This is a genomic window from Streptomyces sp. DH37, from assembly GCF_029813835.1.
In the GTDB taxonomy this organism is placed as follows: domain Bacteria; phylum Actinomycetota; class Actinomycetes; order Streptomycetales; family Streptomycetaceae; genus Streptomyces.
Window position 1 is genome coordinate 170,012 of record NZ_JARVKV010000003.1, and the last position, 45,983, is coordinate 215,994.

General features: G+C 73.9%; 36 protein-coding genes, 4 tRNA genes, 1 other RNA gene and 1 pseudogene. 21 read left to right on the forward strand and 21 right to left on the reverse strand.

What is annotated here, in order from left to right:
- Positions 1–404: 404 nt before the first annotated feature.
- The 4 genes and pseudogenes from QC029_RS02895 to QC029_RS02910 all read left to right on the forward strand — a co-directional run.
- Positions 405–914: pseudogene (locus QC029_RS02895) on the forward strand (SigE family RNA polymerase sigma factor); the annotation flags it as partial.
- 295 nt (positions 915–1,209) lie between these two features.
- Positions 1,210–2,862: a long-chain fatty acid--CoA ligase gene (locus QC029_RS02900; protein ID WP_279553714.1), complete on the forward strand. Its 1,653-nt coding sequence runs from the start codon at positions 1,210–1,212 to the stop codon at positions 2,860–2,862.
- Positions 2,863–3,082: 220 nt separating this feature from the next.
- Positions 3,083–3,628 carry a VOC family protein gene (locus tag QC029_RS02905; RefSeq protein ID WP_279553715.1) on the forward strand — a complete coding sequence of 182 codons (546 nt, stop codon included), beginning with the start codon at positions 3,083–3,085 and terminating at the stop codon, positions 3,626–3,628.
- Positions 3,612–4,415, forward strand: coding sequence for a MerR family transcriptional regulator (locus QC029_RS02910; RefSeq protein WP_279553716.1), 804 nt, complete (start codon positions 3,612–3,614; stop codon positions 4,413–4,415). The genes QC029_RS02905 and QC029_RS02910 overlap by 17 nt, the downstream gene beginning before the upstream one ends.
- A gap of 180 nt (positions 4,416–4,595) precedes the next feature.
- Here the strand turns inward: QC029_RS02910 and QC029_RS02915 are convergent, their stop codons facing one another.
- Entirely contained in the window at positions 4,596–8,375 is a 3,780-nt protein-coding gene (locus QC029_RS02915; RefSeq protein WP_279553717.1) for a PAS domain-containing protein, read from the reverse strand.
- 185 nt (positions 8,376–8,560) lie between these two features.
- Positions 8,561–9,073: an SSI family serine proteinase inhibitor gene (locus tag QC029_RS02920; RefSeq protein WP_279553718.1), complete on the reverse strand. Its 513-nt coding sequence runs from the start codon at positions 9,071–9,073 to the stop codon at positions 8,561–8,563.
- Positions 9,074–9,318: 245 nt separating this feature from the next.
- Here QC029_RS02920 and QC029_RS02925 point away from each other — a divergent pair.
- Positions 9,319–9,409: transfer RNA gene (locus tag QC029_RS02925), tRNA-Ser, on the forward strand.
- A gap of 233 nt (positions 9,410–9,642) precedes the next feature.
- Positions 9,643–9,715: transfer RNA gene (locus QC029_RS02930), tRNA-Arg, on the forward strand.
- A 132-nt stretch (positions 9,716–9,847) separates the two neighbouring features.
- On the opposite strand, the gene QC029_RS02935 is transcribed toward QC029_RS02930, so the two are convergent.
- From QC029_RS02935 to QC029_RS02945, 3 genes are all read right to left on the reverse strand, one after another.
- Positions 9,848–10,063 carry a hypothetical protein gene (locus QC029_RS02935; RefSeq protein ID WP_279553719.1) on the reverse strand — a complete coding sequence of 72 codons (216 nt, stop codon included), beginning with the start codon at positions 10,061–10,063 and terminating at the stop codon, positions 9,848–9,850.
- A gap of 731 nt (positions 10,064–10,794) precedes the next feature.
- Positions 10,795–12,432 carry an MDR family MFS transporter gene (locus QC029_RS02940; protein WP_279553721.1) on the reverse strand — a complete coding sequence of 546 codons (1,638 nt, stop codon included), beginning with the start codon at positions 12,430–12,432 and terminating at the stop codon, positions 10,795–10,797.
- Between the two features lie 152 nt (positions 12,433–12,584).
- Positions 12,585–13,073: a MarR family winged helix-turn-helix transcriptional regulator gene (locus tag QC029_RS02945; RefSeq protein ID WP_279553722.1), complete on the reverse strand. Its 489-nt coding sequence runs from the start codon at positions 13,071–13,073 to the stop codon at positions 12,585–12,587.
- 265 nt (positions 13,074–13,338) lie between these two features.
- Here QC029_RS02945 and QC029_RS02950 point away from each other — a divergent pair, with 265 nt between their 5' ends.
- On the forward strand, positions 13,339–13,545 hold the full coding sequence (locus tag QC029_RS02950) for a hypothetical protein (RefSeq protein WP_279553723.1): 207 nt from the start codon (positions 13,339–13,341) through the stop codon (positions 13,543–13,545).
- A gap of 105 nt (positions 13,546–13,650) precedes the next feature.
- Here QC029_RS02950 and QC029_RS02955 read toward each other — a convergent pair whose 3' ends face one another.
- From QC029_RS02955 to QC029_RS02985, 7 genes are all read right to left on the reverse strand, one after another.
- Positions 13,651–14,502, reverse strand: a complete 852-nt coding sequence (locus tag QC029_RS02955) for an RNA polymerase sigma factor SigF (protein ID WP_279553724.1) — start codon at positions 14,500–14,502, stop codon at positions 13,651–13,653.
- A gap of 202 nt (positions 14,503–14,704) precedes the next feature.
- On the reverse strand, positions 14,705–15,523 hold the full coding sequence (locus QC029_RS02960; protein WP_279553725.1) for an RNA polymerase sigma factor SigF: 819 nt from the start codon (positions 15,521–15,523) through the stop codon (positions 14,705–14,707).
- Positions 15,524–15,736: 213 nt separating this feature from the next.
- Positions 15,737–15,922, reverse strand: a complete 186-nt coding sequence (locus QC029_RS02965) for a hypothetical protein (RefSeq protein ID WP_279553726.1) — start codon at positions 15,920–15,922, stop codon at positions 15,737–15,739.
- Positions 15,923–16,122: 200 nt separating this feature from the next.
- Positions 16,123–16,209, reverse strand: a tRNA-Ser gene (locus tag QC029_RS02970).
- Positions 16,210–16,219: 10 nt separating this feature from the next.
- Complete coding sequence (tadA, locus tag QC029_RS02975) at positions 16,220–16,810, reverse strand: tRNA adenosine(34) deaminase TadA (RefSeq protein WP_279553727.1); 591 nt, start codon at positions 16,808–16,810, stop codon at positions 16,220–16,222.
- A 140-nt stretch (positions 16,811–16,950) separates the two neighbouring features.
- Entirely contained in the window at positions 16,951–17,511 is a 561-nt protein-coding gene (locus tag QC029_RS02980; protein ID WP_279553728.1) for a hypothetical protein, read from the reverse strand.
- Positions 17,512–17,640: 129 nt separating this feature from the next.
- A complete protein-coding gene (locus QC029_RS02985) occupies positions 17,641–17,940 on the reverse strand; it encodes a hypothetical protein (protein WP_279553729.1) in 300 nt (99 codons plus the stop codon).
- 96 nt (positions 17,941–18,036) lie between these two features.
- Between QC029_RS02985 and upp the strand changes: the two genes are divergently transcribed.
- Positions 18,037–18,672: a uracil phosphoribosyltransferase gene (upp, locus tag QC029_RS02990; protein WP_279553730.1), complete on the forward strand. Its 636-nt coding sequence runs from the start codon at positions 18,037–18,039 to the stop codon at positions 18,670–18,672.
- A gap of 46 nt (positions 18,673–18,718) precedes the next feature.
- On the opposite strand, the gene QC029_RS02995 is transcribed toward upp, so the two are convergent.
- The 4 genes from QC029_RS02995 to QC029_RS03010 all read right to left on the reverse strand — a co-directional run bounded on the left by QC029_RS02995 (position 18,719) and on the right by QC029_RS03010 (position 23,153).
- A complete protein-coding gene (locus QC029_RS02995) occupies positions 18,719–19,432 on the reverse strand; it encodes a LytR C-terminal domain-containing protein (protein ID WP_279553731.1) in 714 nt (237 codons plus the stop codon).
- Positions 19,433–19,573: 141 nt separating this feature from the next.
- Complete coding sequence (locus QC029_RS03000; protein ID WP_031508611.1) at positions 19,574–19,870, reverse strand: type II toxin-antitoxin system VapB family antitoxin; 297 nt, start codon at positions 19,868–19,870, stop codon at positions 19,574–19,576.
- A 172-nt stretch (positions 19,871–20,042) separates the two neighbouring features.
- Positions 20,043–21,614 (reverse strand): M28 family peptidase, encoded by a 1,572-nt coding sequence (locus QC029_RS03005; protein WP_279553732.1) that lies wholly within the window; start codon positions 21,612–21,614, stop codon positions 20,043–20,045.
- A 294-nt stretch (positions 21,615–21,908) separates the two neighbouring features.
- Entirely contained in the window at positions 21,909–23,153 is a 1,245-nt protein-coding gene (locus QC029_RS03010) for an FAD-binding protein (protein ID WP_279553733.1), read from the reverse strand.
- Positions 23,154–23,291: 138 nt separating this feature from the next.
- On the opposite strand from QC029_RS03010, the gene QC029_RS03015 reads away from it, so the two are divergent.
- The gene (locus tag QC029_RS03015) at positions 23,292–24,131 is read left to right on the forward strand and encodes a patatin-like phospholipase family protein (RefSeq protein ID WP_279553734.1); all 840 of its coding nucleotides are present in this window, start codon (positions 23,292–23,294) and stop codon (positions 24,129–24,131) included.
- Positions 24,132–24,153: 22 nt separating this feature from the next.
- On the opposite strand, the gene QC029_RS03020 is transcribed toward QC029_RS03015, so the two are convergent.
- Together QC029_RS03020 and QC029_RS03025 are read right to left on the reverse strand one after the other, a co-directional pair.
- Positions 24,154–26,559 (reverse strand): rhamnogalacturonan lyase, encoded by a 2,406-nt coding sequence (locus QC029_RS03020; RefSeq protein ID WP_279553735.1) that lies wholly within the window; start codon positions 26,557–26,559, stop codon positions 24,154–24,156.
- A 393-nt stretch (positions 26,560–26,952) separates the two neighbouring features.
- Positions 26,953–28,122, reverse strand: a complete 1,170-nt coding sequence (locus tag QC029_RS03025; RefSeq protein ID WP_279553736.1) for a glutathione-independent formaldehyde dehydrogenase — start codon at positions 28,120–28,122, stop codon at positions 26,953–26,955.
- Positions 28,123–28,603: 481 nt separating this feature from the next.
- On the opposite strand from QC029_RS03025, the gene QC029_RS03030 reads away from it, so the two are divergent.
- Complete coding sequence (locus tag QC029_RS03030) at positions 28,604–30,241, forward strand: cation:proton antiporter (RefSeq protein WP_279553737.1); 1,638 nt, start codon at positions 28,604–28,606, stop codon at positions 30,239–30,241.
- A gap of 58 nt (positions 30,242–30,299) precedes the next feature.
- On the opposite strand, the gene QC029_RS03035 is transcribed toward QC029_RS03030, so the two are convergent.
- Positions 30,300–31,190, reverse strand: a complete 891-nt coding sequence (locus QC029_RS03035) for a LysR family transcriptional regulator (RefSeq protein WP_279553738.1) — start codon at positions 31,188–31,190, stop codon at positions 30,300–30,302.
- A gap of 326 nt (positions 31,191–31,516) precedes the next feature.
- Here QC029_RS03035 and QC029_RS03040 point away from each other — a divergent pair, with 326 nt between their 5' ends.
- The 5 genes from QC029_RS03040 to QC029_RS03060 all read left to right on the forward strand — a co-directional run bounded on the left by QC029_RS03040 (position 31,517) and on the right by QC029_RS03060 (position 35,680).
- The gene (locus QC029_RS03040) at positions 31,517–32,269 is read left to right on the forward strand and encodes an aspartate/glutamate racemase family protein (protein WP_279553739.1); all 753 of its coding nucleotides are present in this window, start codon (positions 31,517–31,519) and stop codon (positions 32,267–32,269) included.
- The gene (locus QC029_RS03045) at positions 32,269–33,255 is read left to right on the forward strand and encodes a DMT family transporter (protein WP_279553740.1); all 987 of its coding nucleotides are present in this window, start codon (positions 32,269–32,271) and stop codon (positions 33,253–33,255) included. The genes QC029_RS03040 and QC029_RS03045 overlap by 1 nt, the downstream gene beginning before the upstream one ends.
- An 84-nt stretch (positions 33,256–33,339) precedes the next feature.
- On the forward strand, positions 33,340–34,299 hold the full coding sequence (locus QC029_RS03050) for an iron-containing redox enzyme family protein (protein ID WP_279553741.1): 960 nt from the start codon (positions 33,340–33,342) through the stop codon (positions 34,297–34,299).
- A gap of 32 nt (positions 34,300–34,331) precedes the next feature.
- The gene (locus tag QC029_RS03055; protein WP_279553742.1) at positions 34,332–35,291 is read left to right on the forward strand and encodes a fatty acid desaturase; all 960 of its coding nucleotides are present in this window, start codon (positions 34,332–34,334) and stop codon (positions 35,289–35,291) included.
- Positions 35,288–35,680 (forward strand): hypothetical protein, encoded by a 393-nt coding sequence (locus QC029_RS03060; RefSeq protein ID WP_279553743.1) that lies wholly within the window; start codon positions 35,288–35,290, stop codon positions 35,678–35,680. Before QC029_RS03055 ends, QC029_RS03060 begins: the two co-directional genes overlap by 4 nt.
- A gap of 130 nt (positions 35,681–35,810) precedes the next feature.
- Here QC029_RS03060 and QC029_RS03065 read toward each other — a convergent pair whose 3' ends face one another.
- A complete protein-coding gene (locus tag QC029_RS03065; protein ID WP_279553744.1) occupies positions 35,811–36,644 on the reverse strand; it encodes a LuxR family transcriptional regulator in 834 nt (277 codons plus the stop codon).
- A gap of 709 nt (positions 36,645–37,353) precedes the next feature.
- Between QC029_RS03065 and QC029_RS03070 the strand changes: the two genes are divergently transcribed.
- Positions 37,354–41,148 carry an FG-GAP-like repeat-containing protein gene (locus QC029_RS03070; protein WP_279553745.1) on the forward strand — a complete coding sequence of 1,265 codons (3,795 nt, stop codon included), beginning with the start codon at positions 37,354–37,356 and terminating at the stop codon, positions 41,146–41,148.
- A 306-nt stretch (positions 41,149–41,454) separates the two neighbouring features.
- On the opposite strand, the gene QC029_RS03075 is transcribed toward QC029_RS03070, so the two are convergent.
- Positions 41,455–41,542: transfer RNA gene (locus QC029_RS03075), tRNA-Ser, on the reverse strand.
- Between the two features lie 118 nt (positions 41,543–41,660).
- Here QC029_RS03075 and ffs point away from each other — a divergent pair.
- From ffs to QC029_RS03100, 5 genes are all read left to right on the forward strand, one after another.
- An RNA gene (gene ffs / locus QC029_RS03080) (signal recognition particle sRNA small type) lies at positions 41,661–41,757 on the forward strand.
- Between the two features lie 62 nt (positions 41,758–41,819).
- Entirely contained in the window at positions 41,820–44,009 is a 2,190-nt protein-coding gene (locus tag QC029_RS03085) for a DNA polymerase III subunit gamma and tau (RefSeq protein ID WP_279553746.1), read from the forward strand.
- Between the two features lie 159 nt (positions 44,010–44,168).
- Positions 44,169–44,504 carry a YbaB/EbfC family nucleoid-associated protein gene (locus QC029_RS03090; protein ID WP_279553747.1) on the forward strand — a complete coding sequence of 112 codons (336 nt, stop codon included), beginning with the start codon at positions 44,169–44,171 and terminating at the stop codon, positions 44,502–44,504.
- 124 nt (positions 44,505–44,628) lie between these two features.
- On the forward strand, positions 44,629–45,228 hold the full coding sequence (gene recR, locus QC029_RS03095) for a recombination mediator RecR (RefSeq protein ID WP_279553748.1): 600 nt from the start codon (positions 44,629–44,631) through the stop codon (positions 45,226–45,228).
- Entirely contained in the window at positions 45,221–45,898 is a 678-nt protein-coding gene (locus tag QC029_RS03100; RefSeq protein WP_279553749.1) for a DUF5063 domain-containing protein, read from the forward strand. The genes recR and QC029_RS03100 overlap by 8 nt, the downstream gene beginning before the upstream one ends.
- Positions 45,899–45,983 lie beyond the last annotated feature (85 nt).

Here is a 45,983-nt window from a genome sequence, read left to right on the forward strand (position 1 = left end):
GGTGTTGTGGGTGGTTCGCCAGGTTTCCGGCGGGCAGTCTGAGTGCGCGACGTCGCTGCGAGATCAGGAACACGCTCCGGAAGGACAGAACATGGCACGTACCCGCATCACCCGGTTCGGGGCCGTGGTGGTGCACGCGCTTCACGGGCTCCGTTGAGCCGACGGGCGCCGGCCGGGCGGGGAACCGGGCCGGTGCCCCGGGAGAAGGGATGGGTCAGCGCGGCCGCACTCGGTGCGGCCGCGCTGCCGTGTGCGCGCGGACGTACGCGGGGGACCCCGAGGCGGTACGGGGGTCCCTCCCCCTCCGGGGGGTGGAGGCGGCGCCGCGCCTCCGACCTGAGGGGGACCCGGCATCGGGACCTGGGGCCGATCCCAGCGGGGGCGCGGGCTCCTAGCGTTGAGCCATGACCACGCATGGGACGGCCGCGACCGTGGCGCCGTTGACGTTCACCTCGTACGTACGGGCCCGCGGGCCGGTGCTGCTGCGCACGGCGCGCTCGCTCACCTCCAACCCGAGCGACGCCGAGGACCTGCTCCAGACCGCGCTGACCAAGACGTACCTGGCGTGGGAGCGAATAGAGGACCAGCGCGCGCTCGACGGCTACGTGCGCCGCGCGCTGGTGAACACGCGCACCTCGCAGTGGCGCAAGCGCCGGGTGGACGAGTACTCGTGCGAGGAGCTGCCCGAGCCGGAACCGGTGCCCGGCCCCGACCCCGCCGAGCAGCAGGCCGTGCGCGACGCGGTGTGGCGGGCGGTGCTGGCGCTCCCGGACCGGCAGCGGGCCATGGTGGTGCTGCGGTACTACGAGGACCTGAGCGAGGCGCAGACCGCCGCGGTGCTCGGGGTCTCGGTCGGCACGGTCAAGAGCGCGGTGTCGCGGGCGCTGGCCAAGCTCCGGGAGGACGCGCAGCTCCTGGCGGACGTGCCGGGCGGGGCGGGGAAGGGCGTGAGAGGCGCGAAGGTGGCGAAGGGCGCGAGGGGGAGTGGCGGGAGAGGCGCGGGAGACGTCAGGGAGCTGAGGGACGCGGGGGGCTTCGAGAAGGAGACGGCGGTCGCCGCGTAGGGGGCACGGCGGCGCGACGGGGTGGAAAGACGGCGACGTATCGGGCTCCGGGCTAGTGACATACCGACCGGTCGGTGGCAGGCTTCCGGGCAACGACCGCGTTACCGCCGCGTAGCGCCCGTATATCTCTTTTCGGGAGGCCCCGGTGCTGAGCACGATGCAGGACGTACCGCTGACCGTCTCGCGCATTCTGCGACACGGAAGCACGGTGCACGGAAAGTCGCGGATCACGACCTGGACCGGGGAAGGCGAGCCGCACCGCAGGACGTTCGCCGAGATCGGCGACCGCGCCGCCCAGCTCGCCCACGCCCTGCGCGACGAGCTCGGCGTGGCCCGCGACGACCGCGTGGCGACCCTGATGTGGAACAACGCCGAGCACGTCGAGGCGTACTTCGCCATCCCGGCCATGGGTTCGGTCCTGCACACCCTCAACCTCAGACTGCCCGCCGAGCAGCTCGCCTGGATCGTCAACCACGCGGCCGACCGCGTCATCCTGGTCAACGGCTCGCTGCTGCCGCTGCTGGCGCCGCTGCTGCCGAAGCTGGAGCCGGTCGAGCACGTGGTGGTCGTCGGCCCCGGCGACACCTCCCTGCTGGAGGGCTGCCGCCCGGCCGTCCACGAGTACGAGGCGCTGATCGAGGGCCGGCCGACCAGGTACGACTGGCCCGAGCTGGACGAGCGCACGGCCGCCGCCATGTGCTACACCTCCGGCACCACCGGCGACCCCAAGGGCGTCGTCTACTCCCACCGCTCCGTCTACCTGCACTCGATGCAGGTCAACATGGGCGAGTCGATGGGCCTGACGGACGCCGACACCACCCTGCCCGTGGTGCCGATGTTCCACGTCAACGCCTGGGGCCTGCCGCACGCCGTCTTCATGACCGGCGTCAACCTGCTGATGCCCGACCGCTTCCTCCAGCCCGCCCCGCTCGCCGCGATGATCGAGGCCGAGAAGCCGACGCACTCGGCCGCCGTGCCCACCATCTGGCAGGGGCTGCTGGCGGAGCTGGCCGCCAACCCGCGCGACATCTCCTCCCTGAAGAACGTCACCATCGGCGGCTCGGCCTGCCCGCCCTCCCTGATGCGGGAGTTCGGCGAGAAGTACGGCGTGACGGTCACCCACGCCTGGGGCATGACCGAGACCTCCCCGCTGGGCACCGTCGCCCACCCGCCGGCCGGGCTCAGCGACGAGGAGGCGTGGCCGTACCGCATCAGCCAGGGCCGCTTCCCGGCCTCCGTCGAGGCCCGGCTGATCGGCCCGGACGGCAGCGAGATGCCGTGGGACGGCGAGTCCGCCGGTGAGCTGGAGGTGCGCGGCCCCTGGATCGCCGGGGCGTACTACGGAGGCGCGGACGCCGAACCCACGCGCCCCGACGACAAGTTCAGCCCCGACGGCTGGCTGCGCACCGGCGACGTCGGTGTGATCACCCCCGACGGCTACCTGACGCTGACCGACCGGGCCAAGGACGTCATCAAGTCCGGCGGCGAGTGGATCTCGTCCGTGGAGCTGGAGAACCACCTCATGGGCCACCCGGCCGTCGCCGAGGCCGCCGTCGTGGCCGTGCCCGACGAGCGGTGGGGCGAGCGCCCGCTGGCCACGGTCGTCCTCAAGGAGGGCGCCGGGGAGGTCACGTACGAGGAGCTGCGCGAGTTCCTCTCGGACAAGGTCGCCCGCTGGCAGCTCCCCGAGCGGTGGGCGGTGATCCCGGCCGTGCCGAAGACGAGCGTCGGCAAGTTCGACAAGAAGGTGATCCGGGCCCAGTACGCGCAGGGGGCGCTGGACGTCACCAAGCTCTGACCGCGAGCGCGACGACGGGCGCGGACGGCACCACGGACGGCACCACGGACGGCACCGCGTACGGCGGTGCCGTCCGGCTCCGGGAGCCTTTGCCCGGCCCGGCTGCACCCGGCCGTGCCCGGCTGCACCCGGCCGTGGCGTCGGCCGCACCGCCGGGACGGAGCGGGATGCACGGATTCGACTTGACCCTCACGCCGCGTGAGGCCGGAAGGTGGGGCGCATGAGCGACCACTACAACGCCTTCGAGATGAGTCCCGTGCCCCCTCCCGGCCCGGACGCCGTCGCGCCGGAGCCGTTCCGCGGCATCTACGGAATGCCCGCGTTCGTGACGATCCCCACCGACGACCTGGCGGCGTCGGCGGACTTCTGGGTTCGCGGGCTCGGGTTCTTCGAGCTGTTCGAGATCCCCGGCAGGCTCGTGCACCTGCGCCGCTGGGCGTTCCAGGACGTGCTCCTCGTACCGGCGCAGAGCGTTCCGGAGCAGCCGCCGGCGATCGGTGTCGGCTTCGCGTGCGTGCTCGGCCAGGTCGACTCCCTGGTCGAGGCCTGCCGCGCGTTGCGCCCGGACTCGGTCGACGGTCCGCGGGACACCCCCTGGAACACCCGCGATGTGACGGTGACCACCCCCGAGAACGCGCGGATCGTTCTCACCGCGGCGAAGCCCCTCGATCCGGCCGGCCAGGAGGCGCGGAACCTCGAGGCCGTCGGGATCACCCCACCGGACTCCGTCCGCGGCGACGAGGAGGAGCATGCCCGTCGCCGCTGACGCCGACGGCCTGACCGTCGGTCAGGTCTCGGCGCGTCTGGGCGTGACAGTCCGTGCGCTGCACCACTGGGACGAGATCGGCCTGGCGCGGCCGTCGCTGCGCACGGCCGCCGGGTACCGGCTCTACACCGCCGGTGACCTGGAACGCCTGCACCGCATCGTCGTCTACCGGGAGCTCGGCCTCGGCCTGGAGGGGATCCGGTCCGTCCTGGACGACTCGGCCGCGGACGTGCCCGGCGCGCTGCGCGCGCAGCGCGCCCGGGTCGCCGAACGGATCGACCGCCTCCGGCGGCTCGGCGCCGGACTGGACCGGATGATCGACGCCCACGACCGCGGCCTGCTGCTGACGGCCGAGCAGCAGGCCGCGGTCTTCGGCCCCCGGTGGGACCCGGAGTGGCCCGCCCGGGCCCGTGAGCGCTACGGGGACACGGAGCAGTGGCGGCAGTACGCCGAACGCTCGGCCTCCCGGGGCCCGGAGGAATGGCAGGCCGTCGCCGACGCCGTCGCCGGCCTGGACCGCGCCCTCGGGGACGCGATGGACGCCGGCGTCGCGCCCGGCAGCCCGGAAGCGAACCGGCTCGTCGAGCGGCACCGCGAGGTCTTCGCCTCGTACTTCCCCCTCACCAGGCGGATGCAGGTCTGCCTCGGCCGCATGTACGAGGCCGACCCGGCGTTCGCCGCCCACTACGACGGCATCCGCGCGGGCCTTGCCGCATGGTTCCGCCGCATCGTCGACGCCAGCGCGCGAGCTCACGGCATCGACCCCGACACCGCGACCTGGCGGTAGGGCACGGGCCCGCGAGTCCGTACCCGCGGGGGCGTCCCGCCGCGTGAAGCGGCGGCCCGGACACCGCGACGGCGAACGCCGCCACTCGGCCCCGGAGACCGCCCGCCGATCAGCCGGCCGCGACCGACCTCGCGACCGACCTCATGACCGACCTCGTGACCGGGCACACCCGGCCGGCGCCTAGTTGGCGCCTATCTTCGCCAGCAGGTCCACGATGCGCGACTGCACCTCCGCGCTCGTGGACCTCTCCGCCAGGAAGAGGACCGTCTCGCCGGACGCCAGGCCGGGCAGTTCGGCCGGGTCGATGCCGGCCGAGGTGTAGACGACGAACGGCGTGCGGTTGAGCATGCCGTTCACCCGCAGCCAGTCGATGATCCCGGCGCGGCGGCGGCGCACCTGCATCAGGTCCATCACCACCAGGTTCGGCCGGATCTGCGCCGCGACCTGCACCGCCTCCGCGTCCGAGGGCGCGTGCGCGGTCTGCATGCCGCGCCGCTCCAGCGTCGCGGCCATGGCGTCCGCTATGGCGGCGTGCTCCTCCACCAGCAGCACCCGCGGCGGGTGCTGCTCGCTGTCGCGCGGCGCCAGGGCCTTGAGGAGGACGGCCGGGTCCGCGCCGTACGCGGCCTCCCGCGTCGCCAGCCCCAGCCCGGCCGTCACCAGGACCGGCACCTCGGCGGCGACGGCCGCCTGACGCAGCGACTGCAGGGCGGTACGGGTGATGGGGCCGGTCAGCGGGTCCACGAAGAGGGCCGCCGGGTACGCCGCGATCTGCGCGTCCACCTCCTCGCGGGAGTGGACGATGACGGGGCGGTAGCCGCGGTCGGTCAGCGCCTGCTGGGTGGAGACGTCCGGCTCGGGCCACACCAGCAGCCGCCGGGGGTTGTCCAGGGGCTCGGGGGGCAGCTCGTCGTCGGCGGGCAGCGGCGCCCGGCCGCTGCCGCCGGTGACCTCGACGGCGCCGCCCGGGCCGTCCAGGTGCTCCGGCCCCTCGGCCCCCGCCTCGGGCGCGCCGATCGCGAACTCCCGCCCGCCGTGGGAGTGGTGGGCCGGGGGCTGCTGGGGCCGGCCCTGCGGCGGCGCGGCGGCGGCCGCGGCGGCGGCCGCCTCGGCGGCGCGCTCCTTCTCCACCGGCGGGGCCGCGAGCTTGCGCCGGCGGCCCGGTCCGGCACTGGTCTGCGCGGGCGTGTGCGTCGGAATCGGCGTGTGCGTCGGCGTGTGGGTCGGCGTATGCGTCGGTGTGTGCGCCTGGGCACCGGGCGGTACGGGCGCCTGCGGCGCGGATGCCCGCGGTACGGGCGGGGCCTGCGGCGCGGGCGGCTGGATCGCGTGCTGGCCGGTGTGCTGCTCGCCCGCCTGACGGGCGAAGGGCACGCCCTGCCCCAGGGTGCGCACACTGACGCCGGACGTCTGCTCCGGCTGTGCCGCGGCGCCGCCCGGCATCGGCAGCGCGCGCTGCCGGGGAGCCGTCGGCGGAACCGCGCCGCCGAGGATGGGACTGGCCGCGACCACGGTGAGGTCGGCGGCCTGGTGGGGCTGCTCCGCGCCGTTGGCGCCACCCTGCCCGGCGTGCCCACTGTGCCCACCGTGCCCGGCGGGCTGGTCGTGCTCGGCGGGCGCGGGCCGCTCGGGTCCGGGCGCGGGCCGGGGGGCCTGCGGCTCGGCGGGTACGGGAGCCGGCTGCGCGGCGGGCGCGGCGGCCGGCTGCGGCGCCTCCTCGGCCGGCGGTACGCGGCGGCGCCGCCCGGTCGGCCGGTCGTCCTGGGCGGCCGGGAGCGGGACCGATCCGGTGCCCGAGCCCGAGGCCGAGCCCGAACCTGCGGCCTCGGGCACCGGGGGCTGGGGACGGGACTGCTCGGCCGCGGGCTGCCGCCCCTGCTGCGGCGGGGCCGGAGGCTGGACCGGAGCCGGAGCCGGAGCCGGAGCCGGAGCCGGAGCCGGAGTCGGGCCGGGCGGCAGCGCGAACGCCGTACGCTGCTCCGCCGGAGCGGCGGGAGCCGGGGCCTCGGGCCCGGCGGCCCGGCGGGCGCGGCGGCCGGTGCCCTGCTGGGGGAGCTGGGGAAGCGCGGGCGCGCCCCCGCCGTTCGCGGGCGACCGCGGCAGCGCGTGCTCGCCGCTGTCCTCCCCGTCCTCCGCGCGTTCGCCGCCCTGCGCCAGCACGCGTCGCGCCCGGCGCCGTCCGCTGCCGGCCGGGACCGGTGCGGCACCGCTGTCGCCGTCCGGCGCGGCGGGCACGGACGGGTGCGCGGGAGTCTCCGCCTGGGCCTGGGGACCCGGAGGCAGGGCGATCGCCCCGCCCGCAGCGGCCCGTGCCTCGCCCGCCGCGTGCGCGGCGGGCGTGCCCCGGGCCGGCTGCGACGGTACGGGCATCACCGTCGTCTCGCCGCCGCCCCGGGTGGCCTGCGAGTCCTGCGAGTCCTGAGAGCCCCGGGTGCCCCGCGCCTCCTGCGCCTCCTGCTTCCGCCGCGCCGCCTTCGCCGGATCCGGGGACCCCACCGGCACCTCCAGGACGTAGGCGCTGTCGCCGCCCGCCCCGGGCACCCGGTGGGTCTGGAGCACACCGCCGTGCCGCCGCACGATCCCGCGCACCAGCGGTTCGTGCACCGGGCTGCCGCCGCCGTACGGCCCGCGCACCTCGATGCGCACCACGTCCCCGCGCTGCGCCGCCGCGACGACGATCGTCGAGTCGCCGGAAGCGGGGCCCTGTGCGTTGCCGGTCGCGTCCACGCCGGCCACGTCCGCCACCAGGTGGGCCAGCGCCTGCGCCAGCCGCACCGGGTCGACCTCCACCTCGATCGGCGGGGCGTGCACCGCGAACTGCGCGCGCCCGGGCCCGATCAGCTCGATCGCGCCCTCGACGCCGGCCGAGACCACCTCGTCCAGCGGCACCGTCTCGCGCGCGAGCCTCTCGGCGCCCGCGTCCAGTCGCTGGTAGCCGAGCACGTTGTCCACGAGGGTGGTCATCCGCGCGTAGCCCGCGGCGAGGTAGTGCAGGGTCTGGTTCGCCTCCGGCCACAGCTGCCCGGCCGGGTCGGCCGCCAGCCCGCCCAGCTCGCCGCGGAGCTGCTCCAGCGGCCCGCGCAGCCCGCTCTCCAGTACGGCCAGGAGCTGCTCGTGGCGCGCGGCGAGGGCGTCGTAGGCGGTGCGGTCGGTGAAGGCGAGCACCGCGCCGACGAGCTGGTCGCCGTCGCGCACGGGCGCGGTCGTCATGTCGACCGGCACCGCGCGCCCGTCCTTGGTCCACAGCACCTGCCCGCGCACCCGGTGCTTGCGCCCCGAGCGCAGGCTGTCGGCGAGCGGCGTCTCCTCCCACGGCAGCGGGCTGCCGTCGGGCCGCGAGTGGTGGACGAGCGGGTGCAGCTTCTGCCCGCCCAGCTCGCCGGCCCGGTGGCCGAGGATCTGCGCGGCGGCCGGGTTGACCAGGACGACCCGGCCCTCGGTGTCCACGCCCACCACGCCCTCGGCGGCGGCGCGCAGGATCATCTCGGTCTGGCGCTGCTGCCGGGCCAGCTCCGCCTCGGTGTCGACGGTGCCGGTGAGGTCGCGGACGACGAGCATGAGCAGTTCGTTGCCGGTGTAGCTGTGGCCGTGGTCGGCGAAGGCGGCCTCGAAGGAGGACTCGTAGGGCGTGCGCCCGTCCTCCAGGTTGGCGCTGGTGACCTCGACCATGAACTGGGTGCCGTCGGTGCGCCGCGCCACCATCCGCGTCGGCTTGGTGCGGGGCTGGGGGACGTCGTCGGGACGGCGCATCGAGCCCGGGATGAGCTTGGAGTCGAAGTCCGGGAGCAGGTCGAGCAGTCCGCGCCCGACCAGGGCCGTGCCCGGCGACTCGAAGACCTCCAGGGCGATGCTGTTGGCGTTCACGACGGTGCCGTTGCAGTTCACCAGCAGCAACGCGTCCGGCAGGGCGTCGAGTATGGCTGCGAGGCGAGCAGCGCCTCGGGATGGCCTGCTGCTCACGACGACGCATCCTCCCTGCTGACCAGCTGGTGCTCCGTGGCGGCACCGGAACCGCGGTCGGTCTGCCGTCCCCCGTGCGTGCCACTAGAGGGGAGTCTACGGCCAGCGGTAGCGGAAGCGACGGCGGATGCGTGGGGAGGGTGCGGAGAACGTGGAGGCGGACCCGGCCCGGCGTATGACGTCCGTCACTCCCCCAGGTCGGGGAGGGCGGGGACCAGGGCGTTCCAGCGGGCGATCTCGCAGCCGTCCGTCCGTTCGAACGAGGCGTCCACCCGCCGCCCCTGCCACATCCCGGTCACGCGGGCGGTGGCCGGGCCTCCGTACACCTGGCCGCACAGCGCGTCCTCGGGGACGGGCCGCCAGGGGTCGCGCGGGCCCTGGGCGGCCCGGTCGACGGCGTCGCAGGCGGCGGGGGGATCGGGGTGGCTGCCCCCGGCGGGGTGGCAGTCGAGGGTGTACGTCCGCCGGGTCGGCGCCCCGCCCCCGCGCACCGCCCTCGGCGCCGCGTGCGGCGCCGCCACGCCGTCCGGGGAGGAGGCGACGGTGATGGTGAGCTGGTCCTGCCGGGCGGCCGGCATGACGGGCTCGGGCACGGGCCAGGGACGGGCGGCGGCCGGTACGGCCACGGAGGCCGCGGCGGAGACGGCGGCGGTGAGCGCGACGGCCCCGGCGAGGACGGCGGCGGTACGGCGCGGCATGGCGACTCCCGGAAGGTGGTGTGCGGGCGGCCCGCGGGACCGCGGGTTCTTCCCTCCCCCTTCCAACGCGTCACCGCGCGCGCCGTTGCGCACCTCCACCCGCCCGCCCCACCACCCTGCCGCCACCAGGGGCAAAGCCCTTTGCCCGGGGACCCGCCAGCCGGGTAACGTAGGTGGCGATTGGAGACAGCCTCTGGGCTGTGCCATCATCAGCACACACACCTCGCGGTGACGCGGTTGTGTGGGGAGGCTTCGCCTAGTCTGGTCTATGGCGCCGCACTGCTAATGCGGTTTGGGCCTTAAAGCCCATCGAGGGTTCAAATCCCTCAGCCTCCGCTCGATCATCACGATCACCGAAGCCCCGGCCCGTACGGCCGGGGCTTCCGCCGTTCCGGGGACTTCGCGGGGGCGCGGGGGCCGAGGGAGCGCCGCCAAGGGGCTCCGGAATCCCTTCCGGGGGTATCGCCGCAGGTCAGGCAGGGTTGACCGAACGGATTTCACCTCTGGGCGGAGGTCATGTAATGTTGTTCCCGCAACGCCGACCGGCAAGGAAACAGCCGGGAAGCCAAGCGCTCGTAGCTTAACGGATAGAGCATCTGACTACGGATCAGAAGGTTGCAGGTTCGAATCCTGCCGAGCGCGCAGCAGGTGAGAGGCCCCGCCGGGAGACCGGCGGGGCCTCTTCCGTGTGGACGGGGGGCGCGGTGCTGGGCACGGCGACCGGTGCCCCCGGCACCTCGGTGCCCGGTAGCGCGCGCGGTCGGCGGGCGTCCGTCACGCGGACCAGAGCGAACCGTGCCGGTGGCGGGCCGGCGGTACGTCCAGGGCGTCGGCGGCGTCGAGCGCCAGTGCGTCGGCGCCGGAGTTCACCAGCCGCCGCAGGGCCGTCGTACGGGCGCGCAGCCGTTGACGGGCGCGGCGTTCCTCCACCGCGGACCAGCGGGCGACCGAGCGGTCGCGGTTGTGCCGGGGGAAGCGGTGGACCTCCACCCCGCGGCGGACCGGCTGCGGCCGGGGCCTGCGGGACGCGCGGGCGGCCTCGGCGAGGATCCCGGCGCTGTAGCGGAGGTCGTGGAGGACCGCGGAGCGCCAGGGGGCTTCCGGCGGGCCGGCGTGACTGTTCTCTTCCCTCTTCCGTCCCTGTCCCCGTTGCTGTTCCGGTGACGGGGACAGGAACGGTGACGGGGACGATGACGGAGACGGGTGATGGGCGGTGCGGGCCATGGAGGCTCCCTCGGCGGCGACCGCTGGGCGTGTCCCGGCGGAGCTACCCGAAGCCCGCCGGGCCCGTACGGCGTTCGCCTCCGTCGCGGCGGACCGGGGTCCCGCGCGAGGCGGTCCCATGGGCGTGACCGGGCGGGGCGGGAGGGCGCCCGGAGGCGGGGGTCATGGGACGACGATAGTCCGCCGGAAGGCAGTCGTTCGGCCGGAGCGGGGATATGTCGTACTGCGATGTTTCACGGGAAACATTCGCCCCGTCCGGCGGATCGGGCCGGGGACGGGCGGGGGCCTCGCGCCTCCGCGGGGGACGCACTCCGGCGTGCACGAGGTCCGGTTGACGTCCCGCCAGGCCCGGTGCGCGGTCGCCGCGGCCCTCCCCCCGTCGAGGCCCGGCCGGACCGCTCCCTCCTCCGTCCAGGGGCGGCCACACCGCACGGGGCCGGAACCGCACGCGCGGTTCCGGCCCCGGGGGTCCCGGACGGAGGAGGAGGGCGGGGAGGTCAGACGGTCCGGCCGGCGGCCTCCCCCGGCTGCCCGTCCTTCCCGGTCCGCTCGGCGTGGTCCTCCAGGTGGGTGCGCAGCGGCACCTCCTTGACGAACAGCACCAGCAGCAGCGCGACCACCGCCATCGGCGCGGCGTAGAGGTAGATGTCGGCGACGCCGTGGCCGTACGCGCTCTCGACGACGGTGCGGACCGGAGCCGGGAGGCTCTCCAGGTCCGGGATGGCGCTGCCGTTGCCGCCGGTCGCGCCCTCGGGCCGGATGCCCAGCCTCGTCATGCCGTCGGTGACGTAGTCGGTGATGCGGTGGGCGAGCACCGCGCCCAGCACCGAGACGCCGACCGCGCCGCCGAGGGAGCGGAAGAAGGCGAGCACGGAGCTGGCCGCGCCCAGCTCGGAGAGGGCGACCTGGTTCTGGGTGGCCAGGACGAGGTTCTGCATCATCATGCCGACGCCGGTGCCCAGCAGCGCCATGAAGAGGGCGATCCGCCAGTACGGGGTGTCGTACCGCATCGTGCCCAGCAGCCCGAGCCCGGCCGTCAGCAGGACGCCGCCCGCCACCAGCCATGCCTTCCAGCGGCCGGTGCGGGTGATGACCAGGCCGGAGACGGTGGAGGAGACGAACAGCCCGCCGATCATCGGGATCGTCAGCACCCCGGACATCGTCGGCGACTCGCCGCGGGCGAGCTGGAAGTACTGGCTGAGGAAGACGGTCGCGCCGAACATCGCGATGCCGACGAAGAGCGAGGCCAGCGCGGTGAGCGTGATCGTGCGGTTGCGGAACAGGCCCAGCGGGATGATCGGCTCGGCGGCGCGCGACTCGGTCAGCACGAAGGCCAGACCCAGGACGACCGAGACGCCGACCATCGTGTACGTCTGCCAGGACAGCCAGTCGTACCGGTCCCCGGCCAGCGTCACCCATATCAGCAGCAGGGAGACCGCGGCGGTGACGAGGGAGGCGCCCAGCCAGTCCACCGTCACGTTCTCCCGCTTCACCACGGGCAGGTGCAGCGTCTTCTGGAGCACGACCAGCGCGAGGATCGCGAAGGGCACGCCGACGTAGAAGCACCAGCGCCAGCCGAGCCAGGAGGCGTCGGTGATCACGCCGCCGAGCAGCGGTCCGCCCACCGTGGCGACGGCGAAGGTCGCGCCCAGGTAGCCGCTGTAGCGTCCGCGCTCACGCGGGGGGATCATCGCGGCGATGATGATCTGGGACAGCGCCGCCAGACCGCCCGCGCCCAGGCCCTGCACCGCCCGGAAGGCGATCAGGGTGCCGGTGTCCTGGGACAGGCCGGCGCCGGCCGAGGCCAGGACGAAGAGCACCAGCGCCGACTGCACCAGCAGCTTCTTGCTGTAGAGGTCGGCGAGCTTGCCCCACAGCGGTGTGGAGGCGGTCATGGTCAGCAGCGCCGCCGTGACGACCCAGGTGTACGCGCTCTGGCCGCCGCCCAGGTCAGAGATGATCTGCGGCAGGGCGTTGGAGACGACCGTCGAGGACAGGACGGAGACGAACATGCCGAGCAGCAGCCCGGACAGCGCCTCCATGATCTGGCGGTGCGTCATGGGCACCTGTTCGGCGCCCGGGGCGGTGCGGGCGGTGTCGCCCTTCCGTACCTCCGAGGGTGTGGACGTTGCCATGCGCTCCTTGCTTTCCGTGTCTCTTCTCGCGTCGGGCGTCGTGTCACGGCGCGCCGTACGCCTGCGGGTCCGGGGCGGTCCGGACGGCCGTGCGTCCGGGCGGGGCCGTGTCCCGGCGGCGCGGGGCACGGGCGGTACGTGTTTCTCCGGGGTCAGTCGTGTGCGGCGGTGCGGTACGGGGCGTGGCCGGCGCCCCGGGAGGCCGTACGGCAGCCGCGGTCGCCGAAGCTCGCGCGCAGCCGTGCCAGCAGTTCGGTGAGGCGGCCCACGTCCTCGGCCGGCCAGTCGCCGAGGTGGTGCGCGAGGGTCTCGCTGACGCGGCGGTGCGTCTCGGCCAGCAGCCGCTCACCGCTGCCGGTCAGCCGCAGCAGCCGGACCCGGCCGTCGAGGGGGTCGGGCCGGCGGTCGACCCAGCCGTGCTCCACGGCGTACGCGACATGGCGGCTGGTGACGGACACGTCGACGCCCAGCAGATCGGCGAGCCGCGTCATCCGCAGCTCGCCGTGCCGTCCCAGCAGGGTCAGGAGGACCGCCGGTGCGGGCGGGCAGTCGTACGGCAGGTCGCGGGCCAGCTCGCGCCGGACGGTGCCGATGGAGCCGAGCTCCCGGGCCAGGTCCCGGTAGGGAGCGTGTGATGTCACCGGATGCCTCCTCACGGCCCGCAGAAATCGTTGCTTAGGGCAAGCATATGTTTGTTGGTTGCCTCAGGCAAACGAAAACGGACGTGTGGGGGCAAACAGTTTCCCAAGACCGGGTGTGCCGCTCACCAAGTCGGCCGGCGGTCCCGCGACGGCTCCGCATGTCGGTGCACGGGCGGGGCGGGGTCGGTGTGCGGGCGGGCGCGGCCGGTGCGCGGACGCGACCTGGGGTGACCCGCGCCCGGCCCGTTCGCTAGGGTCCGGAGGCATGGCTCACAACCCCCAAGCACCCCAGGGCCCGGCCGGCCAGCACGACCCGGCCGGAAGCACCCAGATGTTCCGCGCCTTCGTCGACGAGGACGGGCCGCGCCCGCCCGCCGCGACCTCGTCCTCCGGCCCCCGGGTCGGTCTGATCGTGGGGATCGCCGCGCTGGTCGCGGTCGTCGCCGCGGTCGTCTGGTTCGCCCTCTCCTGAGCGGGGCGGCCCGCGCCGCGAACGCGGACAGCCGCCGGGACGGTGTGGTGCCGTCCCCGGCGGCTGTCCGCGTCTCCACGTCCACCCCCGTGCGGGGGCCGGGCCTCACTCCTCCGAGACGAGGCCCTCTCTCAGCTGCGCGAGCGTACGGGTCAGCAGGCGCGAGACGTGCATCTGGGAGATGCCGACCCGCTCGCCGATCTGCGACTGCGTCATGTTCGCGAAGAAGCGGAGCATGATGATCTGCCGCTCGCGCGGCGGGAGCTTGGCGAGCAGCGGCTTGAGCGACTCGCGGTACTCCACGCCCTCCAGCGCGCTGTCCTCGTACCCCAGCCGGTCCGCGAGGGAGCCCTCGCTGCCCTCCTCCTCCGGGACGGGGGAGTCCAGGGAGCTGGCCGTGTAGGCGTTGCCCACGGCCAGCCCGTCCACCACGTCCTCCTCGGACACCCCGAGGCAGGCGGACAGCTCGGCCACCGTCGGGGAGCGGTCGAGCTTCTGCGACAGCTCGTCGCTGGCCTTGGTGAGCGCCAGGCGCAGCTCCTGGAGGCGCCGGGGGACGCGCACCGACCAGGAGGTGTCGCGGAAGAAGCGCTTGATCTCGCCGACGACCGTCGGCATCGCGAACGTCGGGAACTCCACGCCCCGTTCGCAGTCGAAGCGGTCGATGGCCTTGATGAGGCCGATGGTGCCGACCTGGACGATGTCCTCCATCGGCTCGTTGCGGCTGCGGAAGCGGGCCGCCGCGTACCGCACGAGCGGGAGGTTCAGCTCGATGAGGGTGTCTCGTACGTAGACGCGCTCCGGGCTGTCGGCGTCGAGCGTGGCGAGCCGCTGGAACAGGGAGCGGGAGAGGGTCCGGGTGTCGATGGCGTCGCAGTCTGAGGGAACGTGCGGTGCGGCGTCGGCCTTGGTCTCGGGCTCGGCGAGCACCTTCGAGCTGCCCAGTTCTACGGACATGCCACCCCCTTGAGGTCGCGGACGGATCGCGGCGGCGCCCTCGGACGTGAGGGAGGCACCTCCCGGTCAATACCGGCGGCGCCGTCGCGGCAAACGCACTTCTCGCAGAATGTCACAAGTCAGCAACACGACGTAGCCCCAAGTCGATAAAACTGCACAGCTCGGGATGGGGATGCGCCTGAACGAGTGTCACACGCGCGGGTTACGCGTCGAGGGGATTTGCGGCACGCAGGCGGGCGAAGCTCCGCGACAGCAGCCGGGACACGTGCATCTGCGACACGCCGAGTTCCGCGCTGATCTGGGACTGCGTCAGGTTCCGGTAGTACCGCAGCAGCAGGATCCGCTGCTCGCGCTCGGGGAGCTGGACGAGCAGGTGCCGCACCAGGTCGCGGTGCTCCACGCCGTCCAGCGCCGGGTCCTCGTAGCCGAGCCGGTCGATCAGTCCGGGCAGGCCGTCCTCGCGCTCCTGGGCGGCCTCCAGGGAGGTGGCGCGGTAGGCGCGGCCGGCCTCCAGGCAGGCGAGGACGTCCTCCTCGCCGATCCGCAGCCGCTCGGCGATCTCGGCGGTGGTGGGGGAGCGGCCGTGCAGCACGGTCAGGTCCTCCGTCGCACTGCTGACCTGCACCCACATCTCGTGCAGCCGGCGCGGTACGTGCACGGTGCGGACGTTGTCGCGGAAGTAGCGCCGGATCTCGCCGATGATCGTCGGCATCGCGAACGTCGGGAACTGCACCCCGCGGCCGGGGTCGAAGCGGTCGATGGCGTTGATGAGGCCGATGGTGCCGACCTGGACGACGTCCTCCATCGGCTCGTTGCGGCTGCGGAAGCGGGCGGCGACGTAGCGCACCAGCGGGATGTTGGCCTCGATCAGGGCCCCGCGCACCCGCTCGTGCTCGGGGGTGCCGGGCTCCAGGCCGGAGAGCCGCTCGAAGAGCACCTGGGTCAGGGCGCGGGTCTCCGCGCTCCGACGGCTGGGGGCCGACCCCGTCGGGGTCCGGGGAAGGGTCTGCGTGACCGCCACCGATCGTCCAACCCCTTCACGGTTGTTTCATCCGGCAAAAGCGGTCATAGCATCACAAGTTATATGCACTGTGTGCAAGCACCGTGTAACTCCGTGTTGTTACGGAGGGGCGCACGGCGGACCGCCGTCCGGGGGCCCGCCCCCGTGCGGCGGGGGGAGGCGGAGGACGGCCGGGGGGAGCGGAGGGGGAGGGGTCCGTACGGACGGCCCGGCTCAGTTCACCAGTTCGGTCATGAAGGTGCCGACGCCCTTCGCCGCGCTGGAGATGCCCTCGAACCCGACGCCGACGAGTTCGGCGGAGCGGTCGGGCGAGGTGATGATCGAGTAGAGGATGAAGACGAGGAGTACGTAGAGCACGACCTTCTTCACGTCCACGGCGTTCTGCCTCTCCCCGAACATCCCCGAGTGTCCCCGAACACGGGACCGCCCACGCGGTCGCGAGAGTCTAACCGGCACCGCCCGGTGGTCCCAGGGGTTGCGCGGGCCGGCGCCGTACGGGGCGCGGACGGGGGACGGACGGGGACGGGCGGAAGGCGGACGGAAGGCGCTGCGGGGCGCACGGCGAAGGGCCCCTCCGGAGAGGGGCCCTTCGACTGCGGCGGTAGCGGTGGGATTTGAACCCACGGTGGAGTTGCCCCCACACTCGCTTTCGAGGCGAGCTCCTTCGGCCGCTCGGACACGCTACCGGGAGGAAGCCTAGCCCATGGTCGGGCGTGCGCCGAAATCGGTATCGGGACGGGCGCCGCTCCGGCCCCCCGGACCCCTGTCCGACGGGCGGGAGGGCGCGCGGAAGAAGTCCGTCAGCAGTCTCCCGCACTCCTCGGCCAGCACCCCGGAGACCACCTCCGGCCGGTGGTTGAGCCTGCGGTCGCGCACGACGTCCCACAGGGAGCCGGCCGCGCCCGCCTTCTCGTCCACCGCCCCGTAGACGACCCTCTCCAGCCGCGCCAGCACGATCGCGCCCGCGCACATCGTGCACGGCTCCAGCGTCACCGCCAGGGTGCAGCCCGTCAGCCGCCACTCGCCGACCGCCCGGGCCGCCTCGCGGATCGCCACGACCTCCGCGTGCGCCGTGGGGTCGCCGGTCGCCTCGCGCTCGTTGCGGCCGAGGCCCAGGACCGCGCCGTCCGGGCCCAGGACGACCGCGCCGACGGGTACGTCCCCGGTCTCCGGGGCCCGTACGGCCTCGGCCAGGGCACGGCGCATCGCCGCCCGCCACGGATCGCGCAGCGGATCCGGGGCGGGCGTCTCGCTCGGTGGAGCCGGAGGCGGCGGAGGGGCGCTCATGGGCTCAGTTTCTCCCACCCGTCCGGGCTCGGTTTCCCCCGCCCGCCCGGGCTCGGTTTCCCCCACCCGCCCGGCCCGGCGCACGGCGGGCGGGGCGGCGTGCGCCGGGCCGGAGCCGGGCCGGGTGGGACCGGGGCGGGCTACCGGACGGCCTCCAGCATGTCCGTGCAGCCGAGCGCGTCGGCGATCTCGCTCAGGGCGTCCTCGGAGGTCAGCGAGAGCAGCGCCTTGCCGTCCAGGCCGAAGTCGGCCAGCAGCTCGGCGTCGCCGACCGGTCCCGCCGGGACCGTGCCGGGGGACCCCGCGGCTGTCTCCCCGTCGTCCCCGTCGTCCCGGCCGTCCCCGTCGTCGCCCGCCGGTTCGCCGTCCTCCGTGCCGTCGAGGTCCACGAGGAGGTCGAGGTCCTCCCCGTCGGCCGGTTCGCGGCCGAGGATCTCGTCGGTGAGCAGGATCTCCCCGTAGGAGCTGCGTGCGGCCCCGGCCGCGTCCGAGACGAAGATGCGGGGGTCCTCCTCGCCCTCCACCCGGACGACGCCGAACCAGACGCCCTCCTGTTCGATGCAGACCAGGACCGGCTCGTCGTCCTCCGCGGCCTCCCGGGCCAGGTCGGCGAGATCGGCCAGCGTCTCGACCTCGTCGAGTTCTGTGTCGCTCGCTTCCCACCCGTCTTCGGTGCGCGCGAGCAGTGCGGCGAAGTACACCGTGACTCTCCCACTGGTTTCAGGTGCCCGAGTGATGACGGGACCGCGCCCCGCCCAATCGGAATCGTGGCAGAAACCGGCGCTTCGCGAGAGGTCTTCGGCTGTGCGTCGTGCGGGTGTTGCGGCGGACTACCAGCGAAATGTCCTCATCCGCATCGCCTGGCGCATGCGCGCGGCGCGGGCGCGGCGTGGCTGGACCCGCTCGCGCAGGGCCTTCGCCTCGTTCAGCTCGCGCAGGAAGACCGCTCGGCGGCGGCGCCGTTCCGCGTCGCTCTCCAGGTCGGTGGGGACCGCGGGGCCGCCGGGGGCCCGGGTGCCCCCGCGGCGCTCCCCGGGCTCCTGGAGGTCCCGCCGGTCCCGCCGTTCCTCGCGTATGAGCGCCCGACGGTCGTCGGGCGTGTCGCCTTGTCGCTGCCTGGGTTCGGTCATACGGCCACACCTCCGGTCGTACCTGTCCACTGTCCCCCGAAAAGACGCTTGTACGCCAGTGCGAGCCCGGATCGTGCCTCGGTTACTGTCGGGGGCATGCGGATTCACGTCGTCGACCACCCGCTGGTGGCGCACAAACTCACCACGCTGCGCGACGAGCGCACCGACTCCCCGACCTTCCGGCGCCTCGCCGACGAGCTGGTCACCCTGCTGGCCTACGAGGCCACCCGGGACGTGCGCATCGAGCCGGTCGACATCAGCACCCCGGTGACGGTCACGACGGGCGTGCGGCTGTCCCATCCGCGTCCGCTGGTGGTGCCGATCCTGCGGGCCGGGCTCGGGATGCTGGACGGGATGGTGCGGCTGCTGCCGACCGCCGAGGTGGGCTTCCTGGGCATGATCCGCGACGAGCGCACCCTCCAGGCGTCCACGTACGCCACCCGCATGCCCGACGACCTCTCCGGGCGCCAGGTGTACGTCCTGGACCCGATGCTGGCCACCGGCGGCACGCTGGTGGCGGCGATCCGGGAGCTGATCCGGCGCGGCGCCGACGACGTCACGGCGCTCTGCCTGCTGGCGGCGCCCGAGGGCGTGGAGCTGATGGAGCGCGAGCTGGCGGGCACGCCGGTGACGGTGGTGACCGCCTCGGTCGACGAGCGGCTCAACGAGGACGGCTACATCGTCCCGGGCCTGGGCGACGCGGGCGACCGCATGTACGGGACGGCGGGCTAGGACCCGTACGGCACGGCACGGCACGCCCGGCGGACTCGTGCGCCGCTCAGCAGCCCGAGGGGGAGGGCGAGGGGGAGGGGCTGGCGAGGGCCGCCATGGCCTTCCGTGCCTCCTTCTCGGCCGCCAGGCCGGTGAAGGCCTTGCCGATCACCAGGTCGATCTCCTCGCCCTTGCGGTCCACCGCCCTGACCTTCGCGCCGGGCAACTGGGTGCGCAGGACGTCGAACGCGCCGCTGCGGTACGCGGCGGGCGGGCCCACGAGCAGCCCGGCCTCCTTCACCTTCTTGTCGAGGGAGGCCGGTGCGTTGGCCACCTCGCCGATGGTGAAACCGCGCTTCTCCAGCGCGTCCGCGGTCTTCTTGGCCAGGCCGCCGCGGGTGGTCGCGTTGTAGACGTTGACCGTGACGGCCGACGGCTTCGGCAGGGCGCCGGGCGCGGCGGTCCGGCCGGGCTCGCCCGAGGCGCCGGAGTCCCTGGCGGGGTGCGCCGAGACACTGCTCCCCGGGCCCGCGGAGTCGCCGCGCCCCCCGTCGCCGCGCTCACAGCCCCGGTCGCCGCCGGCGGCCCGCACGGTGGTGGTACCGCCCGTGAAGGCGTCGAGGAGCTGCACCGTCCCCCAGGAGAGCACACCGAGGGCGGCGGTCGCCGCGACGGCGGCGACGACGATCCTGCGGCGCCTGCGCGGGCGCCGCATCCGCGGGTAGCTGTCACCCGTGATGCGGTACTTGCCGCCCATGCCGGGGGGAGTGAGCATGCTCATGGGCGCAGCGTAGTGCGGAGACGGCGTAATGCCTACTAAACGATCAATGCGCGCACCGCAGTCGGCCCCGAAAGGGCCAACGCGGGCACCCGCCCCCGAGCGCGGGCGGGTCCGGCCCGGGACCGGACCCGGTCCGGGGCGTCAGTCGAGTTCGAGCACGCGGGCGTGCAGGACCTGCCGCTGCTGGAGGGCGGCGCGCACGGCGCGGTGGAGCCCGTCCTCCAGGTAGAGGTCCCCGTTCCACTTCACGACGTGCGCGAACAGGTCGCCGTAGAACGTGGAGTCCTCGGCGAGCAGCGTCTCCAGGTCGAGCTGGCCCTTGGTGGTGACGAGCTGGTCAAGGCGCACCGGGCGTGGGGCGACATCCGCCCACTGGCGGGTGCTCTCCCGGCCGTGGTCGGGGTACGGCCGCCCGTTTCCGATTCGCTTGAAGATCACACGGAAAGCCTACCGGTCCGGCGGCGCGGGGCGCAGCCTTCCGGCGGAGGGTCGGAACGGCGATCCGGCTCCCCGCGCGGCCGGTGCCGTCCGGTGCGCCGCGCGGAAAGCGCCGCGGGCGCCGGGGCGGGTGCCCCGGCGCCCGCGGTGGGTGCCGTCCGAGGGGTGTCCGTCAGGCGGTCAGGTCGTGGTCGTGGTCGTGCAGACCGCCGCCGCTGCCCGCGGTGCCCTTGGTGGGCTCGAAGGGCACGTCCTCCTCCAGGGAGGAGGTGTCCCAGGCGTAGGTGCCGACGGCGTCGGCGATCACGTCGACGTTGATGCCGAGCGCCTTCTCGCTGACGTTGCCCAGGTCGTCGCACGCCTGGTGGTAGCACTGGTCGTACGCGAGGCCGGCCTCGCCGCCCCACAGGGCGGCCTCCTCCTCGCTCTTGATGCCCTCGGCGCCGGTGAAGGTGCCGCCGGAGGGGATGCCGGCCTCGATGAAGGGGCCGTAGTCGGAGCGGCCGGTGAAGTCGGTGCCGCGCGGCTCCTGGCCCTGCGACCGCATGAAGGTGTTGATCGCGTGCTCCAGCTGCGCCGAGCCCTCGGGGCCCGGGCCGGCGCCGACGCCGTCGGAGTCGTCGCCGTCGTAGACGAACAGGCCGTAGTTCGGCGAGGCGATCATGTCGAAGTTGAGGTAGAGGGCGATCTTCTCGCGCTCGGCCTCGGGCAGGTTCGTCACGTAGTGCTCGGAGCCCTGCAGGCCCACCTCCTCGGCGGACCACAGCGCGAAGCGCACCTTGTTGGCGTGCTTGCCCTTCCGGTCGGCCTTGGCGAGCTGGAGGGCGGTCTCCAGGATGCCGGCGGAGCCCGAGGCGTTGTCGTTGATGCCCGGGCCGTCGGCGACGGAGTCCAGGTGGGCGCCGAACATCACCACGTTGTCCGGGTCGCCGCCGCGGGTCTCGGCGATGACGTTGGGCGTGGAGCGGGTCTCGTGGAACTCGCGGATCTCCAGGCTGACGGTGACGGTGCCCTGGGCGACGGCGGCCGCCAGCTCCTCGCCCGCCGCCCGGGTGATGCCGCCGGTGGGGATGCGGCCCGCGGAGGCGTCGCCGAGGGTGCCGTTGAGGTCCCCGTCGGTGTTGTTGTAGATGACCGCGCCGATCGCGCCGGCGTCGGCGGCGTTGGCCTGCTTCTGGGCGAAGGCGCAGCCGCCGCGCTGGATCAGCGCGATCTTGCCGGCGAAGTCGCCGGAGGCGAAGTCCCCGGCCTCGCAGCCGGTGGTGCCGTCGGCGTCCACCGGCACGGCCGCGAGGGCGGCCTCGACGCCGCCTTCGGGGGTGCTCGCGGTGTACGTCATCAGCTTGATGGGGACGTCGCGCTGAGTGGGCGTCAGGACGGACAGCTTCTCCGCGAGCGTCTCGCGGTAGACGAAGTCGAAGTTCTGGTAGGTGACCTGGTAGCCGGCCGCCTTGAGCAGGGTGCCCGCGTACTTCGCGGACCAGTCGTAGCCGGCGGAGCCCGCCGCTCGGTTGTCGTCCCTGGCGTCGGCGATCGCCTGGAACGCCCGCAGGTGCCTCATGGCGCCTTCGGAGCCGGTCTTCTTGACGAGCTGCCTCGCCAGCTTCTCGCCCTGCCTGCCGGGGTCGGGCTTCGCCGCCGCCGGGCCTGCGGACGCGGCGAGCAGCAGCGGGGTGGCGAGGGACGCGGCAGCGGCGACCGCGATGATTCTGCGCTTTCCGCCTCTGAGGAGAGGTGCGTGCACGGGAGGATCCTTCCGGTGCGGACAGCTGGGACGGGCTGTTCGACGTCAGGGGTTGCGTGTCCGGGTTACGGACGCAGTGCAAGGGAAGGTAGCGACTGGGCGGCCCGGTGGGAATGAGTCGGGCACAACCGGCCCGGTTTGGGGGAGGTGATCCGCCCGCACGGAGAGGTCAAACCCATCCGTTCTCGGGAACATCGGGCATCTGCCGGATCCCCCTCCCGGTGCCCCGCCCGGCCGTGGGGCGCCGGGCGCCGGGCGCCGGGTGCCGGGTGCCGCCCCCCGGCCGCCGGCCGGTCAGCGCGGGAAGTACCGGTCGATCAGGTCGTTGCGGAACGTGCCCGCCGGGTCGAACCGCCGCAGCAGCGCGCGGAAGTCGTCCCAGCGTTCGTAGGAGGCGCTCAGGACCCCGGGGTCGGTGGACGACAGCTTCCCCCAGTGCGGGCGGGCGTCGAAGGGGGCGAGCGCCTCCTCGACGCGGAGCAGCACGGGCGCGACGGCACGGGCGTCGGACGTCCAGGTGAAGTGGAGGGCGACGCTGTCGCGGCCGTGGGCGGGGCTGAGCCAGTGCGGGTCGGCGGCCACGGTGCGTATCTCGGAGACCTGCAGGACGGGGGCGAGCAGCGGTCCGAGCTCCCTCAGCGCCGCGAAGGCCCCGGCGGCGCGGTCCCGGGGGACGAAGTACTCCGACTGCAGCTCGTCCCCGGCGCTGGGCACGAAGCCGGACCGGAAGTGCGGCAGCCGCTCGTCCCACGGGCCCGGCACGCCCCGCTGCTCGGTGGCGTTCCCGGCCGGCATCCCCGCGATCGGGTGGCGGGGGCCGTCGGCGGGGCGGGCTCCGGTCCGGGCGAGGTCGGGCAGCGGGTCGCCGGTGCGGCGCTTGACCCACACCCGTACCGAGTCGGCCCAGTCGGTGAAGACGCTGACGCTGTACGCGGCGCCGAACACCTCCTGCGGGTGCTCCGCCAGCACCGTCCAGGGAAGGCCCTCGTGGACGTACTGCTCGACCTCGAAGGCCGGGCACGCCTCCACGGTGAGGGCGGTGACGACGCCCAGGGCGCCGAGCGAGACCACCGCCCCCTCGAAGTCCCCGTCGCCGCGCGAGACGGTGGCGGTGCCGCCGTCCGCGGTGACGAACTCCACCGACCGGACGGCGGCGGCCAGCGTGCCGCCGGTGTCCCCCGAGCCGTGCGTACCGGTGGCGTACGCGCCGGCGAGGGTGAAGTGCGGGGTGGAGGGCAGGTTGGGCAGGGCCAGCCCGTGCCGCCGCAGCACCGGGCACAGCTCGCCGAACCGGACCGCGCCGCCGACCCGGACGGTGGCGGTGGCCGGGTCGACCTCGACGGCGCGGGGCAGGTCGTCCAGGGTGACCAGGTCGCCGCTGGTGTCGGCGATCCGGTTGAAGGAGTGGCCCGAGCCCAGCACGCGTACGCGGTCGGCACCCGCGACGATCTCCCGGAGCCGGTCCGCCGACGCCGGGCGGTGCAGTCTCCGGGCGGCGAACTCGACGTTCCCGGCCCAGTTGGTCAGCGTCGCGGCCATGGGGTCTCCTGCCTCGCGGATCGATCGGCTGTGCGAGCGTACGTCACCCGTGCGGCGGCTTCCGGCCGGCCGCGCCGGGTAGACGGACACGGGCGGCGGGACAGCGAGGCGGCGGGACAGCGAGGGGGGCCGGAGGCCGTGGCGGAGAGGGCGCTCGTACTGGGCAGCGGCGGGCACGCCGGCGGGGCGTGGGAGGTGGGGGTGCTGGCCGGGCTGGCCGCCGCCGGAGTGGACCTCTCCGACGCCGACGTGGTGATCGGCACCTCGGCGGGAGCGGTGGTCGGCACCCGGCTGGCCGCCGGAACCTCCCCGGGGGAGCTCTACGAGCGGCGGTCGGAACCGGACGCGGCCGGCCCCCCGCTGCGGCTCGCCCCCGGCGCGGTCCTCCGGTTCCTGCGGGCGCAGCTCGGCCGCCGCACCCCGGAGGCGACGGCGCGGCGGCTGGGGAGGATGGCGCTCCGCTTCCCCACCGTCCCGGAGGACGAGGCGCTGGAGGAGATGGCCCGCCTGCTGCCGCTGCGGGAGTGGCCCGGCAGACCGCTGCGCGTGACCGCCGTGGACGCGTACAGCGGCTCCCTGCGCGCCTTCCACTCCGGCAGCGGCGCCGACCTGCTCCGGGCGGTCACCGCGAGCTGCGCGATGCCGGGACTGTGGCCGCCGGTCGCCCTGTGCGGGCGGCGGTGGATGGACGGGGGCGTACGGTCGACGACCAACGCCGACCTGGCGCGGGGCCACCGGCGCGTGGTGGTGCTCGCCCCGATGCCCAGGGCCTTCGGGCCGGGGCCGAGGGCGGAGCGGCACGCGGCGGCGCTGAGGGCGGGCGGGGCGCGGGTCGCCCTGCTCACCCCGGACTCCGCCGCGCGCCGCGCCGCCGGCCGCAACCCCCTGGACCCGTCCCGCGGAGCGGCCTGCGCACGTGCCGGACGCGCGCAGGCCGCCTCGCACGCGGCCGCCCTGGCCGGGGTGTGGCACGACTGAGGGCCGCACCCCGGCCGTACGGTCAGCGGCGGCCGGGTGCGGGCGCGCCGGGTACGGGCACCCGCGACCAGTCGGTGTCCGCGCCCAGGTGGAAGGACGGGTACGCCGGCTGGTTGTACGTCGTCTGCTGCCGCGCCACCTCGACCCGGTACTGCGGGTCGTGCATCAGCGTGTACAGCTTGCGGTCGGTCACCTCGGTGCTGGTGTAGAGCCGTATCGCCGAGCTGTCGGCGGTGCGCACCAGCAGCTCCTCGCGCCAGTCGCCGAGGACGTCGGCCACCAGGGACGGGTTGCCCTTGGTGCCGTTGTTGGTGCGGGTGCCCCCGGCGGTCAGCAGCGTGCCGCGCCGCCAGTCCCTGATCACCGGGGCGTTCTCGCCCGCGCCGTCCACGATCTGCGTGGTCATGTCGGCGGACCAGCGGATGCTCGCGTTGGTGCCGGGAATGGCGTCCCCGAGCCGCTGCCCGTCCGCGCTCCACAGGCCGACGCCGTTCGAGCCCCAGGTCTCCAGGCCGGGCCGTGCCGGGTCGACGTCGCCCACCATGCCGCGGCCGGTGTCGACGCCGGTGTAGCCGCCGTACAGCACCTCGCCGGTGGCGGCGTCGCGCAGCGCGTGGCCGTAGGGGGCGTGGCGCCCGCCCTCGTGGACGGTGTGGATCTCCAGGCCCGGCCGGGCGGGGTCGACGTCGGCGACGTGCAGGGCGTCGCCGTGGCCGAGCCGCACGCGCTGCCCCGGCACGGCGCTGCCGGGCGGAGCCTCGGCGAACGAGCTGTAGAGCAGGGAGCCGTCGTCGTCGAGGGTGGCCGCGCCGTAGACGATCTCCTGGCGGCCGTCGCCGTCCACGTCCGCCGCGCTGAGGGAGTGGAAGCCCTGGGTGGTGAGGGTCCCGTACTCGGGATCGGTGCCGTCCACGCCGTGGGGGGAGTCGTCGAAGGGGTTGGACATGGGCGTCCAGCCGCTGTCGGCGTACCAGTCGCGCTTCAGGCGCTTTCCGTCCCAGCGGTAGGCGGCGAGGGCGGCGCGCGTGTAGTAGCCGCGGGCGAAGACGGCCGAGGGGCGCTTTCCGTCGAGGTAGGCCACGCCCGCCAGGAAGCGGTCGACGCGGTTGCCCGGCTCGATGCGGCTCATGGCGTAGTCGCCCCACATCAGGCCGTCGTCGTGCCGCCCCGGCTCGTAGCGCACGGTCTGGAGCTCGCGGCCGGTGGCGCCGTCGAACACCGTCAGGTACTCGGGGCCGGTGAGGACGAAGCCCTCGAAGGCGCGCAGGTCGTTGCGGGCGCTGCGGCCCGGGGCGTAGACGTCGAGGAAGTGGTCGGCGAGGTCCTCGGCGGCGGCGCGGGAGAGGGGGTAGGCGTGGCGCCGCCCGATGCCGAAGGCCTCCTCCAGGGTGGCGGGCCAGTTCCCGGCCGCCACCTCGGGGTGCTCGTGCCAGCCGAGGAACGTCCCGACCAGGTGCTCGCGGTAGTCCGCGGCGCTCATCCGGTAGTCGTCGCGGTGGGAGTACCCGGCGCGGACGTCCTCGCGCGGCATGGTGACGTACCGCTCGGAGACGACGCGGCCGTCCTCGCCGTAGCGGATGCTCCTGGTGCCGGGTGCGGTCTTGACCATCATCTCCGCGCGTCCGTCGCCGTCGAAGTCGTAGACGGGGAACTGGGTGTAGTGGGCGCCCGCCCGGATGTTGACGCCCAGGTCGAGGCGGTGCAGGAGGGTGCCGTCGAGGCGGTAGGTGTCGATGTGGACGTTGCCGGTGTAGCCCTTCTGCGAGACGTCCTTGGAGTTGGACGGGTCCCACTTGACGACGTACTCGTAGCGTCCGTCGCCGTCCACGTCGCCGACGCTCATGTCGTTGGCGGAGTACGTGTACCGCTCGCCGGCCGGGGTGACGCCGTCGGCGGGTCTGCGCAGCGGCAGCTCGGCGTACGCGCCGGACCAGGGGGTGACCGTCCCGCCGCGGCCCGCCGTGCGGCTCTCCCGGCCGTCGACGACGGGGACGACGCGGTACTCGGCGTCCGCGGGGGCGCCCCGGTCGAAGTGGTTGGTGCTGTCGGTGACGGTCGCGATCCGCTTCCCGTCCCGGTAGACGCGGAAGTCCGGGCCCGCCATGCCGGTGGCGGTGGAGCCGGTGACCTCCGTGCCGAGCAGCCGCCAGCTGAGGAAGACGCCCTCGCCGGTGGCGACGGCGACCAGGCCGCGGTCGAGCCTCTCGAGGCGGGGGGACGGCCCCCCGGCGCGGTCGGTGCGGTCGGTGCGGTCGGCGCGGTCGGCGCCGGAGGGGGCGTCGGCCTGGGCGGCCGGGGCGCCCGTGGCCAGCAGGACGGCGGCCAGCAGGACGGACGTACGCCGCCGGGGTCCGGACCCGGATGCCGGACGTCGCCGGGGCCGCTGTGACGGCCGGGGTCGACGGTGTTGCCGCAGGAGTCGTCTCATCGCGCGGTCCTTCCCGCCCCCGGCCCGCACCCGTGGAGGGCCGGAATACCGGAGGGACTGGGTTGATACGTTTCAATTGATTCGTTTCAAGGAGCGGGCGCGACGGTACGAGCGCTGAGGTGGGCCGTCAAGACCCCTCGTCGGGATTCGTGCCCCGCCCGCCCCTTACCGGCCGGCCTTCCCGGCGAGTCCTCCCGGCGGGACGGACGCCTGCGCACCGCTGCGGCGGGATCGGGGACGGGACGGGGACGGGGACGGCGCGGTCCGCGGCCGGCGGTCCTGTGGTGGCCCGTACCGCGCGGCGGGCCGCGGGGGAGCGGTGGTCCCCGCGTGCGCCGACGTGCCGCGCCGTCCTCCCGTCCTCCTGTGCCGGGTCCTCCTCCGGTTCCCCCGCTACACCGCGGCCTTCTCCCGCTTGTGCCCGTTGCTCATCGCGGGCTTGAGCAGCACCTTGGTCCAGCCCTCGTCGCGCCGGTCGAAGTGCTGGTAGGCGTCCGGGGCCTCGTCCAGCGGGACCCGGTGGGAGACCACGAAGCTGGGATTGGCCCGGCCGGCGATGATCATGTCGCGCAGCTGGCGGTTGTACGACTTGACGTTCGCCTGGCCGGTGCCCATCCGCAGGCCCTTCTCGAAGAACCGGCCGACCTTGAAGAGCAGTTCGCCCTTCTTGGCGCTCTCGCTGGGGCCTCCGGGGTCCGACGGCACGTACAGCCCGACGACCCCGAGCATCCCGGTGGGACGCACGGCCTCGACCAGGGTGTTGAGCACCATCGCCGGCTGCTCCTCGCCCTCGGGGACCGTGGCCTGGTAGCCGACGGCGTCGATCCCCTTGTCCGTGCCGTCTCCGTCGGTCTGCTCCTGGATCTGCTCGGCGGCGTCGCCCTTGCTGTAGTCGACCGGGATCGCGCCGATCCGGCCCGCGAGGCGGAGCCGGTCCGGCTGCTTGTCGACCACGAAGACGCGGGACGCGCCGCGCAGGACCGCGGAGTAGGCCGCCATCAGCCCGACCGGTCCGGCGCCGAACACGCATACCGTCTCCCCTGGGGAGACCTGTGCCAGCTCGGTGGCGTGGTAGCCGGTGGGGAAGATGTCGGCCAGCAGGGCGAAGTCGTCCTCGTGCTCCTCGCCCTTGGGCAGTTGCAGGCAGTTGAAGTCGGCGAACGGCACCCGCACGTACTGCGCCTGTCCACCGGCGTAGGGGCCCATCGACACGTAGCCGTAGGCGCCGCCGGCGAAGCCCGGGTTGACGGTCAGGCAGAAGCCCGTCCGGCCCGCCAGGCAGTTCCGGCAGAAGCCGCACGCGACGTTGAACGGCATGACGACGCGGTCGCCCTTCTTCACCGTCGCGACCCCGGAGCCGACCTCCTCGACGACCCCCATGTTCTCGTGGCCGAACACGATGCCCGGCTCCGCGCCGGTGCGGCCCTCGTACATGTGCAGGTCGGATCCGCAGATGCACGACGTGGTGACCTTGACGATCACGTCCGTGGGGGCCTGGATCCGGGGGTCCTCGACCTCCTCGACGGCGACGCTGAACGGTTCCTTGTAGACGACGGCTTTCATCGGTGCCTCCTCCGGTGCGGCGCGGCGCGCGCGGTCCGCGGGAGCGCCGCGTCACATGTGGTGGATTCCGCTCATACTTCCCATTCTGATGGATGAGACCGCGCGGGTGTCCAGGGGGAGCCTGGTGAAACATGCCTGAACCCACACAGGAGGGGCTTTCCGCGCGATGGGTCCCAATGCCGCACGACGCACTAATCTGGGCGTGTGGAGCGGTCGACCGGGGGTGATGCCGGTGTACCCGGCGCCACCCCGGCCCGTACCGCCCCCCGCCCCCGGCGAGCGCCCGCCACCGCCTCCGGCGCGCTCCGGCCACCACGGGACGCCCGCGGGACGCCGTACCCGCCGCACCCGCCGTACCGCGCCCCGTACCGCGCCCCGGACGGCGACCGGACGGTGACCGCGGCGTCCCCACCGGGACCGCGCCGGCGACCGGACCGGAGCGACCGAGCCGAAGAGACCGCGCCAGGGATCGGGGCAGGCCATGGAACCGCACGACTTCCCCCTCGTCGCCGCAGTCCTGGCGCTCTCCGCCGTCATGGGCCTGCTGGCGACGCTGCTGCGGCAGCCGCTCATCGTCGCCTTCATCGGCGTCGGCATCCTGGTCGGCCCCGCGGGCGCCGGCCTGGTGGAGGTCGAGGGCACCGTCGAGCTGCTCGCCCGGCTGGGCATCGCGGTGCTGCTGTTCCTGGTCGGGCTCCGGCTCGACCTGCACCTGGTCCGCACCACGGGGCCCATCGCGCTGGCCACCGGGCTCGGCCAGGTCCTGTTCACCTCGGTGATCGGCTTCCTGATCGGGCTCGGGCTGGGCATGGACGCCGTGACGGCGCTCTACGTGGCGATCGCGCTCACCTTCTCGTCCACGATCATCATCGTGAAGCTGCTGTCCGACAAGCGCGAGCTGGAGCAGCTCCACGGGCGCATCGCGGTGGGTTTCCTGATCGTCCAGGACATCGTCGTGGTGCTGGTCATGATCGCCCTGACGGCCTTCGGGCAGCGGGTCGGCGGCAGCGGCGGCGAAATGGCCCTGGAGGTGGCCCTGGTCTTCGCCAGGGGCCTGGGCCTGCTGGCCGGCGTCGCCGTGCTGATGCGCTACGTCCTCCCCGGCCTGCTGCACCGTGCCGCCCGTTCCCAGGAGCTGCTGGTGCTCTTCGGCATGGCCTACGCCGTCTCGGTCGCCGCGCTGACCGAGTGGCTCGGCTTCAGCTCCGAGGTCGGGGCGTTCCTGGCCGGGGTCTCGCTGGCGGGCACCCCCTACCGGGACGCCCTGGGGGCCCGGCTGGTCAGCCTGCGCGACTTCCTGCTGCTGTTCTTCTTCCTCGAGCTGGGCGCCCGGCTGGAGTTCTCCGACACGGGCACGCAGATCACCGAGGCGCTGGTCTTCTCGGCGTTCGTGCTCATCGGCAACCCGCTCATCGTCATCGCGATCATGACCGCCATGCGCTACCCGGTCCGGGTGGGCTTCCTCGCCGGGCTGACGGTCGCCCAGATCTCGGAGTTCTCCCTCATCCTGGCCGCCCTCGGCAACAGCCTCGGCCACATCACGAGCGCCACCGTCAGCCTGGTCACCGTCGTCGGGCTGGTCACCATCGGCGGCTCCACGTACCTGATCCTCTACTCCCACCGGCTCTACGGGCGCCTCGGACGCCGGCTGGAGAGGTTCGAGCGGGCCGACAGCGTCCGCACCGAGCTCACCGGCTCCCACCGCGACACCGACGTGATCCTCTACGGGCTCGGCCGCTTCGGCGGTCTGCTGGCGGACCGGCTCGGCGGCGCCGGGCACCGGGTCCTGGCGGTCGACTACGACCCGCACCGCGTGACGCGCAACGACCGGGAGGGGGTGGCCGCGGTCTTCGGCAGCGCCGAGGACGTCCACTTCCTGGAGACCCTGCCCCTGGCCCGGGCCCGCTGCGTGATCAGCACCATCCCCCTGCTGGAGACCAACAAGGTCCTGCTGCACGGCCTGCGGCACCACGGCTACCGGGGAGGCGTCGCCGTCACCGCCCACAGCCGGCGCGCCGCCGAGCAGCTGCGCGCGGCGGGGGTCGACCTCGTCATCGAGCCCTTCGACTTCGCCGCGTCGGCCACGGCGGAGGCCCTGGAGGCGATGCTGCGCGGGTGACGGGACGGCGAGGGAGGACGGGGACGGTGGGGAAGGACGGCTCGCCCCGGCCGCCGCCTCACGGTGCGCCGAGCGAGGTGAGCACGGCCAGGGTGGCCGCGATCGCGGGCTGCCGCTCGGAGCCCGAGCGCACCAGTGCCTCGATCGTCCTGCCCCGGCCGGTGAGGGGCAGGACCGCGACGCCCGGCGGCGGGCCGTCGCACAGCAGCCGCGGCAGGATCGTCACGGCCAGTCCGGTGGCCACGAGCGAGAGGGCCGCGCGCAGATCGCCGCAGCGGTGCTCGATCCGCGGGGTGAAGCCCGCGTTGCGGCAGGCGTGCAGCAGTACCTCGTGGCAGCTGCTGGACTCCGGGGCCGAGATCCAGGACCGCTCCCGCAGCGCCGGGAGGCCGTCCTCCTCCACCGCCCCGCGCAGTTCGCCGGGCACGGCGAGCACCAGGGGGTCGTCGAAGAGCGCCACCGCGGTGACACCGTCCGGCCGCGGCGATCCGAGCAGGTGGTAGCGGTACGACACCGCCAGGTCGAGGACGTGCCGCTTGAGCAGGGGCACGGACTCCGCCGGCTCGGACTGGACGATCCGCGGCCGGAGCCGGGGGTGCCGGGCGGCCAGTTCGGCGACGAGCGGCGCCGCCACGCTGTGCAGGGCGCTGGGGGCGCAGCCGACGGCCAGTTCGCCGCTGAGTTCGGTGTCCAGGGCCCGGACGGCGCCCTCGGCCCGCTCCAGCGCGGCGAGTACGTGCTCGCACTGGGCGGCGAGGGCCGCGCCGGCCGAGGTGAGCCGCAGACCGCGCCCCTGCCGGAGCAGCAGCGCCGTCCCGGCCTCGGCCTCCAGGGTCCGCAGCTGCTGCGAGACCGCGGACGGGGTCACCCCGTGGAGGTCGGCGACGACGCTCACTTTCCCGTATTCGGCCAGGTCGCGCAGCATCACCATGCGCTTCACATCAAGCATGAGTTCAACTTAACAAACAGTGAAGGACATTTAGATGGACTTCACCCCGTGAGCGGGTCCATGCTCACCGCATGAAGGCGCCGCGGGCCGGAGCGGACGGACACCCCGGACTGACACCCCGGACTGACACCCGGACGGGCGGCCACGCGGGACCGGGCGGACCCGGCGGCGGAGCGGAGGGATCACCGCACTGCGGAGAACCGAACCATGACGGACCCCCCACGGGGCGCCGGGCCCGTGCACAGTCGGGAAACCGGAATTGTCAGGAGGAGCGGTGGAAGAGACCAGGGACGTGGGATGGAACGGGAGGAAGAGGAGGATGCGTCATGCGCGGTGAACACGGGGAGGAGGCCGCCGAGCGAATTCTCCGGATCGGCCTCGTCGGCGGACTGAGTTTCCCTTCGACGATCACGTACTACGACCGGATAAATCGCCTGGTGAACGCGCGCCTGGGAAAGGCGCACTCACCTCGTATCGTGCTTGAGAGCCTCGATTTCCAGCCCATGGTGGAATGGCTGGCGGCCCGCGACGGCCGTGCGGTGGCGGCCGAGATAGCCGCCGCGGCCCTGCGCCTGGAGCGGTCCGGGGCGGACTTCTTCGCCGTGTGCTGCAACACGGTCCACGAGTACGCGGACCTGATCGGCGAGCGGGTGTCGCTGCCGATGGTCGACATCTGCCGGGCCACCGCGGAGGAGACCGCGCACCGCGGGTTCTCCCGGGTCGGACTGCTCGGCTCGGCCTTCTCCATGGAGCAGGCCTTCTACCGCGACCGGTTCGCCGCCCAGGGCATCGAGGTGATGGTGCCGGAGGCCGCCGACCGGGCGTTCATGCAGGAGTCCATAGAGCGCGAGCTGTGCACCGGGGACATCTCGCGGGCCACCCGCGACCGCTTCGCGCGCATCGCCCGCGACCTGCTCGGCGGCGGCGCCGAGGCGCTGGTCCTGGCCTGCACGGAGATCCCCCTGGTGGTCCGCGCGCAGGACGTCGGCGCCCCGGTGATCGACACCGTGGACGTCCACACCAGGGCCATCGTGGAGTACGCGTTCGGGCCGGTGGCCGCAGCGGCCCGGAGCGTGTGATGCGCGCCGTCCACGTGAAGATGACGGTGGCGACCGTCCTCCTGGGCTCGTACCTGGTCGCGAGCAAACTGATCCTGCGCGAAGTGCCCGTCTTCACGGCCACGTTCGTCAGACTGGTCAGCGCCGCGGCCCTGCTGGCGCTCTACGTCCGGCTGAGGGGGAGGGGGCCGGCGGTCCGGCCCGGCCGCCGGGACGGCGCGGTGCTCTTCGCGCAGACGTTCCTCGGCGTGTTCCTGTTCAGCGTCTTCGCCATGTACGGGGTGAAGTTCACCGGCGCCATCGAGGCCGGCGTCATCCTGGGGATGGTGCCGATCTCCATCAGCCTGGTCGCCCTGCTCTTCCTGGGCGAGCGGCTCTCCTCGCGCCGCGGCACCGGCATCGTGCTGGCCGTGGTGGGCGCCGTCAGCATCAACGTGATGAGTTCGCAGAGCTCCGAGGGCGCGGCGGGCTCCCATGTGGCGCTGGGCGCGCTGCTGCTGGTCTGCTCGGTGCTGTGCGAGGCGGTCTTCGTCACCTTCGGGAAACTGCTGTCCACCCCCATTCCCCCCGCCAGGCTCTCCCTGATCCTGTCCGTCGCGGGCGCGCTGATGTTCCTCGTGCCCGCCGGGATCGAGTCCGGCTGGGGCGCCGGCCTCGCCCAGGTCTCCTGGCAGACGTGGGCGCTGATGATCTACACCGGTGTGGCCATCAACGGGGTGGCGGTCGTCCTCATGTACGACAGCCTGGACTCCGTCGACACCACGGTGGTGGCCGCGTTCACCGCGGTCACGCCCGTCAGCGGCACGGTCCTCTCCGTGCTGCTGCTGCACGAGGAGTTCCGTCTCCACCACCTGCTGGGAATGGCGCTGGTGATCGCCGGGGTGTTCGTGGTGGCGCGGGAGAAGAATTCCGGTGATGGCGGCGAGGTCGCCGGATCCGGCAAGGGCTCCGGTGACGCGGAAATCGACGGAATTAACCCGGTGACTTCCCGCAGTGCGGTTACCTGAACCATCGGAGTCCTTTTCCGTGGATGCCGGGAACGGCAGAATCTCAGGTGAAGGAAGCAGCTCACGGAAAAGGACTCGGGAATTATGAGCACTGTTGCTGTGGAGCACAACCCGATCACTTCGGCCGGCTCCCTCGAACAGGATCTGGAAAAGGCCTTTCCGGCCGTGGGGGAAGGCGACCGCGACGTCCGGCTGAGGATCTTCCGCCGGCTCCACGCCCACTACGTCGCCTACATGGCGGGGCCCGAGGACTTCTCCTCGATCCCCCGGCTCAACCACGACAGCGACATAGCGGCCATCGAGGACGCCTGGCTGGCCTGGGAGGACGGCCGGGTCGGCGCCGACTCCCTGCCCAGGACGGGCGAGGAGTTCCGCGGGTGGTTCCTCAGGACCGCGGACCTGCACACCCAGCCGGAGTTCTGCCGCTACCTCGCCGAGGAAGCCACGCTGAACGAGATCGCCCTCTTCTTCATGGGCGAGGAGCTGGTGGACAGCAAGTTCGACGACCTGATGGCCATGGTGCAGATCGGCACCCAGGGCCACACCAAGCTCACCATCGCCGAGAACTACTGGGACGAGATGGGCGAGGGGAACATCGAGCACGTGCACACGCGCATGTTCGAGCACTCCGCCCGCTACATGCGCGCCCACCTCGACGCGGCCGGCGTCGACTACTCGAACCTGCACTTCGCCGAGGCGTACGAGAACGCCGCCCTGCTCCTCCAGTACGGCGTCCACCGCCACCTCAACCCCCGCGCGCTGGGCGCCATGGGCGTCCTGGAGCAGAGCGCCTCGCCGCGCTTCCAGGCGATGGTCGACGGCTGCCGCAGGCTGGGCGTCCCCGAGGACGTCATCGACTACCAGCGGATCCACGTCCACGTGGACGCGGACCACGGGGCGGAGTGGTTCGAGGGGGTCTTCGTGCCCCTCGTCGACCGCTCGCCCGAGCTGCTGCGGGAGATATCCCTCGGCGTCCTGACCCGTGTGCGCGTGGCCAACAGCTACTACCAGCGGATCTGGGACGCGATGAGGGAACTGCGCTAGGCCGCGCCGGACCCCGAGGACAGGTGGACACCATGGCAACCGCAGAGACACCGGCGGCCAGACCCGCGCTCCTGTACGCGCGGGCCAGGGTCACCGGGCACGACCAGTCCGTCTTCATCGCCAAACTCGCGGCCGCGGCGGCGCTCGTCGCAGCGGGAGCGCTCCTCGCGCTCCAGGACGGCCTGCTGCCGTCCGCGGCCGGCATCGTCCTGCTCGCCGCCGTCTACACGCACGCGGTGGAGCTGCAGCACCAGTGCCTGCACCACAGCGCCTTCACGACCGCCCGCCCCCACCGGGTGGCGGGCGTGCCGCTCGGCCTCCCGCTCCTGGTGTCGTACACCCACTACCGGGTGCGGCACCTTCAGCACCACAAGTACCTGGGCACCCCGATGGACTCGGAGTTCTTCGGCTTCGATCCGCGCGAACCGATCACCTGGCGCATGCTCGCGCGCGGCGCGTTCGACTACGGGCGGCTGCTCACGGTGGCCCGGGACGTCGCCCGGGCCTGGCGGGGCACCTGGCGCTACGACGCCGGGGAGATCTCCGACCGCCGCCGCCGCGAGGTCGTCTCGGAGTACCGGTGGATGGTGGTCCTGCCGGTGGCCGCGGTCCTCCTGGCGGTCGCGGGCCACGGCGGCCCCGTGCTGGAGCTGTGGCTCCTGCCGCTGCTCGTGGCGGTCCCCCTGCACTTCTTCCTGGAACTCCCCGAGCACATCCTGTGCGACACGGACACCACCGACGTGCTGCGCAACACCCGCTCCATCAGGGGCAGCCGGTTCAGCACCTGGTACACCAACGGCAACAACCTGCACGTCGAGCACCACGCCGCGATGACGGTGTCGATCAACCGCCTCAGGGACCGGCACGGCGAGGTGAGCGATCTGGCGAAGTACGTGGAGCGCAGCTACCCGGCCTTCTACCTGACGGTGCTGCGCGAGGCCGCGCGGAACTCCTCGAGGTCCGCCGCGAAGCGGAAGGAGGGGGCGGCGTGAACGGGCGGCGCGCTCCCCGGATCGAGGGGTCGGCGGTACGGCTGGCCCACGCGATCTCGAGCCAGGGGATCCCGGGCCTCGTCAAGGCCTCGTTCATCGGCCACCGGATCCGGCTGTGGGTGCCGGAGGCCGACTTCACCGTCAGGATCGGGGTGACCGGGCCGGACGGCGCTCTGCCGCTGCGTGTCGAGGCGGTGTTCCGCGAGCACGGCCAGGAGCGCTGCGCGGGCGGCACCTGGTGGGACGCCTGGGAGGTCATCGCGGAGCCCGCCGGGCCGTCCGGCTCCTGGACGGCCGACCAGGTCGGGCGGCTCCTGGCCGACCAGATCGCCGGGGCCCGCCGGAAGTTCGGGCGGTTGCTCGATGCCGCACAGCGGCAGGCCGCGTAGGAGCGCGGGCGGTGTCCGGCCGATCGTGTCGGACACCGCCCGCGCCTCCGGTCGCGCACGCTTCCGGGCCGCTGCCGCCGGCCCCGGTCCGGGCCTTCGGCCCCCCGGGCTCCTCGGCTCCCCGGTTCCCTCAGCCCTCCGAGAGCCCCCAGCCCTCCGCGCGGCCGAGCAGGAAGCCGAGCTGCAGCCGGTTCTCGGCCCCGTACTGCTCCTTGATCCGGCCGACGTGCGTCTGGAGCGACCGCTCGCTGATGCCCATGCGCCGTGCGATGGCCCGGTCCGAGTAACCCGCCACCAGGAGCTTCTTGATCGACTCGTGGAGCGAGGGGATGACCTCGGGGGCGGCGTCCGCCGATCGGGTCGGCACGAAGGGGAAGTCCTCCGCGCGGTCCCAGGCGCGTTCGAAGACGTCGACGAGGAACCCGATCAGCGAGGGCTCGGTCACCCGGAGCGCCCTGGTGCGGTCGCTGCTGCCGGGGACGAAGGCCACCGAGCGGTCCACGATGATCACCCGCTCGAAGAACTCGGGCAGGGTGCGCACCTCGGCCCCGTACCCGGTCACCGTGCGCACGTACTCCTTGGTGGCCTCGTCGAAGCGGGCGCTGTGCTGGTACAGGGTGCGCATGGCGATCCCGGAGCACAGTTGCCGGCGGACGGACTCCAGGGCCCCGGCCAGTACGTGCCGGGGTCGCGGTCCGCCGGGCTGGGCCGTCAGCACCTCCTGCCCCACGGAGCCCAGAGCGCCCCGGATCGCGTCGTCGATCTCCTGGGGGGTGTCCAGGCGGGTGAGGTGCGGAACGGGAGCCGGCAGGACGGCGGGGCCGGCCGTGTCCATCGCCGAGGCCAGTACGACGGCCTGGTCGTGGACCTTCCGCGCGAGCTCGACCAGGCCGGACGCGAGGTCCGGGATGTCGTCGCAGGGCTGGGGCCTGGACCGGACGGCGGAGTCTCCTCGCTCGTACACAGACGGTCTCCTCAGGTAGACGGACAGGGAGAGGTGCTGCGCCCGGGTGAGTGCGGTGTGCGCGGGCGCCCGTGTGCGGGTGTGTCTCCGGGGGCTCGGAAGCCGGGCGACCGGTCCTCGGGAGGGTGCCGTTCGTGTGCGGACCCGGCCGTGACGCGTCGTCTGCGGCGCTACGGGCCGGGGACCGGACGCCGTCCCTCGGCGGGCCGAGGCGTCCGGATGCCGAGGTATTGAACACCCTGCCGCTCGCGCCGCGGTCGTCCGGCGGTCGTGCCCCCGGTCCGCCGCGGTCGCCGCCCGTACGAGGGGGGCGCGCCGGCACCGCTGACCCCGGCGCGGGCGGCCCGCCGGCCGGGGGTCCGGCGGGTGCCCCCGGCTTCGCGGCGCCGGCCACGGCGGCGGAGGCACTGGAGGTACTGGAGGCACTGGAGGCGCTGCTGCGCGGGTGACGGGACGGCGGGACGGCGCGGTGGCCCGCCCCGGCGAGGGGCGCGGCGGACGGGGAGCCGGAATGCGCTTTCCCCCCTGTAGGACGTCTGTGCGATCATCAATCGCTTCTCACGATCACCGGACGCCCCGCCACGCGCCGGCCGCGCCTCCCGCGGCGACGACCCGCTCGGCGTCCGTCCTCTTCGTCTCGTCCGAAGTCGTCCGAACGGTCCCCGGGGGGAACCAGATGCACCGACGCCTGTGTACACGCGGGAGACCCGTGGCGTACACCGCCCCGCTCCTCGCGCTCTCCGTCCTGCTGTCCCTGCTGCTGCCGGTGAGCGCCGCGCGGGCATCCGACGGACCCGCGGCCGGGGCCGAGCCCGCGCCCATCACCGAAGCCGGGGTCGAAGCCGGGGTCGATGCCACCGCCGAAACCGCGACCGAAGCCGGGACCGAAGCCGCGACCACGTCCGGCGCCGAGTCCGAGCCCACCGCCGACGGCGACTGCGCGCCCCTGCCCCTCGCCCCCTTCGGCGATCCGGGCCCCGCCGCGGTCAGGACGGCGCTCCCGGCCGCCGGGAGCGTCTGCTACACCTTCACCGCCGAGCGGACCGGCCTGCACCGCGTCCTGCTGGACGGCGAGGGCCTGGACACCTACGCCGGGGTCTTCGACGGCGGGACCCCGCTGGACTGCCACGGCGAGTGGGACAGCCGCGGCTGGTGCGATCTCCCCCGCACGGGCGCCTTCACCCTGAAGATCAGCAACCACGGTGTGGACGCGGACGAGTTCACGGCCGCCGTCACCTCCCTCGCCACCACCGACGGCTGCGAGCCGGAGACCGGCACGTCCTGGGACACCGCCCCCGTCACCGGTTCCGCGGCCTCCCCCGTCGGCGTCCTGTGCCACCCGTTCACCGCGAAGCCCGGCGAGCGGATCGTCGTCGACGCCCGCACCGTCAGGTCCGGAGGGCTCAGGAGCTGGATCACCGACGGGACCGGAGCCCGGATCTGCCCGTACTCCCCCGCCGACGGCGGCAAGGGCTGCGTACTGCCCGGCGACGGCCCCTACCGGATCCTCCTCCACGTGGAGGACGCGGAGGGCGGCTTCCCCGCCGACTACCGCCTGGAGGTCCGCCGGCTCTCCGATCCCGAGGGCTGCGCGAGCGTCCCCGTGAACGCCTACGGCTCCGCGCCCACCGCCGCGGACCCGCCCACCGGCTGCAAGGTCTTCACCGCTCCGGCCGCCGGCACCTACGAGGTGTACCAGGTCTCCTCGTCCCACCAGCGCGTCCCGATCGCCGTGTACGACCGGGCCGGGAGGACCGTCTGCGAGGGATGGGAGTCCCCCTGCGCCCTGCCCGCCGCCGGTGACTACACCCTGCTCACCGACCAGTCGGTCGTCGTCCTCGACCGGGCCTCCTCCGCCGGCTGCGAACCGGTCGGACTCGGCGCCCACCAGGGGACCTTCGACGCGGCGGGCGAGACCGACTGCCTGACGCTGCCGCTGCCCGAGGGCGCCCGGTTGGCCGCGCTGACCCCCCTGGGCGGCCTCCCGCCCCACCCGGAGGTCATCGTCGTCGACGCCGACGGCGAGCAGCGGTGCACCGGGGGCGCCCTCGAGAGGGGCAGCTGCGAACTCACCGGCACCGCCCCGTTCCGGGCCCTGGTCTCCACCGACGACGACGACCGGCCGACCGGCTCGTACCGCATCGCGCTGCACCGCACGGACGAGGCGGGCGACTGCCGGGCCGTCCCGGCGGGCGACTTCACCGCCGGCGGCGCCTCGGCCCGGTTCGCCACCGGTGACGGCGTCTTCTCGCACTGCCTGACCATCCCGGCCGACGGCCACAGCCGGATGGAGAACATCCAGCTCCGGGGGATCTCCAGCACGCCCGCCGCGCGGTTCTCGGTGGTGGACGCGGACGGCAGGGAGGTCTGCGCCACCCACCCCTCCACCGCCCCCTGGAGCACCTGCGGCCTCACCCCGGGCGTCGCGCACACGGTGCTGGTCACGGCGTACGACCGGCCCGCCGAGTACACCCTCGCCCGCCGCGACGTCACCGCCGGCGCGGAGGGCTGCACCACCACCCCGGCGACGGCGGTGGGCGGTCCGTCCACCGCCGGCACACCGGGCGCGCCGGGCACGCTGCTGTGCCGCCGGGTGACCACCGGTGACGCCGGGGACGTCCTGCACCTCAACGTCCGCGACCCGCTGGGCACCGCGCACATCGTGGGCTACGGCGCGGACGGCGGGGCGGTCTGCGACTACGGCACCACGTCCTGCGCGGTCACCGGCTCCACCAGCTACCAGGTGCTCGTCACCGTTCCGGTGACCAAGCAGGCCGCCGACTCCTACCGCTTCGACGCCCTGCGCATCGCCACGGCCGACGGTCCGGCCGAGGAGTGCGCCGAGGTCTCGAAGATCAGTTACGGGTACGGCCCGATCACCGGCACCCTGGACGAGCAGCACACCGCCGTCTGCGCGGCGCTGCCCACCAAGTACGCCGACCGCTTCGACGCCGAGATCAGCGACACCGCCGGAGGCGCCGAGACGGCCGTGCCCGCGCTGTACGACCCCAGCCTGGACAACGGCTGCTGGCTGTACCCCACCACCTGGAAGTGCGATGTGAGCGAGCCGTACACCAGGGAGGTCGTACCGAGCATCCTGGTCCTCGGCCTGCCCGAGAAGGCGTCGCGGACCGAGTACAGCGCCCGGTTCGCCTGCGCGACCGCGCCGTGCGGCGTCGAACGGGTCACCGTCGGCTCGGTCACCCCAGCCGTCGGCGCGAGCGGCGGCAAGGTGACGGTGACGGTGACGGGTACCGCCCTGCACGAGGACGACAAGGTCCGGATCACCCGGTCCGGCACGACCCTGGAGTCCACCGCCACCTCGGTCTCGGCCGACTGGACGAAGCTGACGGCCGTCCTCGACCTCACGGGCGCCGCCGCGGGCGACTGGTCCCTCAGCGTCGTCACCCACAGGGGCCACGAGTACGCCGAGGGCACCTTCACCGTCACCCCGGCCCCGCTGGAGAACACGGCGGCGCCGGGGATCACCGGCACCGCGCGTGCCGGGGCCGAGGTCACCGCCACCCCCGGCGCCTGGTCGGCCACCCCGGACTCCTACGCCTACCAGTGGAAGGCCGACGGCCAGGCGATCGAGGGGGCCACCGCCGCCACCTACCGGATCCACTCCTCGCTGCTGCACAAGAAGCTGACGGTCGCCGTCACCGCCCGCAAGAGCGGCCTGCGGAGCGGCACGGCCGAGTCCGCCGCGCTCACCGTCGCGGCGGCCCCGAGGGACCACGCCGGGCCGAACGCCCGGCCGGACGGCGTGGGCGACCTGCTCACGGTGAGCACGGGCGGCTGGCTGACGTTCCAGCAGGGCGACGGCTTCGGCGGTTTCTCCGGCAAGACCAGTGCCTCGGGGTGGTCGGCGTCGGTGGTGGCGGTGCCGTTCGGGGACCTCGACGGCGACCGGTGCAACGACGTGCTGGTGCGGATGACGGACGGCTCGCTGCGCGGCTACCGGCCGGGCTGCGGCAAACCGCTGACACCCACCACCCCCTACCGGACACTGGGCACCGGCTGGGGCGCGTACAACATCCTCACCTCACCCGGCGACCTGACCGGCGACGGCCGCGCCGACCTGCTCGCCCGCCAGGCCTCCACCGGCGACATCCACCTCTTCGCCGCGAAGAGCGACGGCACGCTGGCGGCGGCCAGGAAGATCCGCTCGGCGTGGACGACGTACACCAAGGTCGTCGGAGTGGGCGACCTGACCGGCGACGGCCACGGCGACGTCCTGGCCCACCGCAAGGACGGCGCCCTCTTCCGCTACGACGGCACCGGCACCGGCCTGCTCAAGGAACGCGTCCAGCTCGCCACCGGCTGGGGCCTGTCGTACAACACCCTGATCGGCGCCGGCGACATCACCGGCGACGGCCACGCCGACATCATCGTCCGCGACACCAACGGCGTCCTCTACCGCAACAACGGCACCGGCCGGGGCACCTTCACCGGCCGCACGAAGATCGCCACCGGCTGGGGAGGCTACAAGGGCCTGTTCTGACACAACGGCCCCGGCCAGACCGGGCACCCGCGAGGGCCCCGACCGCGATCGGTCGGGGCCCTTCCGTCCGCCCCGGCGGGCGGGCGCGGAGGACGGGGGCGGGGCCGCGCCGAGCGCCTCGGCCTTCCGGCGTCCCCGCGGACGCCCGTCGAAGCGGCCGACCGGAAACCGCCGCCACCGCCGCTCCGCCGGACGAGGACCGGGGAGCCCACGCTCCGGGAGCCGCGCAGCGAACCGGAGACGGAACACGTCGAAGGGCCCCACCGCGGACGGTGGGGCCCTTCGACATCGTGCCCGGTGAGGCACTGGCGGAGGATACGAGATTCGAACTCGTGAGGGGTTGCCCCCAACACGCTTTCCAAGCGTGCGCCCTAGGCCTCTAGGCGAATCCTCCGCCGGAAACATTACATGACGCGGGGGAGTGGTCGCGAACCCGCTTCCCGGGCCGCCGTCCGGGGGATCCCGGGTCCCTCCCCCCGGTCCGGGCACTCCCCGGCATCCGGTAGGCTGGGCGCAGCCCCTCACGTGGCGCCATCTCGCTGAACTCCCCCAGGGCCGGAAGGCAGCAAGGGTAGGTGAGCTCTGGCGGGTGCGTGGGGGGCGCCTGCTTTCCCGGTGCCCCCGTTCCCGCGGGGGCACGGTTGTCGGTGGGGGCCGATATCGTCGGAGACGTGTCGTCCCTCGCGCTGTACCGCCGCTACCGACCCGAGGCCTTCTCCGAGGTCATCGGGCAGGAGCATGTCACCGACCCCCTCCAGCAGGCTCTCCGCAACAACCGGGTCAACCACGCGTACCTCTTCAGCGGGCCGCGCGGCTGCGGCAAGACGACCAGTGCGCGCATCCTCGCCCGCTGCCTGAACTGCGAGAAGGGCCCGACGCCGGATCCGTGCGGCGAGTGCCAGTCCTGCCGGGACCTGGCGCGCAACGGGCCGGGGTCGATCGACGTCATCGAGATCGACGCCGCGTCGCACGGCGGTGTGGACGACGCCCGCGAGCTGCGCGAGAAGGCGTTCTTCGGCCCCGCCTCCAGCCGCTACAAGATCTACATCATCGACGAGGCGCACATGGTCACCTCGGCGGGCTTCAACGCCCTGCTGAAGGTGGTCGAGGAGCCGCCGGAGCACCTGAAGTTCATCTTCGCGACGACCGAGCCGGAGAAGGTCATCGGCACGATCCGGTCGCGCACCCACCACTACCCGTTCCGCCTGGTGCCGCCGGGCACCCTGCGCGACTACCTCGCCGCGGTGTGCGAACGCGAGGCGATCCCCGTGGAGGACGGGGTCCTGCCCCTGGTCGTACGCGCCGGGGCCGGTTCCGTGCGTGACTCGATGTCGGTGATGGACCAGCTGCTGGCGGGCGCGGGCGAGGCCGGCGTGACGTACGCCATGGCCACCTCGCTGCTGGGCTACACCGACGGCGCGCTGCTGGACTCCGTGGTGGACGCCTTCGCGGCGGGCGACGGGGCGGCCGCCTTCGAGGTGGTCGACCGGGTGATCGAGGGCGGGCACGAGCCGCGGCGCTTCGTCGCCGACCTGCTGGAGCGGCTGCGGGACCTGGTGGTCCTGGCGGCCGTGCCCGACGCGGCGGAGAAGGGCCTGATCGACGCCCCCGCCGACGTGGTGGAGAGGATGGCGGCCCAGGCGTCGGTCTTCGGCCCGGCCGAGCTGAGCCGGGCGGCGGACATCGTCAACGAGGGCCTGACGGCCATGCGCGGCGCGACCTCGCCGCGGCTCCAGCTGGAGCTGATCTGCGCCAGGGTGCTGCTGCCCGCGGCGTACGGGGACGAGCGTTCGCTCCAGGCCCGGCTGGACCGTCTGGAGCGGGGGGCGAGCCTCGCCGGCGGACCGATCGGGGGCGGTGCCCCCGTGGGCCCGCCGCCCGCGGCGGTGCCTCCGGCGCCGGGCGGCGGCCCGGCCGCGGCCCGTACGGCGCCGGCGGGGCAGCAGGGGGCGCCGGCACCGCAGGGCCCGCCGCCCGTACAGGCTCACCCGGCGTCCCCGGCACCTCCGGCACCCCAGCCTTCCCAGCCCGCCCGGCAGTCCGGGGGCGAGCCCGCCCCGGACGGCGGCAGGCGCCCCGGCGCCTGGCCGACGGCGGCGGGCGGGACGGGGGGAGCGGGCGGCGGCCCGGCGGAGCCCCAGGCCCGCCCCGGCGCGTGGCCGACACCGGCCTCGGCCCCCGCCGCGCCCGCACCGCAGACCCCGGCGCCCGCGTCCGCCCCCGCGTTCCAGGCCCCCGCGTCCGCCCCCGCATCCCAAGCCCCCGCCCCCCAGGGAGGCTCCGGCGGCGGGCAGGGGGTCGCGCAGGTGCGGCAGATGTGGCCCGACGTCCTGGAGGCCGTCAAGGGCAGGCGCCGCTTCACCTGGATCCTGCTCAGCCAGAACGCGCACGTCGCCGGTTTCGACGGGACGACGCTCCAGGTCGGCTTCTCCAACCAGGGCGCCCGCGACAGCTTCGTCAACGGCGGCAGCGAGGAGGTGCTGCGCGCCGCGCTGGCCGACGCGTTCGGCGTGCAGTGGCGGATCGAGTCCGTCGTCGACCCCTCCGGCGGCTCGGGGGCTCCGCAGGCGCAGGCCCCGCCGTCCTCGGGCGCCTTCCGGTCGGCCGCCGTCGCGGCGCCTCCCGCCCCCGCCGCGTCCCCCGCGCCGTACGCGCAGCAGCGGCCGGCCGCGCAGCACCGGTCCGGGCCGCAGGCGCCCCCGGCGCGCGACGAGGCCGAGCCGCCCCCGCCTCCCGTGGCGCCGGAGGACGACATGCCCGCCGAGGACGACCCGGACCTGGACGACACCGCCCTGTCCGGCCACGATCTGATCGTGCGCGAGCTGGGCGCGACGGTGCTGGAGGAGCTGTACCACGAGTGACGGCCGTCCGGCCGCCGTCCGGCGGAGACGGGAACGTCCGGGCATGACGAGGCCAAGACACCGGGGGAACGCGTACGCTCAGGGGTACGGAGTACAAGGTGGGTACGCGCGTGGTGAGCACGCGTACGCACACGTCGTCGACGAGCCAGGAGCGAAGCCGTGATTCCCGGTGGTGGCCAGCCCAACATGCAGCAGCTGCTTCAGCAGGCCCAGAAGATGCAGCAGGACCTCGCTGCGGCCCAGCAGGAGCTGGCCGAGACCGACGTCGAGGGATCGGCGGGAGGCGGCCTGGTGAAGGCGACGGTCTCCGGGGCCGGTGAACTCAAGGGCCTCGTGATCGACCCCCGGGCGGTGGACCCGGAGGACACCGAGACCCTCGCCGACCTGGTCCTCGCGGCCGTCCGCGACGCCAACGGCTCCGCGCAGGAGCTCCAGCAGCAGAAGCTCGGCCCCCTCGCCCAGGGGCTCGGCGGCATGCCCGGCATGCCGTTCTGACGACGGTCCGGCACGGGCGGCGTGCCGTGGGCATGCCGCCCCGAAAAGCGGAAACGAGCGTACGGTCAGGGCGGGGCCGCGCGAGAGCGACAAGGGCAGAGCAGGAAGAGCGGAGTAGGCGGTCGTGTACGAAGGCGTGGTTCAGGACCTCATCGACGAACTGGGCAGGCTGCCCGGCGTCGGTCCCAAGAGCGCGCAGCGGATCGCCTTCCACATCCTGCAGGCCGAGCCGACGGACGTCCGCCGGCTCGCCCACGCGCTGACCGAGGTGAAGGAGAAAGTCCGGTTCTGCGAGGTCTGCGGCAACGTCGCGGAGGCCGAGCGGTGCAGGGTCTGTCTGGACCAGCGCCGCGATCCGTCGGTCATCTGCGTCGTGGAGGAGCCCAAGGACGTCGTGGCCATCGAGCGGACGCGCGAGTTCCGCGGGCGCTACCACGTGCTCGGCGGCGCGATCAGCCCGATCGAGGGCGTGGGCCCGGACGATCTGCGGATCAGGGAACTGCTGGCCCGGCTCGCCGACGGCACCGTCACCGAGCTGATCCTGGCCACGGACCCCAACCTCGAAGGGGAGGCGACGGCCACGTACCTCGCGCGCATGGTGTCCTCCATGGGCCTGCGCGTGACCAGGCTGGCCAGCGGCCTCCCCGTCGGAGGAGACCTGGAGTACGCCGACGAGGTCACGCTGGGACGTGCCTTCGAGGGGAGAAGACTGCTCGATGTCTGAAGCCATGCCCGAGACCCGCAACCCGGACCGTGCCCCGGACCGGAGCCCGGACGACTTCGCGGTGCAGATCGCGGACCAGATCGAGAGTTTTCTCGTGGCGGTCGCCGAGGTGGCCAAGGGGGACGAGCCGGACAGCGCCGTCCCCTACCTGCTGCTGGAAGTCTCCCAGCTGATGCTCGCGGGCGGACGCCTCGGCGCCCACGAGGACATCGTCCCCGAGGAGCGGTACGAGCCGGACACCGGCCCGGAGCCGGACGTCGACGAGCTGCGCATGCGGCTCGCGCGGCTGCTGGACCCGGTGGACGTCTACTCGGAGGTCTTCGACCCGTACGCGCGCAGCGCCCCGGTCGCCTGCCGCATCTCCGACGACCTCGCCGACGTGATCACGGACCTGCGCCACGGCATGGCCCACTACCGGGCCGGGCGGGTCAGCGAGGCGCTGTGGTGGTGGCAGTTCTCCTACCTGTCGAACTGGGGCCCCACCGCGTCGGCGTCCCTGCGCGCCCTCCAGTCGCTGGTGGCCCACGTCCGCCTCGACACCCCGCTCGACGAGCTGGACGGCCTGGACACGGACACCGACACCGACGACCTCCAGCTGGAGAGGGAAGCGGGCGCGGTGATGGCGGCGGAGATCGCCGCCCCGCTCGGCATCAAGCCGACGCACGACTGACGGCGGCCCGCCTCCCCCTTCCGGGCGGCGGCTTCCCGTACGGACACCGGCCCCGGCGGCCGGGGCGCACGACGCGCTCCGGCCG

What these genes read in the sequence shown, in the direction of transcription:
- QC029_RS02905 (WP_279553715.1), top strand. Translation starts at nt 3,083, where the DNA reads ATGAGCGACCACTACAACGCCTTCGAGATGAGTCCCGTGCCCCCTCCC.
- QC029_RS02910 (WP_279553716.1), top strand. Translation starts at nt 3,612, where the DNA reads ATGCCCGTCGCCGCTGACGCCGACGGCCTGACCGTCGGTCAGGTCTCG.
- QC029_RS02920 (WP_279553718.1), bottom strand. Translation starts at nt 9,073, where the DNA reads ATGCCGCGCCGTACCGCCGCCGTCCTCGCCGGGGCCGTCGCGCTCACC.
- QC029_RS02940 (WP_279553721.1), bottom strand. Translation starts at nt 12,432, where the DNA reads ATGGCAACGTCCACACCCTCGGAGGTACGGAAGGGCGACACCGCCCGC.
- QC029_RS02950 (WP_279553723.1), top strand. Translation starts at nt 13,339, where the DNA reads ATGGCTCACAACCCCCAAGCACCCCAGGGCCCGGCCGGCCAGCACGAC.
- QC029_RS02955 (WP_279553724.1), bottom strand. Translation starts at nt 14,502, where the DNA reads ATGTCCGTAGAACTGGGCAGCTCGAAGGTGCTCGCCGAGCCCGAGACC.
- QC029_RS02965 (WP_279553726.1), bottom strand. Translation starts at nt 15,922, where the DNA reads ATGTTCGGGGAGAGGCAGAACGCCGTGGACGTGAAGAAGGTCGTGCTC.
- tadA (WP_279553727.1), bottom strand. Translation starts at nt 16,810, where the DNA reads ATGAGCGCCCCTCCGCCGCCTCCGGCTCCACCGAGCGAGACGCCCGCC.
- QC029_RS02985 (WP_279553729.1), bottom strand. Translation starts at nt 17,940, where the DNA reads ATGACCGAACCCAGGCAGCGACAAGGCGACACGCCCGACGACCGTCGG.
- upp (WP_279553730.1), top strand. Translation starts at nt 18,037, where the DNA reads ATGCGGATTCACGTCGTCGACCACCCGCTGGTGGCGCACAAACTCACC.
- QC029_RS02995 (WP_279553731.1), bottom strand. Translation starts at nt 19,432, where the DNA reads ATGAGCATGCTCACTCCCCCCGGCATGGGCGGCAAGTACCGCATCACG.
- QC029_RS03010 (WP_279553733.1), bottom strand. Translation starts at nt 23,153, where the DNA reads ATGGCCGCGACGCTGACCAACTGGGCCGGGAACGTCGAGTTCGCCGCC.
- QC029_RS03020 (WP_279553735.1), bottom strand. Translation starts at nt 26,559, where the DNA reads ATGAGACGACTCCTGCGGCAACACCGTCGACCCCGGCCGTCACAGCGG.
- QC029_RS03025 (WP_279553736.1), bottom strand. Translation starts at nt 28,122, where the DNA reads ATGAAAGCCGTCGTCTACAAGGAACCGTTCAGCGTCGCCGTCGAGGAG.
- QC029_RS03030 (WP_279553737.1), top strand. Translation starts at nt 28,604, where the DNA reads ATGGAACCGCACGACTTCCCCCTCGTCGCCGCAGTCCTGGCGCTCTCC.
- QC029_RS03035 (WP_279553738.1), bottom strand. Translation starts at nt 31,190, where the DNA reads ATGCTTGATGTGAAGCGCATGGTGATGCTGCGCGACCTGGCCGAATAC.
- QC029_RS03040 (WP_279553739.1), top strand. Translation starts at nt 31,517, where the DNA reads ATGCGCGGTGAACACGGGGAGGAGGCCGCCGAGCGAATTCTCCGGATC.
- QC029_RS03045 (WP_279553740.1), top strand. Translation starts at nt 32,269, where the DNA reads ATGCGCGCCGTCCACGTGAAGATGACGGTGGCGACCGTCCTCCTGGGC.
- QC029_RS03050 (WP_279553741.1), top strand. Translation starts at nt 33,340, where the DNA reads ATGAGCACTGTTGCTGTGGAGCACAACCCGATCACTTCGGCCGGCTCC.
- QC029_RS03055 (WP_279553742.1), top strand. Translation starts at nt 34,332, where the DNA reads ATGGCAACCGCAGAGACACCGGCGGCCAGACCCGCGCTCCTGTACGCG.
- QC029_RS03100 (WP_279553749.1), top strand. Translation starts at nt 45,221, where the DNA reads ATGTCTGAAGCCATGCCCGAGACCCGCAACCCGGACCGTGCCCCGGAC.